Source organism: Streptomyces sp. NPDC031497 (genome assembly GCF_055580905.1).
The window spans coordinates 1-48644 of the sequence record NZ_JBVIKO010000044.1; the positions used below are offsets into that span (position 1 = coordinate 1).

Here is a 48644-nt window from a genome sequence, read left to right on the forward strand (position 1 = left end):
CGGTCAGGGACGGACGCTGAGCAATGAGCACGAGGTGTTGCCTCCAGTGGTTTGGCGCCCGCTATGTGACGCCGTAGACACTACGAAGGGTACGGGCGATAGGGCCTACACAGACCGAACCGTCCGCCACCCAATCCGGCGAGGCGGCTTCGGGGCTGATGGTGTCCCGCGGCGTGGCGTATCCGGTCAGGAACCGTGAACGAGCGGATGTCTGCCCGTGGCGTGCATCTGCTGGTGCCGAGTGCACTTCTGGGGGGCTATGTACACCCCTCTTTCGGAGGGCAGCCCCATCCTCAGGCGCTCGCGGATCGGGTTGGCTGGTGATCGTCACCGCACAGGACCCACAGCACCGGGGGATTCGACCATGAAGATGGCGCCGTCGAGGAAGACCAGGGCCGCCGTACTGACCGCAGCGCTGCTCGTGCTGGCCGCGCCCACGGCCGCGACCGCCGCCACCGCCGGGCACCCGGCGCCGGGACGCTCCTACGGCGAGGACCAGCTCCGGCGGGACCTCGCGGCGGTACGGGAGGCCGGGGGCGGCGACGTGAACGTGCTGGCCAGGGTCGACGGACCGCACGGCGCACCGCTCATGGCGCGCATCGGCACCCGGACCGCCGGCTCCCCGGCCCCGATCCCGTGGAACGCGCATTTCAGGGTGGCGAGCACGACGAAGACGTTCGTGGCGACCGTGGTTCTGCAACTCGCGGCGGAGAAGCGGCTGTCGCTGGACGACACCGTCGAGCACTGGCTGCCGGGGGTCGTCGCGGGCCACGGCAACGACGGCGGCCGGATCACCGTCCGTGACCTGCTCCGCCAGACCAGCGGCCTGTACGACTACATCGACGACCCGGAGATCCAGGACCGGCTGATCAACCACTTCGACGAGAACCGCTACGACACCACGCCCGCGGCCGACCTGGTCGCGGTGGCGATGAAGCACCCGCCGGCCTTCGCCCCCCAGCCGGGCGGGGCCACCCGCTGGTCGTACTCCAACACCAACTACCTGCTGGCCGGGATGATCGCGGAGAAGGCCGGCGGCGCACCCTGGGACGAACTGGTCGAGCGCCGGGTGATCGCCCGGCTGGGACTGCGGGACACCTCCGTTCCCGGGCTCGATCCGCACCTGCCCGACCCGCATGTGAACGCGTATCTGACCGGCGCCGACGGCAAGCTCCTCGACGTCACCGAGCACAGTTTCCAGCACACCGCGGACTCCGGAGTGGTGAGCACCACCGCCGACCTGAACGCCTTCTTCCGGGCGCTGGCGAGCGGGAAGCTGCTGCCCGCCGCGCAGTGGCGTGAGATGCGGCAGACCGTCGAGCGGACCGACGACCCGGAGGACGTGGCGGAGCTGCCCGAAGGCACCTACGGGCTCGGGCTGCGCAGGATCCCGCTCTCCTGCGGCGGTTTCTACTACACCCACGAGGGCGACGGGGCGGGCGTCAACACCCGCCCCGCGGTGAGCGCGGACGGCAGGCGCGCGGTGACGGTCTCCCTCACCACCACGACCGCACCGCCGGACCTGGCCGCCCTCAACCGCGCCACGGGCACCCTCGTCGACCACGCCCTGTGCGCCGCCGGCCCCGCCAAGGGTTCGCCGGCGAGCTAGGCATTCTCTTCGGGTACAGCCGGCAATCGGGTACGGCAGGCAATCGGGTACGGCAGGCCTTCGCTGCGGCCGGCGTGCCCCGCCGGTCGTACCCGTTCAGACGTTCCCATGGCGTTCCGTGATCGCCGCCAGGTAGCCGCGCAGCATCAGCTTCGCCTCGTCGAGGAGGGCCGTGTCGCCCCCGGCATCACGGCGGAAGGCCTCCTGGGCCAGGGCGTCGGCGGCGAGGACGGCGGCCTGGCAGGCCAGTCCGAGCGCCTCCGTATCGCCCACGACCCCGAGCGCGAGCAGGGTCCGGCGCACCCCGTCGGCCATCCGGCGCTTGTGCTCGCGGTCCGCCTCGCGGGTCCGGTCCGTCAGGCCGTTGCCGAACCACAGGGCCCGGAAGCCGTGTTCGGCGCGGTAGAGCGCGGCGAAGCCGTCGATGAGCACGCCCACCGGGTCGTCCCAGTGCTCGGCGGCCGCGGCGCGGACCAGGCCGTCCATCACCTCTTCGAGCCGGGAGAAGTACGTCGCCGCCAGCGCGTCGATGATCGCGTCCCGGTCGGGCAGGTACTGGTACAGCGAGCCGACCGACACCTTGGCCTCCGCCGCGACCCGGGTCGTGGTCAGCGCCTGTACGCCCTCGGCGACCAGAACGCGCTCCGCGGCCTTCAGTACCCGTGCCAACCGGGCCTTGCTGCGGGCCTGCCGGGGTGTCCGGCGCAGGACGACCCCGGTCTCTTCGGCGGTCGGCTCGGTCACCCACGGCTCCTGAATCTGAACGTGACTTTGGTTCAGGTTTACGTTACCGTCGCGGCCATGACGGACTCAAGCTCCGCGCTGGTCCAGGAGCGGACCGCGGTTGCGGACGCCTGTCGCCGGCTGGGAGCGGCGGGCCTGCTCATCGGATCGGCGGGCAACGTCAGCGTGCGGGTGGGGGACCGGGTCGCGGTCACCGCGACCGGCGCGGTGCTCGCCCAACTCACCGCGGATCAGGTGACGGTGGTCGACCTCGACGGAAAGGCCGTCGCCGGGACCCTGCGACCGACCTCCGAACTCGACCTGCATCTGGGGGTCTACCGGCGCCACGGCGCCGGTGCAGTCGTCCACACGCACGCCCCGATGGCCACCGCCCTCTCCTGCGTGCTCGACGAACTGCCCTGCATCCACTACCAGTTGCTCGCCCTCGGCGGCACCGTGCGGGTCGCGCCGTACGCCACCTTCGGCACCCCGGAACTCGCCGAGTCGGTCCTCACCGCGCTCGACGGCCGCAGCGCCGCGCTCATGGCCAACCACGGGTCGGTCACCGTCGGCCCGACCCTCGACAAGGCCGTCGAGAACGCCCTGTTGCTCGAATGGGCCTGCGGTGTCTACCAGCACGCGGCGGCGATCGGAACGCCCCGCGTCCTCGACGAGCGGCAGCAACTCGCGGTGATCGAGGCCGCGATCGCACGCGACTACGGCACCACCCAATCCCTGGAGGAGGGCAAGTCATGAGGGTCGTCACGATGGGCGTGCATGTGCTGGACGTGCTGGTGCGGCCGGTGGACGCGATACCCGAGGGGCAGGGCGCCACGCTGGTCGAGGACATCAGGATGACCGCCGCAGGGACCGCCGGTGGCACCGCGCTCAGCCTGGCCAAGCTCGGTGCCACCGTGCAGAGCGCCGGGGCCATCGGCGCCGACGCGACCGGCGACATGCTCGTGCAGCTGCTGGCCAAGGCCGGAATCGACACCGGGTTCCTCGTCCGCCGCAGCGACACCGCCACCTCGGCGAGCGTGCTGCCCATCCGCCCCAACGGCGACCGGCCCTCCCTCCATCTGCTCGGCGCCAACATCACCTACGGCGTCGACGACGTGCCCTGGGACGCTCTCGCCGAGGCGGGCCATCTCCACCTCGGCGGACCGGAGTTGATCGGGGTCGAGGTCGCCGCGCGCATCCTGCACTTCGCCAAGGAGCACGGTGTGACGACCTCCGTGGACCTGCTCGCGCCCGGTGTCCTCGGGAGCTTCGAGCAGATCGCGGCGGCCTTGCCGTACGTCGACCACCTCCTCCCCAACGACGACCAGGTGCTGGGCTTCTCCGGCGAGGACGATCTGGTGTCCGGCGCGAAGAAGCTGGTCGGCGCCGGGGCCGGGCTGGTCGCGGTCACCCGCGGCGCTGACGGCGCGCTGCTGGTCACCGCGGAGGGCACCGAGGCCGTCCCCGCCTTCGAGATCGACGTGGTGGACACCACGGGCTGCGGCGACGCCTTCTCCGCCGGCTTCGTCTACGGCATCGGGCTGGGCCGCAGCCCGCAGGAGTCCGCTGTGCTCGGCAACGCCGTGGCGGCACTGGTCGCCCAGGGCCTCGGCAGCGACCACGGGGACTTCGATCTCGTGGCCGCCGACGCGTTCGCGGCGGCCGGTGTCAGGCGTGCGTGAAACGTGACGTTGGCCACGCCCGCCCCTGGTGTCCGATAGGTACCTTCCATCCCTCGAACCACTGAAATCCTGCGGATATTCACTCGTTCCAGGTGTCTGTGTTCGGGCAGGGTCCGGCAACAGCTCGGTTAATAACTGCTCGCTGGTTGGTTACCGGAGAGTGAGCGGTCCATGATGGCCCCATGACGTTGGCCTCGCGCGCTCTTGCGCAACTGGCGACCTGGCCCGACCTGATCCAGGCGGTACCGAGCTGTGGTCTGGGGCAGGCCGTGAGTTCGTCGCAGGGCGAGATCGCGCACTTCCACTCGGAGCGCGATGTGGACCTGCGTCTCACCACCCATGCCATCCGGCACTTCGCCAAGGACCTCAAGAGCACGGGGGCGATCCGCATCGTCCCGGGCTCGCAGTGGGTGACGATACGACTCGACGCCGCGAGCGACGTCGATCTGCTGCTGACCCTGGTGAGCGTCGCCCTCCAGGCCCACCAGAGCTGGCCCGACCCGGCCGACCGGCCCGTGTTCGGCTGCAACGACCAGCGGGGCGCGGGCTTCGTCAGCGCGGACACCAGCGGTATGTGACTCGGCGCGGACACCGGCGGTATGTGACTCAGCGCGGACACCGGCGGTGTCCGACAGGTTCCGCGACCGGTCACACGGTCATGACCCGGATCCCCGCCTCCTCGAACGGACGTACCGTCTCCGGCGCCGCCGCCGTGTCCGTCACCAGCGTGTCCACCAGCTCCGTCGCGCAGATCCGGGCGAACGCCCGCCCGCCCAGCTTGCTGGAGTCGGCGGCGACGATCACGCGGGTGGCGCGCTCGCACAGCAGCCGGTTGATCGCCGCCTCCGCCTCGTCATGGGCCGCGGCCCCGTGCACGACGTCGAAGGCGACCACCCCGAGCACCGCCACATCGAGGGTGATCTGACCCAGCACACCGTCCGCGAGCGGCCCGATGAGCTCGTACGACTGCGGGCGCGCCACCCCGCCCGTCACCACGATCTTGAACTGGGGGCGCACGGCCAGCTCGTTGGCGATGTTGAGCGCGTTCGTGACGACCGTCAGCGCCGGCGTGCCGGTGGCGAGATCGCCGCGCACGGCCAGGGCGCGGGCCACCTCCGTGGTGGTCGTCCCGCCGGTCAGCCCCACCGCCTCGCCCGGCGCGACCAGTTCCGCCACCGCCTTGGCGATCCGCTGCTTCTCCGAGGCCCGCCGGGCGGTCTTGTAACGCAACGGCAGCTCGTACGACACCCCGTGCACCACCGCCCCGCCCCGGGTGCGCACCAGCATCTGCTGCTCGGCGAGCTGGTCGAGGTCCCGGCGGATCGTCGCCGCCGACACCGCCAGCTCGGCCGCCGCCTCCTCGACCTCCAGCCGGCCGCGCTCGACGAGCAGCTCAAGCAGCGCCTTCCAACGGGCGTCGCGCGACATCCGCCGCCTCCGTTCCTCGATCTTCCGGCGACCCTAACCCACCTTGCCCTCGACTGAATGCTTGATTGTGCTCGAAAGCTCCCTCTATCTTGCAAGAACAATCAAATCCGGGGAGGGTGCGGCATGACGCATGTCGAGGACGAGCTGTACAGCCAGCCCGAGTGCTGGACACGTGCCGCGGAGGAGGCCGGGCGGCACGCGGGGGCGCTGCCGGCGGCGGGGGAACGGGTCGCGATCGTCGGATGCGGCACCTCGTACTTCATGGCCCAGGCGGCCGCCGTACTGCGCGAGTCGGCGGGGCAGGGCGAGACGGACGCGTTCCCCGCCTCGGAGTTCCCGCAGGGACGCTCCTACGACCGGGTGCTCGCCCTGACCCGGTCCGGCACCACCACCGAAGTACTCGAACTGCTGGAGCAGTTGAAGGGGCGCGTGCGCACCGCCGCGATCACCGCCGACCCCGACACCCCCGTGCTGCGGGCAGCCGACGACCTCGTCGTCCTGGACTTCGCGGACGAACGCTCCGTCGTCCAGACCCGGTTCGCGACCAGCGCCCTCACCCTCCTGCGCGCCCACCTCGGCCTGCACACCGACGCGGTGGTCGCCGACGCCCGCACCGCGCTCTCGACTCCCTTGCCGGCAGGGCTCGTCGAGTGCACGCAGTTCACCTTCCTGGGCCGCGGCTGGACCGTCGGACTCGCCAACGAGGCCGGACTGAAGATGCGCGAGGCCTCGCTGTCCTGGACCGAGGCCTACCCGGCGATGGAGTACCGGCACGGCCCGATCAGCATCACCACCCGCTCCACGGCCACCTGGACGCTCGGCCCGGCGCCCGCCGGACTCGCCGAACAGGTCCGCGCCACCGGGGGACTGTGGATCGAGGGCACCCTCGACCCGCTCGCCGAACTCGTCCGCGCCCAGCGCCTCGCGGTCGCCGTTGCCGCCGACCGGGGCCTCGACCCCGACCGGCCGCGCCACCTCACCCGCTCGGTGATCCTCGCCCCGTCCGGGAAGGCGTGACCGTGCCCCTCGCAGCCACCGGCGAGCTGCTGACCCGGGCCGCCGGCGCCCGGTCCGCCGTCGCCGCGTTCAACGTCATCACCCTGGAGCATGTGGAGGCCGTCGTCACCGGCGCCGAGGCGGCCGGATCGCCCGTGGTCCTCCAAGTCAGCGAGAACGCCGTCAAGTTCCGCTACGGACGGCTGCTCCCGCTCGCCCGCGCCGCCACCGCGGCCGCCGAACGCGCCCGTGTGCCCGTCGCGTTGCACCTCGACCACGTCCAGAGCGACGAACTGCTCCGGCAGGCGCCCGGGGCCGGCTTCAGCTCCGTGATGTACGACGCCTCCCGGCTGCCCTACGCCGAGAACCTCGCCGCGACCGCGGCGGCCGTCGACTGGGCGCACGCCCAAGGCCTGTGGATCGAGGCCGAGTTGGGCGAGGTCGGCGGCAAGGACGGCCGCCCGCCGGTGGACGCGCACGCGCCCGGTGCCCGCACCGATCCCGGGGAGGCGCGGGCCTTCGTCGCCGGCACGGGGGTCGACGCGCTGGCCGTGGCGATCGGCAGCGCGCACGCCATGACCACCCGCACCGCGGCCCTCGACCACGACCTGCTCACCCGCCTGTCCGCCGCCGTGCCCGTACCGCTCGTCCTGCACGGCTCCTCCGGAGTCCCGGACGACGGCCTGGTCGCCGCGGTCGCCGGCGGCATCGCCAAGGTCAACGTCGGCACGGCGCTCAACATGGCGATGACCGCCGCGATCCGGCGCTTCCTCGCGGACCACCCCGAGGCGGTCGACTCCCGCAAGTACCTCAGCGTCGGCAGGGAGGCGATGGCCCGGGAGGTCACGAGGATCATCGGCGTCCTGGGCACTACCCCCGCTTGACCGCCTTCAGCACCACGAACTTCGGGTCGCTCGCCACCAGTTGGCTGTTGCCGAACAGCCGGCGCAGCTTCACGTGATAGCCCAGGTGGCGGTTGCCCACCACCCACAGCTCGCCGCCCGGCCGCAGCGCCTGCTTCGCCCCGGTGAACATCCGCCACGCCGTCGCGTCGGTGGTCGCCTGGTGGGAGTGGAACGGCGGGTTGTTCAGCACCACGTCCACGCTCCCGGCCGCCACCCCGGCCAGCCCGTCCCCGACCCGGAACTCGGCGTGCCCGGGGACCCCGTTGGCCTTGTAGGTGGCCTCCGCCGAGGCCACCGCCTGGAACGACTCGTCGACGAACAGCACCTCGGCCGTCGGATCGGCCAGCGCCACCGCCGTTCCGACGACCCCGTTGCCGCACCCGAGGTCCACGATCCGGCGCCCGCCCCTGGGCAGATGGCTGAGGAAGAACCGGGTACCGATGTCGAGCCGGTCGGCGCAGAAGACCCCCGCGTGATTGACGACCGTACGCCCGGAGACCGTGCCGATCCCGTCCGGGAGCTCGTAGCTGTACGGCCACGGATTCACCGGCCGCCGAAGCGACGGGTCCGGGACGCAGTGGATCAGCCGCGCCTTCTGCTCGGCCAGCGAGGTGCGGGTCGGGCCGAGGATCCGCTCGAACAGCCGCAGCGTCGACGTATGGATCTCCTTCACCATGCCGGTGCCGATCACGACCGTGTCCGCGTGCACGGCGGGCGCCAGCCTGAGCAGCTGGTCCTCCAGCAGCGCCAGGCTCTTCGGCACCCGCACCAGCAGCACGTCCACCCGCTCCGGCGGCGGGTCCTGGGTGGTGAGCAGCCGCACCGCACCCGTCTCGACACCCGCGCGCGCCAGGTTCGCCCGGGTCGCCTCCTGGCTCAGGTACGAGTCGGTGATCTGCGTCGGCCGGTGTTCCGCCAGCGCGGTGGCCAGCGCGCCCCAGCGGTCGCCGAGGACCACGACCGTGCCGGACAGCCCGGTCCGTTCCTCGGCCAGATGCCTCAGCAGATACGCGTCGGAGGCGTCCCAGGCACGCAGCCGGTCGCTCGGATCCTCGGGGAAGCGGGACAGCTCGTACTCGCCCCACGCAGTCGTCATACGGTCGCTCATCGTGCGTCCAGGCTAGCGGAGCCGCAGCTCAGACCCGGTCGGGCAGGATGGGGGGCATGGAGGACGAGTTGTTCCCGAGGGCGTGCGCCCAGGTCGCGCCGGGCGCCGTGCACGTCCCCGACTGGCTGAGCGCGGGGCAGCAGCGTGAGCTGCTGGACGCCTGCCGGGAGTGGGCCCGGCCGCCCGCCGGACTGCGCACGGTCCGCACTCCGCAGGGCGGCACCATGTCCGCCCGCCAGGTCTGCCTGGGCTGGCACTGGTACCCGTACGCCTACGCCCGCACCGTCGTCGACGGCGACCGCGGCCCCGTCAAGCCCTTCCCGGCCTGGCTCGACGAACTGGCCGGGCGCGCGGTGACCGACGCGCTGGGCCCACCGGCGGTGGGCGGATTGTCGTACGACGTCGCACTGATCAATTTCTACGACGCCGACGCGAGGATGGGCATGCACCGGGACGCCGACGAGAGGTCGGACGCGCCGGTGGTGTCGCTGAGCCTGGGGGACACCTGCGTGTTCCGCTTCGGGAACACCGAGACCAGGACGAAGCCGTACACGGACGTCGAACTCCGCTCGGGCGACCTGTTCGTGTTCGGGGGTGAGTCGCGGCTCGCCTATCACGGAGTGCCGAGGGTGTACCCGGGCACGGGACCGACGGAGCTGGGCCTGACCGGCCGCCTGAACGTCACGCTGAGGGTCAGTGGACTGTGACGTACCCCAGCTGAAGCGCCCCCGAAGGGGCGCGGGGCTGTGTCGGCATGCGACTCCGCCGCGTGGGCGCGATCAGCCACCACGCACCGGCACCGTTCAAGACAACGGATCATGGCAGACTCCCTCTCATGAGCGGCAAGGCGGCCCCCGGTTCGACGGGGAACGGAACCTCGAAACCCCGGTTGGACCGAGGACGCGGCGCACTCGGCCCCGCACTGGAACTCGTGCACACCGGCCGCGCCCCCACCCGCGCCGTCCTCACCGCGGAACTCGGCGTCACCCGGGCCACGGCCGGCGCCGTCGCCGCCGAGCTGGAGGCGCTCGGCCTGATCAGGGTCGACGCGCACCCGGGCGCCGCGGCCGGTTCGCAGGGCCGCCCCTCGCACCGCCTCGAGGTCGCCGAGCACGGTCCCGTCGCCCTCGCCGCACAGGTCCACGCCGACGGCTTCCGTGCCGCGCTGGTCGGCCTGGGCGGCCGGATCGTGGCTACCGCCCCCGGCTGCGAGGCCGTCGACGCCGACCCGGCGAAGGTGCTCGGCTCGGTCGTGGAAGCGGGCGCCGACCTGCTCCACACCACCGGCCTGCGCTGTGTCGGCGCCGGTCTCGCCGTACCGTCCGCCGTCGCCGAACCGGAGGGCCTCGCCCTCAACCCCCTCCACCTGGCCTGGCCGGTGGGCGCGCCGGTGCGCCGGATCTTCGCGGAGTGCGTGCGCGCGGCCGGGATCACCGGCCCGGCCTTCGCGGGCAACGACGTGAACCTCGCCGCGCTCGCCGAGCACCGGCACGGCGCGGGCCGGGGCGCCCGCGATCTGCTGTGCGTGGCCACCGGGCACCGGGGCGTCGGCGGCGCGCTGGTCCTCGACGGCCGTCTGCACACGGGGAGTTCGGGACTGGCCCTGGAGGTCGGCCACCTCACGGTCAACCCCGAGGGCCGCCCCTGCCACTGCGGCAGCCGGGGCTGCCTGGACGTCGAGGCGGATCCGCTGGCGCTGCTCATCGAGGCGGGCCGCGCCCCCGGCCCCGAGGTGTCGCTGCTCCGGCAGGCCGAGGACCTGGTCCGCGACCACTACACCGATCCGACCGTGCGCAGGGCCGCCGAAGCCCTGATCGACCGCCTCGGCCAGGGCCTGGCCGGCCTGGTCAACATTCTGAACCCCGACCGCATCATCCTCGGCGGTCTGCACCGCACCCTGCTGGACGCCGACCCCGAGCGGCTGCGTGCCGTCGTCGCCGACCGCAGCCTGTGGGGCCAGAGCGGTGGCGTACCGATCCTGCCGTGCACGCTGAGCCACAACAGCCTGGTGGGGGCCGCCGAGTTGGCGTGGCAGCCGGTGCTGGACGATCCGCTGGGGGCGTTGCAGTGACGGCCTACCACTGAGCCGTGAGGCTCCACAGCGCCGCCACCAGGGGCTGCCGCAGATCGGACCGCCGCACGCACAACCCGATCGGGAACCGCTCCGGCGCCGGAGCGGCCGGGACCACCGCCAGCCGGTCCCGCACCGCGCTGTGGTCCAGCACCAGCCGCGGCACCACACCCGTGCCGCAGCCCAGGGCGACCAGCGCCAACAGGGCTTCGTGACCCTCCGGTTCGGAGGCGATGTGCGCGGGGCCGCCCCGCGCGCGGAACCAGCGGTCGGCCGCCTCGCGCACCAGGCCGCGGTGCGGCAGGACGAACGGGCCGTCGAGGCCCGGATCCGGGCGGTCGCGTGCGGTGACCAGAACCAGGTCGGTGACCGTGACCGTGCGGCTGACCAGCGGTTCCGGCAGCCGCGCCGGGATCCCGGCGACGGCCACGTCGGCCTCGCCCTCGTCGAGCCGGGCCAGCGCGGCCGCCGCGTCCCCGGTGCGCAGATCGAGCCGCACCTGGGGATGTGCGGTCCGGAACGGCGCCAACAGATCGGGCAGCAGGGCCTGGCAGGCGGTTACGGTGGCGAACACCGTGAGCCTGCCGATGAGTTCGGCCGGGTCGGGGTGCTCGTCGCGGTAGGCCTGCCACAACTCCAGCGCCCGTGCGGCGTATTCACGGAAACGGTGGCCCTCCGCGGTCAGCGACACCCCGCGCGGGCCCCGTTCGAACAGCCGGTGGCCCAGATCGGCCTCCAGCCGCTGCACGGTCCTGGTGAGTGTCGCCGGGCTGACATGGCAGTCCAGGCTGGTCCGCCCGAAGTTCAGCGAGTGCGTCAGATGGAGGAAGAGCCGCAGCTCACGGTGATCGTCCCGCACGCCTGTGACCAGGTCCTTTCATGATCCGCAACGGTACGCTGCGAAACTTGCGCTTGCCGCAATGCTCGCCGGGACCCTACAACTCGACCATGACCCTGACGAACACCTACACCTCCCGTGTCTTCGCACTCGAAACCATGGACGTGCCCGGCGGCACGGAGACCATCCTGCGCGGCGGCCGGCACCTCTTCCCCTTGCTTCCCCAGGCGTTCGCCGGGGTCGGCAGGATCGGCGTACTCGGCTGGGGCCCCCAGGGCCGTGCCCAGGCGCGCAATCTGCGTGACTCCCTCGCCGGGACGGACATCACGGTCGCGGTGGGGCTGCGCCCCGGCTCCGCTTCGGCCGCCGACGCCCGCGCGCACGGTTTCACCGAGGAGAACGGCACCCTCGGCGACTGGCTCGCCGTCGCCGCCGACAGCGACCTGCTCCTGCTGCTGATCGCCGACGCGGCACTCGCCGCCCACCACGAGGAGATCTTCGCCGTGCTCAAGCCCGGCGCGGTGATCGGGCTCTCGCACGGCTTCCTGCTCGGCCATCTGCGCGAGACCGGCGGCGACTTCCCCGACGGGCACGGCGTGATCGCCGTCTGTCCGAAGGGTATGGGCGACTCCGTGCGCCGCCTCTACGAACAGGGCGCCGAGATCAACGGGGCCGGGATCAACAGCAGTTTCGCCGTACACGCCGACCCGGACGGCCGGGCCACCGACCTCGCCCTCGGCTGGTCGGTCGCGCTCGGAGCGCCGTACACCTTCCGCACCACGCTGGCCAGCGAGTACCGCTCCGACATCGTCGGCGAACGCGCCATCCTGCTCGGTGCCGTGCACGGCATCGTGGAGAGCCTGTACAGCCACTACCGGCTGGCCGGGGACGACGAGGTGACGGCCTACGAGCGGTCCTGCGAGAACGTGACCGGGCCGATCGCCCGGACGATCTCCCGGGCCGGGCTCCGGGCCGTCCGTGAGGACCTCGACGCCGCCGGGCGCGAGGTCTTCGACCGCGCGTACACGGCGACCTACGGGCCGGCCCGTGAACTCGTCGCCGAGATCTACGACGAGGTGGCCGACGGCACCGAGCTGCGCAGCGTCATCCTGGCCGAACGGCGGCTCGGGAAGCGGGAGATGAGCCGGATCGGCGGTTCGCCGATGTGGGCGGCGGGGGAGCGGGTCCGCGCCCGGCGGGGCGAACGGGAGCTGTCCGTCGAGCCGTTCACCGCCGGTGTGTTCGTCGCCACGATGATGGCGCAGATCGACGAGTTCGCCGAGCGCGGTCACCCCTGGTCCGAGATCGTCAACGAGTCCGTCATCGAGGCGGTCGACTCGCTGCTGCCCTACATGCACGCCCGGGACGTGGCGTACATGGTCGACAACTGCTCCCGCACGGCTCGCCTCGGCACCCGCCGCTGGGGCCCCCGCTTCCAGGCGTCCTTCGAGCAGATCGCCTACCCGAACGCCGAACTCTCCGCCGACCAGAATTTGTTGACCACGTTCGACACCCATCCGGCTCACGAGGCCCTGTCCGCCGCCGCGAAACTCCGGCCGTCGGTCGACATCTCGGTGGGCTGAGCAGGGCTGGTGAGGTCCGCTGCGGTTCGGCCGTGCCGCGAAGGGGCGCTGGGGGTGCCCCCGGCCGAAGGCTGGGGGAGGGACCGCGCGACCGGCTACGACGGTGCCGCGGTCGGGTGGCGGCCGAGCGCGGCGCTTCCGGCGGAGCGCTCAGCGCCAGTCGACGGCGAAGGCCCGGGCCGGGTTGTCGACGAGGATCCGGCGTACCTGCTCCGCACCCAGCTCCTCCTCCAGCCGCGGCCGTGTCCGCCGCAGCAGGTACGGCATCCCGGGCCCGCCGTCCACCGACCGCGCCCCCGCCACCACGGTGTCCCCGCCGAGCAGCAGCCGGTCTCCGAAGCCGGCCTCGGCCAGGGCCCGGACGGCCTCCGGCATCCGCCAGTCGGTGGCGTGGTTGGCGCGGGACGGCCCGTCGAAGGCGAGCCAGCAGCCGGAGGCGGCGGCCTGCAGCTGGACGAGGAGGTCGGGGGAGCGGTTGAGGTGGCCGAGGATCACCCGGTCGCCGGGCACGTCCAACTCCCCGCACAGCAGGTCCAGTACGTCGAGCGCGCCGGTGCCCAGCTCCAGGTGCACGGCGATCGGCGCGCCCGTCGCGTGGTGGGCCTCGGCCGCCGCCGTCATCGTCCGGCGGGCGTGTGCGTCGAGGGCGTGGAAACCGGCCGCCACCTTGATCAGACCGGCGCGCACCCCGGATGAACCGATGCCCTCGGTCAGCTCGGCGACGAAGACGTCGGCGAGCCGTCCGTCCAGCTCGTCGAGCAACTCCGGCGGGTAATGGGCCGCTTGGTGCAGTCCCGTCGCGCAGACCAGACGCACCCCGGTGGTACGGGACAGCAGGGGCAGGTCGGCGGCCCGCCGGCCCATCCCGTACGGCGTCCACTGCACGACGCTCGCCCCGCCCGCCGCGCGGAACGCCGACAGCTCCGCCCGCGCGGCGGTCGCGTCGTCCAGCTCCTGGCCCGGGAGCCTCGGACTGCGGAGGAAGAGGTGGTCGTGGGCGTCGCACACGCCCAGGTCCTCGGGCCGCACGTCGCCGAGGACCGTACGGACGGTGCTCACCACTGCCGCCCCCGCGGCAGCCGGTCCCGGCCGGGCTCCGACAGGTGCAGCACCTGGAAGACGTCCCCCTCGGCCTTCGGGGCGTCATGTGCCCAGAGCGAGAAGTGGACCAGCTCCCAGCGGGCCGTGTCCACGGCCGCCACCGCCAGCACGGCGCCGTCCTCGCCCGCGACCCGCCGGGTCTCCCGCACCGCGTCCGCCATCAGCCCGGACAGCTCGGCCCCGGTCGGCACCGGCTCCCGCCGCCGGACCGCGAAGGCCGCACGCGCACCGGCCGCGCCGCCCTCCTCGTACGCAAGACCCGACCACTGCCGTGCCTCGGGCCGCCCGAAGTCGTTCACGAGCCCCTGGAAGGCGCCTCCCCACAGGAAGCGGTTCATGCCCTCCACGGTGTTCCAGAGGTAGAAGGGCGCGTACTGGTTGACCGGCGAGCCGTGCACACCGCGCTCGCGCACCAGGTACGTCTTGAAGCCGAGGCCGTCCCAGTCGTCGAGCAGATGCCCGACGCGGGCCACCCGGTCAAGGACGATGCCCATGTCGTAGTCGGCGGGCAGGGTCAGTTCGTACTGCAGGGCGTGCATGGCGGAAGCCTCTCTTCAGCGCTCGGGCCGTGGGGTGGTCGGCGGCGGACACGTCCGCGGGTACGTCAGCTCCTCAGCAGCGACAGCAGTCCGCGCACGCCGGCGTCGAACGCGGCGGGTGAGCCGGAGGCACGGGCGAGGACGTACCCGCCCTGCACGGTCGCGAGGACCGTCGCCGCGATCTCCTCGCCGTCCACCCACGGTGCGAACTGCCCCTGCTCCTTGCCCTCTTCGACGATCCCGGCGATCAACTCCCGGATCCGGTCGAGGGTCTCGTCGACGGGTGCCCGCAGTTCGTCGCTCGCGACGATGTCCGGGTCCATGGTCAGCCGCCCGACCGGGCAGCCGCGCAGCACATCGCGCTCGCGCCGCAGATACGCCTCGATCCGCTCGTACGGCGTGCCCGGCCCGGTGAGTACTCCCTCCGCGGTGGCCAGCAACTCCTCGGCGGTCCGCCGGATCGCGGCCAGGGCCAGATCCGGCTTGCCCTTGAAGTGGTGGTACATGCTGCCCTGGCCGGCCCCGGCGCGCTCCAGGATGGCCTTGGGGCTCGTGCCGACGTACCCGCGCTCCCAGAGCAGCTCACGGGTGGACTCGATCAGACGCTCCGACGTGCTCATACGGTCACTGTACATACTAGTAGTTACAGAACGCCAGCTTCTGGCGGGAGCAGCCCCGTCCCCACCGCGTACTCCCCGGGAGGTACGGCGACTGCCGCCGGCCGCACGACGACCCGGACCCCTCTCCGGAGCCAGTCTCGATGCGACACACCGAGACTTTCCGGCAAGGGAGTTGCCCCGAGATGGAGACCCTGGCGAACTGGGACGGCGGGCCGGGCCCGTGGATCCTGTTCTTCCCGCTGATCTGGGCGGCCGTCGTGATCTGCGTCGTCACCGTCCTGCGCCGCACCGCGGGGCGCGGGCGCGGCGGCCCCTGGCGCCCGATGGACGCCGCACGCCCGGCCGGCGACTCGCCGCTCGCCGTCCTCGGCCGGCGCTTCGCCTCCGGCGAGATCGACGAGGACGAGTACTGGCGGCGGCTGTCCGTCCTGGAGGAGCAGTTCGGCCGCATCGGCAAGGGCGGCGCGGCATGACCACGACCACCGAGGTGCGGGCCGCGGCCCGCGTCGTGGGCGCCGTGAAGACCTACGGCACCGGCGACACCGCCGTACGCGCCCTGGACGGCGTGGACGTGGCGTTCCCGGCAGGACGCTTCACCGCCATCATGGGCCCGTCGGGCTCCGGCAAGTCCACCCTGATGCACTGCGCGGCCGGCCTCGACACCCTCACCTCGGGCACCGCCTGGATCGGCGACACCGAACTGGGTTCGCTCGACGACCGGCGGCTGACCCTGCTGCGCCGCGACCGGATCGGCTTCGTCTTCCAGGCGTTCAACCTGGTGCCGACGCTGACCGTCGCGGAGAACATCACCCTGCCGCTGGACCTGGCCGGTGGGCGCGGCGACCCGGAGTGGATCGACGCGCTCGTCGAGGTCGTCGGGCTGCGCGACCGGCTGCACCACCGCCCCTCCGAACTCTCCGGAGGCCAGCAGCAACGCGTCGCCGTGGCAAGGGCGTTCGCCGGCCGTCCGGAGGTCGTCTTCGCCGACGAACCCACCGGCAACCTCGACTCCCGCTCCGGCGCCGAGGTCCTCGGCCTGCTCGGCGACGCGGTACGGCGGACGGGCCGCACGGTCGTCATGGTCACCCATGACCCGGTGGCCGCCGCCCACGCCGACGAGGTCGTCTTCCTCGCCGACGGACGCCTGGTCGACCGCATGGAGTCCCCGACCGCCGACACCGTCCTGGACCGGATGAAGGCCCTCGAGGTGCGGTCATGAACGCGTCCGTACGACTGAGTCTGTCCTCGCTGCGCGCCCACCGCCGCCGGTTCGCCGGCACCTTCCTCGCCATCTTCCTCGGCGTCGCCTTCCTGGCCGGCACCCTGGTCATGGGCGACACCCTGCGCGCGAGTTTCGACTCGATGTTCGGCGAAGCCACCAGCGGCACGGACGCCGTGGTGCGCGGCGCCGACGCCATCACCACACCGGGCGAGGCCCAGGGCGTACGACAGCCCGTGCCCACCTCCCTGGTGCGGACCGTCGAGCAGGTGCCCGGCGTCGCGGCCGCCGCCCCGGACATCCAGGGCGCCGGCCAACTGATCGGCGCCGACGGCGAACCCATCGGCGGCAAGGGCCCACCCACCCTGGCCGGCAACTGGATCACCGACCCGCGACTCAACTCCTACCGGATCGCCGAGGGCCGTGCCCCCGCCCGGTCCGGGGAGGTCGTCGTCAACCGAGGTGCCGCGAAGAAGGGCGACCTGAAGATCGGCGACACGACCGTCCTGCGCACCCCCGACCCGGTCGAGGTGACCGTCGTTGGCCTCGCGACCTTCGGCGGTGAGGACGGCATGGCCCAGGTGACCTTCACCGGCATGACACGGGCCGACGCCGAGAAGTACCTCACCGCCAAGCCCGGCGAGGCGGCGGGCATCCTGGTACGGGCCGGACCCGGGGTCGGACAGCAGGAACTGGTCGACCGGCTGACTCCCGTGCTGCCCGAGGGAGTCGAGGCGATCACCGGCCAGGAGTCGGCCCAGGAGAACACCGACATGATCTCCAGCCGGTTCCTGACCGTCTTCACGACCCTCCTGCTCGTCTTCTCCGGAATCGCCCTGCTGGTCGCGACCTTCTCCATCCACAACACCTTCGCCATCGTCGTCGCCCAGCGCACCCGGGAGAACGCCCTGTTGCGTGCCCTCGGTGCCTCCCGCCGCCAGGTGACCGCGGCGACCCTGACAGAGGCGAGCGCCGTGGCCGTCATGGCGTCGGCCGCCGGGCTCGCGGGCGGCATCGGGATCGCCGCCGGGCTGCAGGCGCTCTTCCCGGCGATCGGATTCCCCTTCCCCGACGGCGACCTGGTGGTCAAGGCGCTCTCGATGGCCCTCCCGCTCGCGGTCGGCGTCGTCGTCTGCCTCGGCTCCGCGCTGCTGCCCGCCGTACGCGCCGGCCGCACCGCCCCGCTGGCCGCCCTGCGCGAGACCGCCGTCGACGCCTCGGGCACGTCCGGCCTCCGTGCGGCCGTCGGAGCCGGCCTCGGCGCCCTGGCCGTCGCCCTCGCCCTCACCGGCGTCCTGGTCTCCCCGTCCGTCTGGCTCGCGGGGCTCGGCGCGCTGCTGGCCCTGGTCTCCTTCGTCATCCTGGGCCCGGTCGCCGCCACCACGGCCGTACGGCTGCTCGGCGGCCCTCTCGGCCGGCTGCGCGGAGTGACCGGCGCCCTGGCCCGCCGCAACGCGCTGCGCAGTCCCAAGCGGACCGCCGCCACCGCGAGCGCGCTGATGATCGGTGTGGCCGTCGTCTCGCTGTTCACCGTGTTCGGCGCGTCCCTGAAGGCGACCATGGACCAGACCGTCTCCCGGTCCTTCGCCGGCGACCTCGCCGTCAGCAACCCGTCCTTCGGCGCGGGCGGCAGCGGACTCAGCCCCCGCCTGGCCCCGGTGCTCCAGCGGCTCCCGGAGGTGGACACCGCCGTCGGACTCGGCCGCGGGGTCGCCGAAGTGGACGGCAGGGGACGGGCACTGACGGTCACCGACCCCGCCGCCCTCGCCCGCACCTTCGACCTCGGCACCGTCCAGGGCTCACTCACCCGGCTCGGCGCCGACGGCATCGCCGTCACCCGGACGGAGGCCGACCGGCAGCACCTGCACACCGGTGACACCGCCCGGCTCACCTTCACCGACGGCAAGGAGCAGGACTTCACCGTCCGCGCGGTCTACGGGCAGTCCGAACTCGCCGGTGACTACGTCATCACCCGTGCCGCCTGGGCCCCGCACCGCATCCAGGACTCCGACACCCTGGTGGCCGTCACCCTCAGGCCCGGGGTGAGCGCGGCCACGGGCAGGGCGGCGGTGACGAAGGCGGCCGCACGGTACGGCAACCCGCAGGTGCAGACCCGGGACGAGTACGCGCGGTCCTCGGCCGGTGGGATCGACATGATGCTCACCCTGGTCTACGCGCTGCTCGCACTCGCCGTCCTCATCGCCCTGCTCGGCATCGCCAACACGCTGACCCTCGCGATCCACGAACGCACCCGGGAACTTGGCCTGTTGCGGGCCGTCGGCCAGACCCGCCGCCAACTGCGGGCCATGGTCCGCTGGGAGTCGGTCCTGGTCGCCGCCTTCGGCACGGCCGGCGGCCTCGGCCTCGGCGCCTTCCTCGGCTGGGTCCTGGTGAGGGCCTCGGACGGCACGAGCGACACGGCGTTCGCCTTCGCCGTCCCGCCCGCCCGACTGGTCGTCGTGGCGCTGGTGGGCGTGGCGGCGGGCGCCCTGGCGGGCCTGCGCCCGGCCCGGCGGGCGGCCCGCCTGGACGTGCTGCGGGCCATCGCCGTGGAGTAGCGCCCGGGAAGGAAACTCACCGCCCGCTCAACTGGCGACAGCCGAGCGGGCGGGAGCACGTGGGGTGTCAGGGGCACCGGCGGTCGCGGGTACGGCAGCGGGGTGACTGGCGGTCGCGGGTACGGCCGCGGAGGCGCCGGCGGTCGCGGGTACGACGGCGGCGGCCCCGGCGGGCATGAGCCCGGCAGCGGAGGCACTGACCCCGGCCTGTGCGGGGGCGGAGGCGCCGGCGGTCACGAGTGCGGCAGCGGAGGCACTGACGCCGACCTGTTCGGTGGCGGAGGCGCCGGCGGTCGCATGCCCGCCGGCGGGCGCACCGGTGGCCGCCGGCCCCGCCGCGACGACATGCCGGGTCGCCGGCTCGGCCGTACGGCGCTGCGGGCGGGCGGCCTTCGGCATGGCGGTCGGCGCGGGCAGGGTGAACCACACGACCTTGCCGTCGTCGTGCGGCCGTACCCCCCAGCTCTCGCTGACCGCGGCCACCATCGCCAGGCCCCGGCCGCAGGTGGCCATCGGCGCGACGTCCGTCCCGTCCTCGACCACCGGCAGACGGGGATCGTGGTCACGGACCGACACCGTGAGCCGGTCGAGCTGGAGCTCGATCTCCACGGTGCAGTTCTTGTCGGGCTGGGCGTGCCGGTGGACGTTGGTCAGCAACTCCGTCACACCGAGCGCGGCCCGGTCGATCAACGGGTCCAGATGCCAGTAGCGCAACTGTGCAGATACGATTCTGCGGATCTGGCCGATCCGCGCGGGCAGGGCTTGAAGCTCCACCGAGCAGTGCCTGCTTGGGTGTTCGATCACGACTGCGACTCCCCGACGTGAGGTCCGGAAGAACACGGAGAACGGATCCAGCAGGGCGCCGCCGTCCATGGGGCCGCCTGCTGTCGTGGCCGGCGGGCTGGTTCGCAGCGTTATCGCCGGTAAACCCAGAGTGACGTGAGACAAGCGTGACCCAGTGCGTACGGTCCCGCAACTCGCCGTGGTTCAGCGGTCACGCCCGGCGGCCCGCCGTACCGCCTCGATGAAGCGGCGCGCCGCGGGCGGCCCGGGCTCGCCCGGCGCCGGATCGTGGTCGCCCAGGGTGAGGGAGTAGCGCTGGCCGTTCAGGTCGGCCAGGGCCCGGTCATCCGACGCGAACCATGGCTTCGAGGCCCGTACCGCCTGCACGGGCGCGCTGTCGATCTCGCTGCCGTAGCTGGTCAGCAGCTGCAGCCTGCCGTCGCTTATCCGGACCTGCCCGGCCCGGGTGAGCGAACGCAGCCGCTTGTCGATCCGCACGCCCTTGGCCGTGAACTCCGGCTCCGCCATCCTGCCCGCCCCTTTTCGAGTACCTAGGTCACCGGCCCGCAAGCTTGTGGCCCCGGCCGGCGCGCTCCGGCTCGCGTCGTGCTCCAGTGTGCGCCCCCGTTCGGGACGTTCGTCCCGTCCGGTGGCAGTCTGCCCGCCCTCGACGAGGAGCACCAGTACGCACGGGCCGCCGGGCGGGGGGCGCCCGGAGCACTCGCGGCAATGCGCCCCCGAAGGATTCGAGCCACCGTTCCACAGGGGGCCTTTGAGGCGCTCAAAGATGCGTTTATGCAGGTGAGAAGCTGTGTGAAAGGTGTTTATGATCGGTGTGCCGGCCGCGCTCGGACGCTGTCGGCGCCCCGTGTAAGGAGCCCGCCGTGAGCACCACCCCGCAGATCCGCACCGGCGCCACCCTCGACGTCGACCACAGCGACACCGGGTACCGCGACTGGCTCAAAGAAGCCGTCGGGAAGGTCCAGGCGGATGCCCGCCGCTCGGCTGACACCCATCTGCTGCGCTTCCCGCTGCCCGAGGCGTGGGGCATCGACCTCTACCTCAAGGACGAGTCGACCCACCCCACAGGAAGCCTCAAGCACCGGCTGGCCCGCTCGCTCTTCCTCTACGGTCTGTGCAATGGCTGGATCCGGCCGGGCCGTCCCGTGATCGAGGCGTCCAGCGGCTCGACGGCGGTCTCCGAGGCGTACTTCGCCAAGCTGATCGGCGTGCCCTTCGTCGCCGTCATGCCGCGTACCACCAGCTCCGAGAAGTGCCGGCTCATCGAATTCCACGGCGGGCGGTGCCACTTCGTGGACGACCCCCGGAAGATGTACGAGGAGTCCGCGCGCCTCGCGGTGGAGACCGGCGGCCACTACATGGACCAGTTCACCTACGCCGAACGGGCCACGGACTGGCGCGGCAACAACAACATCGCCGAATCCATCTTCCGCCAGCTGGAGTTGGAGCGGTTCCCGGAGCCGGCGTGGATCGTCGCCACGGCGGGGACCGGCGGTACGTCCGCGACCCTCGCGCGCTATGTCCACTACACCCAGCGCGATACCCGGATCTGTGTCGCCGACCCCGAGAACTCCTGCTTCTTCGAGGGCTGGACCACCGGCGATCCGGACGTCACCTGCGACTGCGGGTCCCGGATCGAGGGCATCGGCCGGCCGCGGATGGAGCCCAGTTTCGTGCCCGGGGCCATCGACCGGATGATGAAGGTGCCGGACGCGGCGAGCGTGGCTGCGGTGCGGGCGCTGGAGCGGGCGATCGGGCGGAAGGCGGGCGGTTCCACCGGGACCGGGCTGTGGAGTGCGCTGAAGATCGTGTCCGAGATGGTGGCGGCGGGGCGCACGGGGAGCGTGGTGACGCTGCTGTGCGATCCGGGGGACCGGTATCTCGACAAGTACTACTCGGATTCCTGGCTGGAGGAGCAGGGGCTGGACATCGCTCCCTGCACGGCCGCGATCGAGGCTCTGCTGGCCACTGGGGTCTGGCCGGACTAGGTTCGCGGGTGCGGGTCGCCCGTGGCCGGCCGCGCGGTTCCACGCGTCCCTGAAGGGGTGCTGCGGCCGACGGCGTTCACAGTCCGGCGTCCAAGGCCCGTAGCCCCTCGCGGATCGCCCGGCCCATGCCCGGTGCCGCCAGGCGGCACACCGCACGGAACAGCGCCGTACCGTCCAGGGCGAACGTCATCCGTACCCGGGTGCCGGTGCCGTAGGGGGTGAGGTGCCACTCCTCCAGCCAGGCTCCCGCGCCCGGTACGTTCGCCGTGTCCACGCGGTAGGCGTACACCTCGGGCGACATCGACGCGATCACCGTCTCCTCGAAGCGGACACCGCCCTGGAGCCGCACTTCCCGGCCGTGCTCCGTCGGGCGAGCCGACTTCACCCCCGTCATCCACTGCGACCAGCCCGGCACGTCCTCCGCCAGGGCCCGGAAGACCGTCTCCGGCGCCGCCGTCATCTCCCGCCCGAACACGAGCCGTACGGGTGCGGTCTCGACGAAGTCGAGTCCCACCGGGCGCAGTTGGTGAGCCAACGGGCCGACCTCCTCGTGAGACGGTGTCCCGAAAAGGTAGCTGACGGCCCGTCAGCTGTCTGCACCCTCAGTCGGTTTCGCCCGCCACCACCAGGCGGCGCAGGTGTTCGGAGATCTCCGCACGCGCCGCGGCCGGCAGCCCGGCGTCCGTGACCAGTGTGTCGACCTGCTCCAGCTTGGCGAACGAACTCAGGCCCACCGTGCCCCACTTGGTGTGGTCGGCGACCACCACGACCCGCCGGGCCGACTGCACCAGCCGGCGGTTGGTCTCCGCCTCCGCGAGGTTCGGCGTGGACAGGCCGGCCTCCACCGATATGCCGTGCACGCCGAGGAACAGCAGGTCGAAGTGGAGCGCCCCGATCGCCTGGTCCGCCACCGGGCCGACCAGCGAGTCGGACGGGGTGCGCACCCCGCCGGTCAGGACGACGGTCGCCGCGCCCTGCCGCTGCCCGGAGACCCGCTGCGCCGCGTGGAAGACGTCCGCGACCCGCACCGAGTTCGTCACCACGGTCAGGTCGGGGACCTCCAGGAGCTGATGGGCCAGCGCGTACGTCGTCGTACCGCCGGACAGGGCGATCGCCGTACCCGGCACGACCAGTTCGGCGGCGGCCCGGGCGATGTCCTCCTTGGCGGTCAGCTCCAGTCCCGACTTGGCCTCGAACCCCGGCTCGTGCGTGCTCGCCTCGACCACCGGCACCGCACCGCCGTGCACCTTCTCCAACACGCCCTGCCGGGCCAGCGCGTCCAGGTCCCGGCGTACGGTCATGTCCGACACGCCGAGCTTGCGGGTCAGTTCGTTGACGCGAACGCCACCCCGGCGCCGGACCTCGTCCAGGATCAGGGCGCGGCGCTGCTCCGCGAGGAGGTTCTGGTTCTCGCTCACGTACGCTCCGGTCCTCTCGCCTCAAGCCGCCCGACACGCCCTGCGTACCGGCTCCGACCAGGACATTCCGCCCGGCTCCGGTGCGTGAGCGCCTCATCCTTTCACGGGACCACGCCGGTTGCGCCACTCCCTGTGTCGGTGCGCACATGTCATTCGGTCACCACGTGTTCCACCGGGCGTCACACACAACGGGGAGATTCCGTGGCGAGTGGTGTACGTCACACCGGAATCGGAGATCCTGGGACCCGCACGGACACAGACCATCGGCGCGTCACGGGGGAAGTGCGAGAAGAGTGGAACGCGCGCAGGAACGTACCGCCGGCGACCTCGCGGAGCGGCCGGCGGCGACGGAGACCGCACCCGCCCAGCCGCCCGGTGCCCCGCGGACCGAACCGGCCGAGCGGCACGTGGCCGAGACGTCCGAACCGGGCGGGCGGCTCGTGGTGCGGACGGCCGGTCCGGCCGGGCGGCCGACGGCCGAGCAGGGCCGTTCCGTCCAGCGGCGCACCGGCGGGGAGACCGACTCCGTCGAGCGGTCCGCCGTACCGGAGATCGACCTGGAACTGCTGGTGCACGGTGTCGGCGGCAGCACGCCCGAGAAGATGCTCGGTGATCCGCGCACGGTGCGGATCACGGGCGACGACACGGCCGCCGTCTTCCGGCGCGCCGAGGACGTCGGCGCGGAGTCCCGGCCCGGCGACTACCGCGACCGTCCGGTGCCCGAGGCGTACGTCTGGTGCAACCTCACCTCGGGCAACGCCTCCCGCGCCCTGTGGCTGCTGCTCCTGCCGTTCATGGTCGTCAACCTCGCCCACTGGATGCGCCCCGCCGCCCAGGACCGGCCGCGCACCGTCCGCTTCTACGGCCTGCTGGTCCGGCTCGCCGGGCTCACCCTGACGGTGCTGCTGGTCGCCGCCGCCTGCGAGGTCGCCCTGGACCTGGCCGCCTGGCAGTGCGCGGGCACCGCCGCCTGCGCCGGCCGGCACTCCTGGCTCGGTTTCCTCTCACCGGCCGGCTCCGACGGCGGTTGGTGGAGCGCCCCCGGCCGCCGGCTCGCCCTGGCCGCCCTGGTGCCCACCGCGCTGACCGGCCTGCTCTGGTACCTCTCGCACCGCACCTGGAGCGCCTACGAGTCCACCCGGCCGCTGGTCCACGACGCCGAGCCCGGGCACACCTCCCTCGGCAGCCCCGGCTTCTGGTACGGACGCCGGCTGGTGGCCCGGCTGCGTGCCGCCCACACCGCGGCGGGGCTGCTCACGGTCGCCGCCGGGGTCCTCGCACCGGCGGCCGCCTTCGACCGCCGGGCCGGCGGGCCCGCCGTACTCGACGCCACCGGATGGCTTCTGCTCGCCGCACTGGCAGCCCTGGCGGTCGCCGCGGTGTGGGTGGTCTGCCGCCGGGGCCGCAGCGAGAACCTCCTCGACCAGGAGCTCGACCGGCGTCTGGTACGCGGCCTGCCGCTCGGCGCGCTCGCCCTGCTGGTCCTCGGCGCGCTGTACGCCGGCTGGTCCCGGCCGGGATGGCGCTCCGTGGGGCGGCTCGCCGGGGACCCGGCCTTCGGCGGCCTGGTCCTGGCCCAGGGCGTGCTGGTGATCGTCCTCGGGGCCGTCGCCCACGACCTGCACCGCCGGCTCCCCGATCCGCGCGCCGCGATGCGCGGTCTCGGCGGGCCGGCCGTCGCGCTGCTCGCCTGCGCGCTGGGCGGGGTGATCTCGGGCGGGGTCGCCCAGCGGGTCTCCGACTGGCTGGACGGCACCGGAACCTCCCTCGCCGGGCCGCCGGTCCTGCTGACCTGGCAGGCCTCGGTGATCCCACCCGTCCTCGTGGTACTGCTCGCCGCGGTCGCCTGGCTCTCCTGGCGCACCTCGCGGCTCGGCCACGCCGAACGCGCCGCCGTCGGCCTCGACCACGCCGGGGAACCGGAGGACACGGCACGCACCCGCCGTATCGCCGGGGTCCGTGCCATGGCCGCCCTCACCGACCGGACGCCGCTCGTCGTCGCCGTGCTCTGCGCGGCCACGCTGGTGCTGGGCGCAGGGGCGCTGGTGGGCGCGCTCACCACCGGGAAGACACCGGACGCGGCCGCCGACCGGACCTACGCCCTGGTGCACGGCGCGGCCCAGGCCTCCCAGGCGCTCGGCTCGTGGCTGGTCGGGCTCGGCTTCATACTCTTCGTCACCTGGGGCCGGCGCGCCTACAAGGACGCCTCGGCCCGGCGCACCATCGGCATCCTCTGGGACGTCGGCACCTTCTGGCCGCGCGCCGCCCACCCCTTCGCCCCGCCCTGCTACGCCGAGCGCGCGGTGCCCGACCTGACCTGGCGCATGGACACCTGGACCCGCAGCACCGGCGGCCGGCTGGTCATCTCCGGCCACTCCCAGGGCAGCGTCCTCGCCGCCGCGGCCGCCTGGCAGCTGACCCCGTCGGTCCGCAAGCGCGTCGCCCTGCTGACGTACGGCTCCCCGCTGGAGCGCCTGTACGGCCGCTGGTTCCCCGCCCACTTCGGGCCGGCCGAACTCGGCTTCCTGCACCGCGAGGTCGCCTGCTGGCGCAACCTCTACCGCCTCACCGACCCCATCGGCGGCCCCGTCCGGATCCCCGCCGACGGCGACGGCGACGGCGGCCCGGCGGTCGACCACACCCCCCTGAAGGACCCCCTCGCCTACGGACGCACCCCGGGGCACCCGCTCCCGGCCCCGATCCTGGGCCACTCCGACTACCAGGCGGACCCGGTCTTCGCCGAGGAACGGGAACGACTGCTGGCGCGACTGCGCCCGGAACTCCCCGGGCAGCGCCCGCAACCGGGTGGCTGATCAGGCGAGTTCGGGGAGGTCCTCCGCGTACAGCAGGGTGAGGTCGTCGGTGCTCGGGTCGGCGAGCTGGGCGACCCGGCTCGCGTGCCGCTCGACCATGGCCTCGAAGGTCTGCCGGGCGGTGCGGCCGTTGCCGAACGCGGGGCCCTTGGGGAGCACCGTGAAGTACGTCCGCAGCGCCTCGAAGGCGCCCGGCGCCAGCCGGTACTCGTGCTCGTCGGCCTGCTGCTCCACGATCCGCAGCAGTTCGTCCGGGCCGTAGTCGCTGAAGGTGATGGTCCGGGAGAACCGTGACGCGACCCCGGGGTTGATCGAAAGGAAGCGCTCCATCTCCTCCGTGTAACCCGCGACGATCACCACCACGGCGTCCCGGTGGTCTTCCATCAGCTTCACCAGCGTGTCGATGGCCTCCTTGCCGAAGTCCCGCCCGGCGTCCTCCGGCGACAGCGCGTACGCCTCGTCGATGAACAGCACGCCGCCGTGCGCCCGTTGGAAGGCCTCCTGGGTGCGGATCGCCGTGGAGCCGATGTGCTCGCCGACCAGGTCGACCCGGGACACCTCGACCAGATGGCCCTTCTCCAGCACCCCGAGGGAGGCGAGGATCTCGCCGTAGAGCCGGGCGACCGTCGTCTTGCCGGTGCCGGGGGAGCCGGTGAACACCAGATGCCGCTTGACCGAGGCGGCCTTCAGACCGGCCTGCTGGCGGCGCCGGCCGACCTCGATCATGTCGGTCAGCGCACGGACCTCGCGCTTGACGCTCTCCAGGCCGACCAGCGCGTCGAGTTCACCGAGCACGGCCTGGGAGGTGCGGGCCGGCTCCTCGGGCGCGGCCGGGGTGAGGAGCGGTTCCTGCTCGGTGCTGCGCTGGCCGGGGATCGCGCCCAGCAGGCCGGGGGACTGGTACGAGGTCTGTACGGCCGTCTCGTGCGCCGCGGGCGGCCGCAGGCTGCCGCTCTCGTCGCTGGTGCAGTCCTCCACCACCGGGCCGGTGCCCGAGCCCGCGTCCGGGCCACCGTCCGCGAACTCGTAACCCCCGCGCGCGCACCGTTCCGTACGGCACTTGCGCAGTGTCGTACGGCAGCCGTCGATCACATGGAACCCGTAGCCGGCGCTGCCGGTGACCCGGCAGTTCTGGAAGGTGCCGCGGCCGCCCGCCGACACGTAGAAGCCGGCCTCGGCCGGGGAGTCCACCGTGCAGCGCTCGATGGTGGGGTCGGCGCCCTTGGTGACGATCACTCCGGTCTGGGTGCCGTCCACCGTGCAGTTGTTGAGGGTGCCGCCGCTGCCGTGGTCGCGGAACCAGGCGCCGGTGGCCGCGTCCCGGATCCGGCAGTCGTCCAGCTGTGCGGTCGCCCCGTCACTCACCGACACCGCCGTGTTGCGCACCTGGGAGAGGTCGCTGTCGACGACGTCCGCGCGGGAGCCGCGGTCCAGCACGAACAGCGCGTCCGGCACGTCGTGCACCCGGCAGGAGTCCAGAACGGCGGTGGCGCCGTCGCTCACCCACACCGCCGGGTAGTCGCCCGTGCTGTCGAAGATCTCGCACTGGTTGGCGTCCACGCGCGTGCCCGGGTCCCACACCGACAGCCCATTGCGCCCGAACTGGCGCACGGTCGTCCGCGTCAGCGTCAGCACCGAGCGCGAACGCAGGTCGACCGCGTTCTCCGGGATGTCGTGGATGCGGCAGTCGGCGAGGGTGAGCACCGCGTCGGTGTCGAGCGTCACGCCGTCGGCGGTGGTGCGGTGCACGTCGCAGTCGGTGAGGTGCGCCGTGGCCCGCGCGGTGACCTGCACGCCGGAGCCGCGCACCTCGTAGATCTCGCAACCCACGGCCTCCAGCGCGGAGTTCTCGCCGGTCGCCGTCACCCCCGTGCCCGAGGCGTGGTGGATCCGGCAGCGCTCCAGCCGCGGGTGGGCGCCGCCGCGCACCGCCACGCCCGCCTGACCGGCCGCCACGACCTCGCACTCCTCGAACACCCCACCGCCGCCGTCGAGTACGGCGATGCCGATGCCGGCCGGGTTGTCCACGGTGCAGCGCCGCACGGTCGGCCGGGCCCCGCCGCGCACCTCGATGCCGGCCGCGGAGCGGGTGACGATCCGCACGTCCAGCAGCTCGGGAGTGCCCTCCTCGACGAGCAGCGCGGGCGCGGCCGCGTCCTGGCCCTCCACGTGCAGGTCCTGTACGACCGCCGAGGCCCGCACCGTCAGCGGCACCCCGTCCGCGGGCGCGATGCGCACCGAGCCGGGCGAGCCCTCCGGGCCGCGCAGCGTCACCGCGCGCTGGACGACGAGGTTCTCCCGGTAGGTGCCGGGCGCGACCGTCAGGACGTCGCCGTCGGCGGCGGCCTCCAGGGCGGCGGCGAGCGACGCGTACTCACCCGTGCGGCGCCGCCACCTCGATGTGCCGGTGTGCGTCACCTGGACCGTGCCCTGTGCCATGGCGTTGCTGAGCCCCCACCTCGTCGTACAGATCGCTTGCTCGCCTTCGGGCCGGCCACCTCGGAGGATGTCCGGCCCCTGCGGTCCGCTCGCGCGCGGGTCGATACCGAATACGCTTCGGCCGGTCCACCGTAGCGTGCACCGAGGTGGTGCATTGACCAGAGAGACAAAGGCCCTCAGCTGCCGGTGCCGGCCTTGCCCCAGTCCGGGCCCGCCCGGTCCCAGGCCTGGTCCCAACGTGCGTATCTGCGACGGACCATACGCCAGACGATCATCCGTCTGGCGCTCTCGACCAGACCCGCGGTGATCAGGGTCGCGCCGAACCCGGCCAGCACGGCGTGGGTCGTCGCGGTGGCGGAGTCCAGCGGGCGGGCCGTCAGCAGGCCGTGTCCGTCCGTCCAGATGCCGAAGTGGTCGCCCTTGTGCGGGGACTTGAGGACCGTCAGGGCCGCGCCGTGCTGCCGGGTGCCGTCCGGTGCGGTCCAGTCGGCGAGAACGCGACTGCGGGTGTCGTGGGCGCTGGTGGCGTCCGGGTCGGGCTCGACCAGGGAGCCGCTCAGCTTCCGTACGACGGTGGCGGTGACCAGATGCCGGTCGTGGTGCTGCTGCCGGACGGACCGCTGGAGGGTGTCCTGGGCGGCGGCGCCGACGAGCGAGCCGAGCAAAGGCGCGGCCACCACGATCAACAGCAGTGCCACCAGGGCCACCCAGGCTTCGACCAGGTCGGTCGCGCGGCGCAGCGGATTGCGCCGCCAGCGCCACAGGCCGCGGATCGCTCGCACCGTCCACCACCCCCTTCCGCTCCGTGATAACCCCCGCCCGAGCCGTTCACCCGCGAGCCCGGCCGAAGAGAGAGCGAAATCACCCCGGCCGGGGCTCTCAGGAACTTCTCATGACCTCAACGACCGGGCCGCTGCCTTGGGTTCCCGCGAGGGCGTAGATCACTCGAGTCGAAGTCGGAGCCGGCTCCGGGAAGGTTGACGGGGAGCGGGCCCGCGTCGGCGTGATCGTCCCGCGCCATGAAGGAGTCGCGGGCGTCGAGCGGAGCCTGCGCGGTGATCAGCAGGGGGCGGCCGTCGGAGAGGCATACGGTCTCGCCCGGCGGCGCGTGGGCCGGGCCGATCGGGCGGCGTGGTGGAAGAGGAGGTCGGGCTCGTCCTCGGCACGCCGGACGACGTGGACGTCCCGGACCTGTGCGGACGTGGCGGGTGTCGGTTCCCAGCTGGTCGTCGCACCACGCGTGCGTGGCCCGGACCGGGGGAACCGCCTCCTCCTGTGTGCCATGGACCTGTGTGCCATGGACGCCCGCCGACACCACGGCCACCGGCTATGGGACCTCCGGCGGGGCCTGCCCGGGCGCGGGCAGGCGGACGCCGCCACCGGACAGCAACTCGGCGGCGGCCGATGCAAGACGCGGCTGTGCGCGCCGGGTGACGACCTTTCCCCCGTCGTCGATCAGAGCCCGGCGGCGGTCACCGGCCGGCCCCCAGGGCTCCACGACGGTCTGCCGGGGCGAGAGGCCCCGGAGCGTCCTGACCGGGTGAACATGCGTCGAGCGCGGTTCGGCGATCCCCATGACGCCACCGTGCCGGGCGGTACCGACATCAGGGGGTGCCGATCAGTAGCCGCGGTACTGCTGCTGTTGCTGGTTGTTGTACGGGTCCTGGTACGGAGCCGTCGGCGCGGGGCGCGGAGCCGCCGGGCGCATCGCCTCGTACCCGGTGCCGCCCATCATCGGGCGCGGCGGCTGCGGCTGCTGCTGGCCCGGGTAGCCGCGCGGTGCCGTCGCCTGCTGGGGGATGTACGCCGTGGGCGCCTGCTGCAGCGGAGCGGGCTGCTGCATCTGCGGGTACCCGTAGCCGGGGGCCGGCTGGGAGGGGCCCGCCGGGAGGGCGGGCAGCGCCGACGGGAGCGCGGGCAGGTTCAGGCTGCTGGGCGCGTCGTAGGCGGGAGGGACCCGGATCGGGGCGATCTGCGGGGTGCCCCGCTCGGCCACGAGGGAGTCGTAGATCGGAGTGTCCGGGAAGGAGGCGGAGTAGTAGCCGCCGCCATAGGTGGAGCGGGGGGAGGTCATGGCACATAAGTTAAGCCCACGATGTGCTGGTTGGGGAGACCGATAAGAGGGTTGTTTTCCGTGTCGGCAGTGACGCCGGATCCCCAATCCGAGCGAACTCGGCAAAAAAGGACGGCAATCAACGTTCTGATCGTGTAAAGGCCGAGTTCCGCGCTGGTTACCGGCGGTTGGACAGGGATCTTCCTGTGCCGCTGATGGGACTTCCCTGTCCCCGGGAATAGGTTGTGCGGGTAGGGATGATCTGGGACCGCCGGGCGTGCCCGGCATGCCGACACGCGATGGGGGCGGACATGACAATGCCGAAAGGATCCAATACACCGGTGCCGACCACGGCGCTGCGTGTCGAATTGGGCTGGCGCTCCGGCCCCGGTGTCCCCGACGCGGACGCCTCGGCGCTGCTGCTGGTCGCCGGAAAAGTGCGTTCCGACGGCGACTTCGTCTTCTACAACCAGCCCGCGCACGCCTCCGGCGCGGTCCGCCACGAGGGCAAACGGCACTCCGGCGACCAGGTCACGGACACTCTTTTCGTCGACCTCGCGCGCGTGGAGGCCCCGATCGAGAAGATCGTCCTGGCGGCCTCCGCCGACGGCGGCACGTTCGGCCAGGTCCCCGGTCTCTACATCGAGGTCCGCGACGCGGCGGACGGGAATGAGCTCGCCCGGTTCGACAGTAACGGCGCCACGGTGGAAACCGCTTTCGTCCTGGGGGAGTTGTACCGGCGCCAGGGCGGCTGGAAATTCCGTGCCGTGGGGCAGGGCTACAGCAGCGGACTCGAAGGACTCGCCACCGACTTCGGGATCACGGTGGAGGAGCCGCAGCATCCGGTACCGCCGGCATCGCCCCGCTCCGCCCCGCCGGTCACGCCCACAGTGACCACGCCCCTCGCCGCTCCGCAGGCACCGGCCCCGACGCCCCCGCCGCCCGGCGGCCTCCCCTTCCCGCAGCCCCCGGCGCCGACCACCGGCGGCCTGCCCGTCCCGCCGCCCCCGCCGGCCGCGCCGGTGCGCCTGTCCAAGGTGACGCTCACCAAGGCGGCACCCTCCGTCTCCCTGGCCAAACAGGGCGGCACCTCGGGCACGATGCGCGTCAACCTCAACTGGCAGGTCCGCAAGGAGTCTCCGGGCTGGGGCGGTCGGCGCGGCGGGTCCGACCTCGATCTCGACCTGTGCGCCCTGTACGAACTCGCCGACGGCCGCAAGGGCGTCGTCCAGGCGCTGGGCAACGCCTTCGGCTCGCTCGGTAGGCCGCCGTACATCCATCTCGACGGCGACGACCGTACGGGTGCCGTGGCGAGCGGCGAGAACCTCACCGTCAACCTCGACCACAAACAGGACTTCCGGCGCATCCTGATCTTCGTGACCATCTACCAGGGCGCCAGGTCCTTCGCCGACCTGCACGCCACCGTCACCCTCCAGCCCCAGCACGGCGCCCCGATCGACTTCTCCCTGGACGAGTGCACGGTCCCCTCGACCGTGTGCGCGCTCGCCCTGCTCACCAACACCGGCGGCGACCTGGTCGTGCAGCGTGAGGCGCGCTATCTGGTCCCGGAGCGCGGGGTGAGCCCGCAGCGGACCGTCGACCGCGCCTACGGCTGGGGCATGAACTGGACGCCCGGCCGCAAGTGACAGCGCGGACGGAGGTCAGCCCTCGTCGGCCACGGTGTCGGGACGCGCGTACGTACGGCCCTTCCAGGCCGCCCCACGCCCGCGGTAGTGCTGCACCGCCGAGTCGACCGTCATCAGGAGATAGAGGAACGCGGTGAACGGCAGCAGGGGGGCGAGCCACAGCGGCTGCCGGTAGTAGCGGAGCATCGGCAGGTACGTCGCGGTCATCACCAGCCAGGCCGCGGCCCCGACGAGCGCCGCCGCCAGGCTGCCGGTGACCGCGCCCGCCAGCACCGTCGCCGGGGGCACCAGGTAGACCAGCGCGAGACCGGCGACCGTACCGAGCAGCAGCAGCGGGTTGTGCCGCAGCTGCGCGTACGCACTGCGGGAGACCATGCGCCACAGGTCGTGCAGCCGGGGATACGGCCGCACGCTGTCCACCCGGTCCGCCAGCCCCAGCCAGACGTGCCCGCCGGACCCCTTCACCGCGCGGGCGAGCGCCACGTCGTCGATCACCGCGTGCCGGATCGCGTCCGGGATGCGTGCCTGCTCCGCCGTGTCGGCGCGGAGCAGCACACAGCCCCCGGCCGCTGCCGCCGTACGCGACCCCTTCCGGCCGATCCGGCGGAACGGGTACAGCTGGGCGAAGAAGTAGACGAACGCGGGGACCACGAGCCGCTCCCACAGGCTCGCCACCCGCAGCCGCGCCATCTGCGAGACCACGTCGAAGCCCCCGGTACGCGCGGCCGCCACCAGCAGCCGCAGGCTGTCCGGCTCGTGGGCGATGTCCGCGTCCGTCAGCAGCAGATACTCGGGGCCACGCGCGCGTGCCAGAGACATGCCGTGCCGTACCGCCCACAGCTTGCCCGTCCAGCCCGCCGGCGGCTCGCCCGGCGAGGTCACGGTCAGCGGCAGCCCCCCATGCCGCGCGGCCAGCTCCCGGGCCAGCTCCCCGGTGCCGTCCGTACTGCCGTCGTCGACCAGGAACACCTCCGCCCGCCCCGGATAGTCCTGCGCCAGCAGCGACGGCAGACTCAGGGGCAGCACGGCCGCCTCGTCCCGGGCCGGGACGACCACGCACACATCCGGCCACTCCCCGGGATCGTGCCGGGGCGGCAGCCGGACGTCGGTGCGCCAGAAGAAGCCCTGGCAGAGCAGCAGCCACAACCAGGCGGCGAGGGATACGGCGGCGGTCCACACGATGGCGCTCACCCGCGCAGTCTGCCCCATGGGACCTGCCCCCAACGGCCCATCGTCTATCGTGGCCGGGTGAAGATCGCGCTCATCGACTCCGGAATCGGCCTGCTGGCGGCCACCGCAGCGGTACGGCGGCTGCGCCCCGACGCGGATCTCGTCCTCTCCTTCGACCCCGAGGGCATGCCCTGGGGGCCACGCACCCCCGAGGGCATCACCGAGCGCGCCCTGGCGGTCGCCGAGGCCGCGGTCGCCCGCCGTCCCGACGCACTGATCGTCGGATGCAACACGGCGACCGTGCACTCCCTGCCCGCACTGCGCGCCCGCCTGGAACCCGGCATCCCCGTCATCGGCACCGTCCCGGCGATCAAGCCGGCCGTGGCGGCCGGCGGCCCGATCGCGATCTGGGCGACTCCCGCGACCACCGGCAGCCCCTATCAGCGGGGCCTGATCGAGTCGTTCGCCGGCGGCGTGCCGGTCACCGAAGTGCCCTGCTGGGGACTGGCCGAGGCCGTGGAGCACGCCGACCAGGCAGCCGTCGACGCCGCCGTGAGCGCGGCGGCCGAGCTCACGCCCGACGATGTAAGGACCGTCGTCCTGGGCTGCACCCATTACGAACTTCTGGCGGAACGTATCCGCGCCGCCGTGCAGCCCCCCGGAGCCGCGCCTGTCGTCCTGCACGGCTCCGCCGGAGCGGTGGCCGCCCAGGCGCTGCGCCGGATCGGTGCGCAGCCCGCCCCCGACGCACCCGCCACCGGCACGGTGACGGTGCTGCTCAACGGCCGCGAGGGCGAGCTCCCCGAGGCCGCGCTCGGCTACGCCGAGGCCCGCCTGCTGCGGACGGCCAGCCCCGCCGCGTCCCAGTGAGCCCTCCGGGGCCGCGGATACCGCCGATCTGAGCAGTCACCCTCCGCAACGCGGTACCCGCGCAGCGAAACCTGAGTAATCTCGTAGATATGAGGGACCACCCCCACGACCGCTCCCTGGACAAGAAGGACGCCCCGCAGCCGGATGTCTGGACGGGGCGCGCCACCAACCGGGTCCAGTGGCTGCTGGCACTGGTCGGCGCCGCCTGTATGGCGCTCGGCGTCGAACTGGCCGTGGACTCCGCCTGGACCTCGGGGATCGCCCCACTGGTGATGGCGGTCGTCGGCTGCATCGCCGCCGGGCTGCTGGTCCTCTTCGGCACCCTCGCCTTCGTGCATGTCGACCTGAAGCTCGACAAGGAGTGCCTCGAAGTCCGGTGCGGCCATATAGGGGTACCACGGCGTCGTATCCCGCTCTCCCAGGTGGTCGGCGCCGACTTCAGCCCACAGATCACCCCGCGTCACTGGGGCGGCTGGGGCTACCGCTGGCGGCCCGAGAAGGGCACGGCCGTCGTCGTCCGGCGCGGCGAGGGCATCGTCCTGCGCCTGTGGGACGGCCACACCTTCACGATCACCGTGGACAACGCCGAGTCGGCGGTCCGGGTCATCAGGGAACGCCTGCGGACCATCACACCCGGCACCGCACACTGAGGTGGCCGACGGGGCTGTGTGGCTCGGACACATGGGTGCGAGACACAGGGGCGTCGGCTTCGGCTGTGGGCGGTTTCAGCTCTGTGGGACACCCGCCACCCACGGCCGGGCCGTCGCCAGGCCCGCCAGCAGACCCGCGCCCGCCGACACCGCCGTGAAACTCAGCGCGTCGCCGACCGCGGCGACCGCGGCCAGTGCCGTGAGCGCCGCGGTCGCGGTGAGTACGACCGGTGTGGAGCGGGCCGAGCGCCACAGGACGTAGAGGATCCAGCAGAACGCGGCGGCCAGCAGGAGAACACCGACCAGACCCTGTTCGGCGGCCTGCTGGAGCGGCGCGGAGTGTGGCTTGCCGTCGGGCAGCAGGGCCTCGGACGCGGTGCCGCTCAGCTCGCCGAACCGCCCGGGGCCGACGCCCAGGGCGCTGTTCCGGCGGGCGAGATGCAGAGCGTCCCGCCACAGCTGGACGCGGCGCTCGGTGAGCGGGCCCGACAGCGCGGTGGCTAGGCCGGCCGGCAGGACGTTCGCGGCGACCGCCCAGACCATGCCGGTCACCAGCGCGGCAGCCAGGGCCAGCCCCGCGATGCCCGCGCCCCGACGACGCAGCCGGCCGGCGGCCAGGGAGCACAGCAGCACGGCGGCACCGGCCACGCACCCCATCGCCGAGCCCACGGCCGCCCCGGTCACCACGATCCCGGCGGCCAGCGTCCGCAGCCCGAACCGCAGCGCCGGAACCGGTGTCGCCCAGGCGGCACAGCACACGCCACCCGTCGCGAGGACCAGCAGCGCCGCGACGGCACCGGCATGGCCGAGCGGTGTCGTGGACTGCGGGCCCGCGGCCACCTCGGGCGTCGCCGCCGCCAGGGCCAGCCCGGCCAGCGCGCCGACACAGGGCGCCGCCACCGGCCACAGCGACCCCGACATCCGGCCCGCGGCATAGCCCGCGGCCACGGCGAGCACCGCCAGCAGCACGCCCTCGGGCCGTCCGTCCCGCCCGGCCGCCGAGAGCAGTGGCCATAGGGCGCACGCCCCGAGCACCACGACACCCACCGCGTCAGAAACGTTTCGTCTGTCGTTGTCCGCGTCCGTCCCGACAGCGGACGTCATCCCGGTCGACCCCACCGTCGCCCCCCGTACCCGGTCCCCCGACCTGTGGCAGGCCCCGCCGCCCGCCTCGGCTCACCGTAACCGGTGATGCCCACTTTGTGGACGACTTGCGCGGGAACGGTGTGATTCCTGCATGCCGAGACCGTGCTGTCGGCCGCACAGCCGGCCGCCGTACACTCCCGGAGTGACCGCCACCGCAACTTCCGTCGACCAGTCGGACCAGCTCACACCGCCCCTCGCGCCCCGCGAACGCGGCCTGCGGCTGCTGCGCCGTCTGGTCCCGGCCACCGCCTCCGCGCTCACCGGAGTGCTGCTGTACGTCAGCTTCCCGCCGCGCACCCTGTGGTGGCTGGCCTTGCCCGCCTTCGCCGGATTCGGGTGGGTGCTGCGCGGCCGTACCTGGAAGGCGGCCCTCGGCCTCGGCTATCTCTTCGGCCTCGGCTTCCTGCTGCCCCTGCTGGTGTGGACCGGCGTCGAGGTCGGCCCCGGGCCGTGGCTCGCGCTGGTGGCCATCGAGGCGATCTTCGTCGCCCTGGTCGGGGTGGGCGTGGCCGCCGTGTCCAGACTGCCGGCCTGGCCGGTGTGGGCGGCCGCCGTGTGGATCGCCGGTGAGGCGGTACGCGCGCGCGTGCCCTTCAGCGGCTTCCCCTGGGGCAAGATCGCCTTCGGCCAGGCGGAGGGTGTCTTCCTGCCGCTCGCCGCGGTGGGCGGCACCCCCCTTCTCGGCTTCGCTGTCGTCCTGTGCGGATTCGGTCTGTACGAGCTGGTGCGCCTTGCCGTCGAGGGGCGCCGCACGCGTGAGATCCGGCGCGGGGCGGCGGCCGCGGCCCTGCTGAGCGTGGCCGTCCCCGTGGTGGGCGCGGTCGCCGCCCGGACGCTGGTGAGCGACAAGGCGGAGAACGGCTCGGTCACCGTCGCGGTCATCCAGGGCAATGTGCCGCGGGCCGGCCTTGAGTTCGCCGCCCAGCGGCAGGCCGTGCTCGACTACCACGTGAAGGAGACGCTCAAGCTGGCCGCCGACGTCAAGGCGGGCAAGGTCGCCAAGCCGGACTTCGTGCTGTGGCCGGAGAACTCCTCCGACGTCGACCCGTTCGCCGACGCCGACGCGGCCGCCGTGATCGACGAGGCCGCCACGGCGGTGGGCGTGCCCATCTCGGTCGGCGGGGTCGTCGAACGGGACGGCAAGCTCCTCAACGAGCAGATCCTGTGGGACCCGGTCAAGGGGCCGACGGCGACGTACGACAAGCGGCAGATCCAGCCCTTCGGCGAGTACCTCCCGCTGCGCGGTCTGGTCGGCGCCATCAACAAGAACTGGACCAGCATGGTCCGGCAGGACTTCAGCCGGGGCTCCAAACCCGGTGTGTTCGACATCGACGGCACCAAGGTCGGCCTCGCCACCTGCTACGAGGCCGCCTTCGACTGGGACGTGCGGGACACCGTGACGCACGGAGCCGAGATGATCTCCGTGCCGAGCAACAACGCCACGTTCGACCGCAGCGAGATGACCTACCAGCAGCTCGCCATGTCCCGGATCCGCGCCGTCGAGCACAGCCGGACCGTCACCGTGCCGGTGACCAGCGGGGTCAGCGCGATCATCATGCCGGACGGGAAGATCACCCAGAAGACCGGCATGTTCGTGCCCGCCTACCTGGTCCAGAAGGTGCCGCTGCGCACCTCCGAGACCCCCGCGACCAGGCTGGGCATCCTGCCCGAGATCGCGTTGGTGCTGGTCGCGGCCGGTGGGATCGGCTGGGCGATCGGGTCGGGGCTGCGCTCCCGGCGCGTCGGTGACGCGTAGCCGTACACCCGCTGTACGCCCCGTGGCTTCGCCCGGTTCGGGGGAACCGGGCGGTTAGGGTCGGCGCATGGCCACTCCTGACTTCATCCATGCGATCCGGGCCTCCGCCGGCCACCAGCTGCTGTGGCTGCCCGGGATCACCGCCATCGTCTTCGACGACGAGGGCAGAGTGCTCCTGGGCCGTCGGACCGACACCCGCAAGTGGTCGGTCATCGGTGGCATTCCGGATCCCGGGGAGCAGCCCGCGGCCTGCGCCGTGCGGGAGGTCTTCGAGGAGACGGCGGTGCACTGCGTCGCCGAGCGGGTGGTCCTGGTCCAGGCGCTGAACCCCGTCACCTACCCGAACGGTGACGTCTGCCAGTACATGGACATCACCTTCCGCTGCCGGGCCGTCGGCGGCGAGGCCCGTGTCAACGACGACGAGTCGTTGGAGGTGGCCTGGTTCGACGTGGACGCCCTACCGGAGCTGAACGAGTTCGGTGTGTTGCGGATCAAGCAGGCCATGTCGGATGCACCCACATGGTTCGACGCTACGGCTTTCAGCTGAAGTATGTGCGCTGACCCTATGTGGTCCCGGGGGAGGGCCGCCTAGGGTCGGATCATGACCTCGCCCAGCGCCCTCCCCGGCCCCCACCCGCCCGCCCTCGACCTGCGGGGCCGTACCGCCCTGGTCACCGGTGCCGCCGGGGGTATCGGCCGTGCCTGCGCGCTGCGCCTGGCGGTCGCCGGAGCCCAGGTGAGAGCCGTGGACCGGGACGCGGCCGGGCTGGCCGAACTGACGGAGGCGGCCGGACGGGTCGTCGGCCCGGTCAGCGGTGGCGTCGAGCCGTACGTCCTCGACCTCACCGACTTGGACGCGGCCGAGCGCGCCGCCGCCGGCACCGACGTCCTCGTCAACAACGCCGGCATCCAGCTGGTGCGCCCCATCGAGGAGTTCCCGCCGGACGTCTTCCACACCGTGCTGACGGTGATGCTGGAGGCCCCGTTCCGGCTCATCCGGGGCGCGCTGCCACATATGTACGGGCAAGGCTGGGGGCGGATCGTCAATGTGTCCTCCGTCCATGGACTGCGCGCCTCCGCCTTCAAGTCCGCCTATGTGGCAGCCAAACACGGTCTGGAGGGACTCTCCAAGACAGCCGCCCTTGAGGGCGCACCCCATGGCGTGACCTCCAACTGTGTGAACCCCGGCTATGTGCGCACCCCACTGGTCGAGAAGCAACTCGCCGACCAGGCCCGGGCGCACGGCATCCCCGAGGAACGGGTGCTGTCCGAGGTACTCCTGACGGACACCGCGGTGAAACGGCTCGTCGAACCGGAGGAGGTCGCCGAGGCCGTGGCCTATCTCTGCGGTCCCCAGGCGTCCTTCGTCACGGGCACCTCACTCGTGCTCGACGGCGGCTGGACAGCCCACTGAAGGGCCGGACGGCCACCGGTCCGCGAGTTTTCCACAGGCCCGACGGACCACGGCGACGATGCGGAATCCTGTGACCATGTCGCGCAATCAAGTGCAGCCCGCCAGGTGGCCGGCCCCGGCAGAAGCGGTCGCCGCCCTCGCCGAGGGTGCCGAGGTGGTCTCCGGCGCCGATCCGGCGTATCTCGAACTGCTGGCCAAAGGCGCCTCGGCGGAGGCCTACGAGCAGCCGCTGCTGGTCGCCCGTGCCGAAGGCCGGGCGCCCGAGCTGATCGCCGAACTGGAGCGGGCCAGACTCCTCGCGCTGCGGGTCCGCACCGAACTGGAGGGCAGACGGCGGCGCGAGGCGGAGCTGTCCGCGCTCTTCGAGACCGCGCACGACCTGGCGGGACTGCGCGATGTGGACGCCGTGCTCCAGGCGATCGTCCAGCGCGCCCGCTCCCTGCTCGGCACGGACGTCGCCTACCTGAGCCTCAACGACCCGGCCCGTGGCGACACCTACATGCGGGTCACCGAGGGCTCCGTCGCGGCCCGCTTCCAGCAGCTGCGGCTCGGCATGGGGGAGGGGCTCGGCGGGCTCGTCGCACAGACCGCGCGGCCCTACGTCACCGACGACTACTTCAGGGACGACCGCTTCCAGCACACCCTCCCCATCGACGCCGGGGTGCGCGACGAGGGACTGGTCGCCATCCTCGGGGTGCCGCTCATGCTGGGACCGCACGTCATCGGCGTGCTGTTCGCGGCGGACCGGCGGGCGCGCGTCTTCGAACGGGAGCAGATCGCACTGCTCGGCTCCTTCGCCGCGCTGGCCGCCGCCGCCATCGACGGGGCGAACCTGCTCACGGAGACCCGTACGGCCATGGCCGACCTGGAGCGGGCCAACGAGATCATCAAGGACCGCAGCGCGGTCATCGAACGGGCCTCGGACATCCATGACCGACTCGCCGAACTCGTGCTGCGCGGCGGCGGAGTCCATGACGTGGCCGCCGCCGTCTCCCAAGTCCTCGGCGGCACCGTGGAGTTCACCGACATCGCTGACTCCCGCTCGCTGGCGACCTCGCGCACGGAAGGGCACGCGGTCCGGCACAGCGACGACTGGATCGCCGCGGTCGCCGCCGGCGGTGAACTGCTCGGCGCGCTGGTGCTGCGCGGCCACCCCAGTCTCGACCCCGTCGACCAGCGCACCCTGGAACGCGCCGCGATGGTCACCTCGCTGCTCCTGCTGGCCCGCCGCTCCGCCGCCGAGGCCGAACAGCGGGTGCGCGGCGAACTGTTGGACGACCTACTCGACGCACGCGACCGCGATCCGCGCCAACTGCGCGATCGTGCCGCCCGGTTGCAGGCCGACCTCGACGCCACCCATGTCGTGCTCGCCGCCCGGCTGGACGGCCCGGCGGCCAGTGCCGAGGAGGAGGCGGCTGCCCGTCGCCGGCTCTGGTCGGCCGCCTCCCACCTCGCCACCACCCGGCACGGCCTGGCCGCGGCCCGCGACGGCGGCACCGTCCTGCTGCTGCCCCTGGACCCCGGCGACACCGCCGCCGACGTGGCCCGGCGCACCGCCCGCCGGCTCGGCACCGCCGTCCACCAGCCGGTGACCGTCGGCGCCTCCGCGCCCGTCACCGATCTCGCCGCCCGGCCCGACAGCGTGGCCGCCGGCTATGCCGAGGGTCGCCGCTGCGTCGACGCGCTCCACGTCCTCGGCCGTGGCGGGGACGGCGCCGCCGCCGAGGACTTCGGCTTCCTCGGCCTGCTCCTCGCCGGCGAACGGGACGTCACCGGATTCGTCGAACGCACCATCGGCCCGGTCGTCGCGTACGACGCACGACGCGGCACGGAACTGCTGCGCACCCTCGACGCGTACTTCGCCTCCGGGATGAGCCCGGCCCGTACGAAGGACGATCTCCATGTCCATGTGAACACGGTGGCCCAGCGGCTGGAGCGGGTGGCCCGCCTCCTCGGCGACGACTGGCAGAGCCCCGCACGCGTCCTGGAGATCCAACTGGCACTGCGCCTGCACCGGTTGGGGTCGCCACCGGAGCACCGCTGATCCCCGGGGACCAGCGGCGCGCGCTCACCCGGTGTGTGCGTCGGCCCTGCTGCTCGCCGTGACGGTCCCGGTGCCGTCGTCGGCCAGGTCCCGCCGCCGGGTCTCCTTCGCCGCGGCCACCGCGACCAGGGTGAGCAGGCAGGCCGCGATGACATACAGGGCGATCGGAGTCGAGCTGCCGTAGGCGGACAGGAGCGCGGTGGCGATCAGCGGCGCCGGTGCCCCGGCGGCGACGGAGGCGAACTGGGCGCCGACGGAGGCGCCGGAGTAGCGCATCCGGGTCGCGAACATCTCGGAGAAGAAGGCGGCCTGGGGCGCGTACATGGCGCCGTGCAGCACCAGACCGACGGTCACCGCCAGCACCAGGTATCCGAACCGCCCGGTGTCGACCAGGGCGAAGAACGGGAACATCCACAACCCGATCCCGGCCGCGCCCAGCAGATAGACGGGCCGCCGTCCGACCCGGTCGGACAGCGCGCCCCACGCCGGGATCACGGCGAAGTGCACCGCGGAGCCGATGAGCACGGCGTTCAGGGCGGTCTGCTTGGAGACATCGGCGGACGTGGTGGCGTACACGAGGATGAAGGCGGTGATGACGTAGTAACTGATGTTCTCCGCCATCCGGGCGCCCATCGCCACCAGCACATCCCGCCAGTGGTGCCGCAACACCGAGACGATCGGCGGCTGTTCGGGTGCCCCGGCACGCCGCCGGGCCTCGGATCGTGCCAACGCCTCCCGGAACACGGGCGATTCGTCGACGGAGAGGCGCACCCACAGACCGACGACGACCAGGACACCGGAGAGCAGGAACGGGATCCGCCAGCCCCAGCTCACGAAGGCGTCGTCCGACAGCAGGGCGGTGAGCAGCGACAGCACACCGGTCGCGAGCAACTGCCCCGCCGGCGCCCCGGTCTGCGGCCACGACGCCCAGAACCCGCGTCGGCGCGCGTCCCCGTGCTCGGACACCAGCAGGACGGCGCCGCCCCACTCACCGCCGAGCGCGAACCCCTGCACCAGCCGCAGGAGGGTCAGCAGGACGGGCGCGGCGCTGCCGACCGTCGCATGCGTCGGCAGCAGTCCGATGGCGAAGGTCGCACCACCCATCAGCAGCAGACTCAGCACCAGCAGCCGCTTGCGCCCCAGACGGTCCCCGTAGTGTCCGAACACCAGCGCCCCGAGCGGCCGGGCGGCGAACCCGACGGCGTAGGTCAGGAACGACAGCAGCGTGCCGACGAGCGGGTCGGAGCCGGGAAAGAACAGCTTGTTGAAAACGAGGGCGGCCGCAGAGCCGTACAGGAAGAAGTCGTACCACTCGATGGTGGTGCCGATGAGACTGGCGGCGACGATGCGGGGGAGGTGGGCGGATGGTGGGGGAGCGGAGGGTGCCTGGGATGCCATGTGCGCCACTTCCTTGTGTGCGGTGGGGACGGGTAGGTGTCGCACACGGTAGGAAGATGCAGGTCAGGGGCACATGTGGTGGGGCAACATAGTTCGATGGTTGGCTATGCGTGCGGCCACCATGCCGGCTCACGGAAGGGCGGTTCATAGGTTCGAAGATGGTCGAAACGAGTGCTGTCCGGGACGCACAGTTCGGGGTGATTTGACGGTGCGGTGCTGACTCCCGTGCTGGGTTGGTGCTGACTGCGCTCCGTTGAACTCGGGCATCTGGGATTGATCGGCTCAGAGTCGTTGCGTGGCAGGTGACCGGGCTGAGAGACCGAGGCCTTGTCGCTCAGCCGCCGTGGGCATGGGCAAGGTGCTGCGCCTGGGCGCGGTGCGCGTTCGTCCCAGCAGATTCTTCGTCTGCATCTCGCGGTAGCCCGCCGGCAGCGGCTCGGGGGCAGCGGTTCCGTCCTCGGTGGCCAGTTCCAGAATGGTCTCGCGGGTGATCTCCAGCCGTTCCAAGGTGCGCTCGGCGGAGGCGAGTTGTTCGGTGAGTTCGGTAATCTGCTCACGCAGCCGTCCGACGTTCTCGCGCACCAGCCGCTGTCGGGTCTCGAGCTTGTCCAGGAGCTGTCTCACCGGGTACTCCCGCTCGCCTGGGCTGCCTCGCGCCGGGTCGGGGTGGCGGTGCGGGTGAGTCGGCGGAGCATGACGTCGCTCATGGACCGGTGGATCATCGCGACCGAGCTTGCCGGCCGTGTTTCGTAGTCCCGCACGAGTCTGCGGTGGAGCATGAGGGTGCCGAATGTCTGCTCCACCACCCATCTCTTCGGTTCCGGGGTGAACCCTCTTGCCGCTGGCCCACGTTGGACGATCTCCACGTCCATGCCGTGGCGGGCGCCGTGCTCGACCACGGCCTGCTTGAACCTGGCATCCACCCAGCTCTTGGTCACCGTGGGTGCGCTGGCGGCGACCTTGTCCAGCAGGGCGATGCCGATGGTGTTGTCGTGCACGCTCGCGGCGGTCACGACCACGGCGATGATCAGGCCCAGGACGTCGGTGGCGATGGCTCGCTTGCGGCCCGGGCTCTTCTTGCCCGGATCCAGCCCGGTCGTGTCCTTCGGCGCGTTCACCGAGACCCGTCCGTCTGCGAGTCCAGGACGACGGCGGTGGGATCCTCGTGCAGCTTGCGTATCACGCGGGCCTGCCAGCGCAGCAGGTCGTGGACGGTCTCGGCGGTGCCGTCATCCCGCCACAGAGCGAAGTAGTAGTACACCGCGCTCTTCGGCGGCAGGTCGTGCGGCAGATGGCGCCACTGACAGCCGGTGCGGGCCTGGTACAGGATCGCGTTGACGATTTCCCGCATCGCGTACTGGCCCTCGTTGGGCTGGGAGGAACATCCCCGCGGGTGCGGGGAGCAGGGGTCCCGCCTCCGGCGTGGTTACTTGTCACCGACCACGTCCCGGACACACCACCAGCGGGTGAGAAACCGTTTGAAGGACGGAGACGGAAGCACGGGCCCCTGGGGCGGGGCGGATCCGTGCTCCGATGATGCCGCTGCGAGCCGTTCCGGCTCGGGCCATAGACCTGTTGGTGTTAGCCCAGCACGCGGAAACGTTCATGAAGACGGCTGACAAGGGGCCCGCACATGACCGAACTGCCAAGCCAGCGCGCTGTACCGATACCCGCGCAGTCCGCGGTGCAATGGGCTCCCGGTTCATCGGGGAACCCCATCGAGATCCTCGATTGGCTGGAAGCCGAGTTCGCTCGCCGATGGCCGGACGGCATGACGGGGTTGGACGCGGTGCACCGGTACGCGATGATCCCACCGGGCAAGCTCTTACGGCCGTTGCTGGTAGTGCATGCGGCACTGACGGTGGGCGGGGAACTGAGCTCCGTACTGCCGGCTGCCGCCGGGATCGAGGGTGCACACGTCGGCAGTCTGATGCACGACGACATCATCGACCGCGACACCCAGCGGCGCGGCCGAGCAGCCGTGCATGCTGCTTTCGGACCCGCGCAGGCCATCGTCGCCGGCAACGCCCTGTACTTCTCCTGGTTCGCGGCGCTCGCCGAGTGCGCCGACCGCGGAGTGCCCACCGACCGCATCGCGCGCGCCCTGGCGGTGCAGGTGGGCGCCGGGGTAACGATCTGCCGGGGCGCCTTCGACGAGCTGGCGATGAGAGGCGGCCTGGACCGCTCCGTCGACGACTACCTGGCGATGGCCCGGGACAAGACCGCCGCACTCATGCAGGCGGCCTGCCGCATCGGCTCCATCCTCGGCGGAGGCGACATTCCCACCACGGACCTGCTCGGCGCCTTCGGTGACCACCTCGGCATCGCCTTCCAGATCCGCGACGACCTCCTGCCCTATGACCCCGCCATCGCTGGCCTGACGGGCAAACCCGCCGACAGCGACCTGCGCAACCACTACGCCACCCTGCCCGTTCTACTCGCCCACCAGCGAGCCGGCCCCGCCGGCCGCGCCGCCCTGCGCCACACCCTGCTCAACGAAGCCGACCCACAAACTGCACTGCGCCGGATGCGAGCCCTTCTGGACGAGACGGGCGCCCTCGAAGCCTCACACGCGATGGCCGACCACCACGCTCAACTTGCGCGCGATGCCATCTCCCAACTCCCCGCCACCGCGCACACCCACGCCCTCTCGCTCCTGACCCGGCCCCCGAGCGAGACGACCCGGCGGGCACCGGCATGAGTGTGGGCACGCTGCCCGCCACCGCCCTGACCGACTCGCCCGCGCGTTCACGGGCTCCGGGCGCTGGGCCTCCCGGCCCGACCAACCTCGACGGCGCCTCGCCGACAACTCCCAGAAGTCTGACCTGGAAACCCCGCGGCCCAAGAGACACACGCGAGGAGAGCACCGTGACGAACCCCGAAGCGCCGGACAGCGCATTCGCCAAGCTCCTGGCCTTCTACAGCCCGCTCATTGCAGAGGTCCACCCCAACGCGGAGCACCTGCGAGCACGCACGCACGCATGGGCGCGGCAGTTCGATCTCGGCGCTGGCAACACCCGGCTAACCACGATGCTCGCCCAGACCGGAGCTGACTTCACCGCGCACGCGCTTCCGCATGCGCCCATAGAGATCGGGCAGGCATTCTCCGACTACAACGCGTGGGCCTGGTTCCCCAGCGAGTTCGCTGGCTCGGGTCGACCGACCTCTGATGTCGTAGCTTCGCTGGCCCGCTGGGAGCGCACCTTCCGTTCACCGAACTCTTGGCCGGATGCCACCGCCCCCGCCGACATCGCCATCCGTGACGTGTGCCTGCGTATGCGGAGTCTGTTGACCCCAGTGCAATGGGAGCGTTTCGCTGCGGGCCAGTGCCAGTGGCTCTACCACATGGCGTGGGAGGCCAGCCTTTTGGAAAGGGGTGCCGATCTCTCGGTCAACGACTTCCTGGCCATGCGTATCGGGTCCGGTGGGGCAAATGCTGCAGCCGCCTGCATGGACGCGGCGGAGGGCATTGAACTCAGCGAGCAGCAATGGCTCCGTCCCGCCGTCCGCGCGGCTGCCGAGGCCAGCATGCTCGCCAGCGTCCTGGACAACGATCGCTACTCCTATCTCCGGGAGCGTGATCTCCCGGTCAAAAAGCTCAGCCTGTTCGACGCGATCCGCCACGACCATCCCGACTACACCTTCGAGCAAGCCGTCATCAAGGCCGTCGCCATCCGCGACCGCATGATGGCCCTGTACCTCCAGCTACGCGAGGAACTCCTCGCGGACGGCGACGACGACCTCGGCCGCTACCTGACCGGGCTCGACCGCATGGCCAGCGGAAACATCAACTTCGCCATGACAACCGGCCGCTATCTACTCCCCGACTCTCCTCACACCGTCACGCGGGTGGACAAGCCCAGCGACCCCAGCACCGCACCACTCCCTTACCCGACCATCGCCTGGTGGTGGGGGACCTCCTCCCGTGGTGACCGTTAGCCCGCTCAGGTGACACCTGCTTGCGCTGGTCGACCCGGTCGACGACACCTACCGCCGGCTGATGAACCGGCAGCTCACCGTGCAGGAGTCCCGCCACCGCCTCGCCTGCGCGATCTGCCACGGCGGCCGCGGCCAGATCCGCCAGGCGTACCGCGAGGGCCAGGAGGACCAGCTCGCCGCCCTCGGCCTCGTCCTCAACGCCGTCGTCCTGTGGAACACCCGCTACCTGGACGCCGCCGTCGCCCAGCTCCGCGCCGAGGGCCACGACATCAAGGACGAGGACGTCGCCCGCCTCTCTCCGCTCAAGGACCGGCACATCAACTTCCTGGGCCGCTACCTGTTCGACATCAAGGCCAGCGGCCCCGGCCAGGGCCTGCGCCCGCTGCGGGACCCGGATGCCGTCGAGGACGGCGAAGACGAGGAGTGATGGGCGACGCACCCGACCTGTCGGGCCGTTCGTTTTCGAAGCGGAGGTCCCGCGCAGATACCCGGGACCGGTAAGACAAGAGGACACCATGGCCCGCACGAAGGTCCGGCCGCTGGGCCGGTGCACCTGCTGGTGAAGACGGCCGGGAATACGCGGTGTCCGGGCCCTGTGGCGACCTGCTGCCGGTGGACGGCTTCACCCGCTCCCGCCGCGCCTGACCCGTCGGCGGGGGCCGGTCCTCGCCGCCGCGGTAGACATCTTCGGGGTCTCTGACCTGGCCAACTTCCTGCGCAACCAGCCGGAATTCGTCCGGCCGGCCCTTGCCGCCAACTGGTTCCGCTGGGTCGGCGACCCCGCGGATCCGCAGCAGGAGGCCGACATGCTGGCCCGCTCACCGATCAGCCGGGTAGACCAGGTCCGTACACCGCTACTCATCGCGGAAGGCGCCAAGACGTTTCGGCAAGAGTGCCGGCCCCGAACACCAGTTCACCACGAAGTTCCAGCACACCGGCGCGTCGATCTGCAACCGGCCGGGCAGGCCGCCGGGAGCGCCGTCCGATCCGCGTGCGGAGTGCGTCAGGAACGTGATGGGGCTTGGAGCTCTTCGCGCCGCTTCACCCATCCTTGGCCTGTCCTGTCTCCTGGCGGGGCAGGGCCAAGGCCGTGTCCGGTTCGGCTGCCAGCCGGTCAGGTGAAGCCAATGCCCAACTCGCGGGTGGCCAAGCAGTGGTGCAGGTGGGCGCCGTCGTCGTGGTGTCGGAGGGAGACGCGGCAGTTTATTTCGAGGAGGCCCAGAACGGGCACCCCCCTGCCGCGACGGCGCAGCACTGATCAGCTAGGGCTACGACCTCGTACGCGCCGACGGCTGTGTTGAAGTGAACGTGGTCATCAGCGAGAGGGCCCTGGCCGTGAGCCTGGTAGGTCAGAGCGGGCTGCATGCAGCGGGATCCGTCCGGAAAGGTGCGAGACAGCACAGATCCCGGGCGCCTACCGACGCCCGGGATCCGAAGTGGTGCGGCCTACTTGGGCCTGATCGCGTCCTTGGCCTTCTCCTTGGCCGCGCGCAGGTCGCCCTTGGACTCCTCGGCCTTGCCCTCGGCCTTCAGGGACTCGTTGCCGACAGCGCCGCCGACGCCCTTCTTGACTTTGCCCTCGGCCTGCTCGCCCTTGGCCTGAGCCTTCTCGTCCGCAGCCACAGCCACTCACTCCTGCCTTGCTCGGAATTCACGTACGCCCTCCGAGTCACCCCTGGCAGCATTTCCAAACCTGACGGCCCGCGGCACAATCAGTCGCAGCCACCGGCGTTATAAAAACTATATAAGATCCGTAGGAGTGGAGATCGATTCGCGGGACACACGATGGCTCGGAGGTTGATAACTATGGTTCCCGTTCTGCTTGTTCTTCTTCTCGCTCTGATCCTCTTCGGCGCCGGTTTCGCACTCAAGGCCCTGTGGTGGATCGCTGTCATCGTGCTGATCGTGTGGGTCCTCGGGTTCGTGATCCGTCCTACCGCCAGCGGTGGCAAGCGCGGCCGCTGGTACCGCTGGTAGACAGTCTCTAGCAGCACATTCACCAGGGGTGGGGGGGGGGGGGGGAGGGGGGGGGGGGGGGGGGAGGTGGGGGTGGGGGGGGGGGGGGGGGGGGGGGGGGGGGTTTTTGGGGGGGGGGGGGGGGGGAAAAAAAAAAAAA

General features: G+C 72.2%; 45 protein-coding genes and 2 pseudogenes. 25 read left to right on the forward strand and 22 right to left on the reverse strand.

The window, feature by feature from the left end:
- Positions 1–364: 364 nt before the first annotated feature.
- Positions 365–1609, forward strand: a complete 1245-nt coding sequence (locus ACZ5K7_RS46310) for a serine hydrolase domain-containing protein (protein WP_468924295.1) — start codon at positions 365–367, stop codon at positions 1607–1609.
- A 96-nt stretch (positions 1610–1705) separates the two neighbouring features.
- Here ACZ5K7_RS46310 and ACZ5K7_RS46315 read toward each other — a convergent pair whose 3' ends face one another.
- The gene (locus ACZ5K7_RS46315; RefSeq protein WP_351712918.1) at positions 1706–2353 is read right to left on the reverse strand and encodes a TetR/AcrR family transcriptional regulator; all 648 of its coding nucleotides are present in this window, start codon (positions 2351–2353) and stop codon (positions 1706–1708) included.
- A gap of 57 nt (positions 2354–2410) precedes the next feature.
- Here ACZ5K7_RS46315 and ACZ5K7_RS46320 point away from each other — a divergent pair, with 57 nt between their 5' ends.
- The 3 genes from ACZ5K7_RS46320 to ACZ5K7_RS46330 all read left to right on the forward strand — a co-directional run bounded on the left by ACZ5K7_RS46320 (position 2411) and on the right by ACZ5K7_RS46330 (position 4592).
- The gene (locus ACZ5K7_RS46320) at positions 2411–3088 is read left to right on the forward strand and encodes a class II aldolase/adducin family protein (protein ID WP_468924298.1); all 678 of its coding nucleotides are present in this window, start codon (positions 2411–2413) and stop codon (positions 3086–3088) included.
- Positions 3085–4014, forward strand: coding sequence for a carbohydrate kinase family protein (locus tag ACZ5K7_RS46325; protein WP_351712914.1), 930 nt, complete (start codon positions 3085–3087; stop codon positions 4012–4014). The genes ACZ5K7_RS46320 and ACZ5K7_RS46325 overlap by 4 nt, the downstream gene beginning before the upstream one ends.
- 182 nt (positions 4015–4196) lie before the next feature.
- Complete coding sequence (locus ACZ5K7_RS46330) at positions 4197–4592, forward strand: luciferase domain-containing protein (protein WP_351712912.1); 396 nt, start codon at positions 4197–4199, stop codon at positions 4590–4592.
- A gap of 70 nt (positions 4593–4662) precedes the next feature.
- On the opposite strand, the gene ACZ5K7_RS46335 is transcribed toward ACZ5K7_RS46330, so the two are convergent.
- Positions 4663–5442, reverse strand: coding sequence for a DeoR/GlpR family DNA-binding transcription regulator (locus ACZ5K7_RS46335; RefSeq protein WP_351712910.1), 780 nt, complete (start codon positions 5440–5442; stop codon positions 4663–4665).
- Between the two features lie 123 nt (positions 5443–5565).
- Here ACZ5K7_RS46335 and ACZ5K7_RS46340 point away from each other — a divergent pair, with 123 nt between their 5' ends.
- Together ACZ5K7_RS46340 and ACZ5K7_RS46345 are read left to right on the forward strand one after the other, a co-directional pair.
- A complete protein-coding gene (locus ACZ5K7_RS46340) occupies positions 5566–6459 on the forward strand; it encodes an SIS domain-containing protein (protein ID WP_468924303.1) in 894 nt (297 codons plus the stop codon).
- A 2-nt stretch (positions 6460–6461) separates the two neighbouring features.
- The gene (locus ACZ5K7_RS46345; RefSeq protein WP_468924306.1) at positions 6462–7322 is read left to right on the forward strand and encodes a class II fructose-bisphosphate aldolase; all 861 of its coding nucleotides are present in this window, start codon (positions 6462–6464) and stop codon (positions 7320–7322) included.
- Here the strand turns inward: ACZ5K7_RS46345 and ACZ5K7_RS46350 are convergent.
- The gene (locus ACZ5K7_RS46350) at positions 7309–8439 is read right to left on the reverse strand and encodes a methyltransferase (protein WP_351712904.1); all 1131 of its coding nucleotides are present in this window, start codon (positions 8437–8439) and stop codon (positions 7309–7311) included. The genes ACZ5K7_RS46345 and ACZ5K7_RS46350 overlap by 14 nt on opposite strands.
- Positions 8440–8507: 68 nt before the next feature.
- Here ACZ5K7_RS46350 and ACZ5K7_RS46355 point away from each other — a divergent pair, with 68 nt between their 5' ends.
- Both ACZ5K7_RS46355 and ACZ5K7_RS46360 read left to right on the forward strand, forming a co-directional pair.
- On the forward strand, positions 8508–9158 hold the full coding sequence (locus ACZ5K7_RS46355) for an alpha-ketoglutarate-dependent dioxygenase AlkB family protein (protein ID WP_450973686.1): 651 nt from the start codon (positions 8508–8510) through the stop codon (positions 9156–9158).
- A gap of 128 nt (positions 9159–9286) precedes the next feature.
- Complete coding sequence (locus tag ACZ5K7_RS46360) at positions 9287–10522, forward strand: ROK family protein (protein WP_351712900.1); 1236 nt, start codon at positions 9287–9289, stop codon at positions 10520–10522.
- A 4-nt stretch (positions 10523–10526) separates the two neighbouring features.
- On the opposite strand, the gene ilvY is transcribed toward ACZ5K7_RS46360, so the two are convergent.
- Entirely contained in the window at positions 10527–11381 is an 855-nt protein-coding gene (gene ilvY, locus ACZ5K7_RS46365; protein WP_450973685.1) for an HTH-type transcriptional activator IlvY, read from the reverse strand.
- Between the two features lie 89 nt (positions 11382–11470).
- Here ilvY and ACZ5K7_RS46370 point away from each other — a divergent pair, with 89 nt between their 5' ends.
- Positions 11471–12943, forward strand: coding sequence for a ketol-acid reductoisomerase (locus ACZ5K7_RS46370; protein WP_468924311.1), 1473 nt, complete (start codon positions 11471–11473; stop codon positions 12941–12943).
- 150 nt (positions 12944–13093) lie between these two features.
- Here the strand turns inward: ACZ5K7_RS46370 and ACZ5K7_RS46375 are convergent, their stop codons facing one another.
- The 3 genes from ACZ5K7_RS46375 to ACZ5K7_RS46385 all read right to left on the reverse strand — a co-directional run bounded on the left by ACZ5K7_RS46375 (position 13094) and on the right by ACZ5K7_RS46385 (position 15203).
- On the reverse strand, positions 13094–14002 hold the full coding sequence (locus ACZ5K7_RS46375) for a phosphotriesterase family protein (protein ID WP_468924314.1): 909 nt from the start codon (positions 14000–14002) through the stop codon (positions 13094–13096).
- The gene (locus ACZ5K7_RS46380) at positions 13999–14583 is read right to left on the reverse strand and encodes a DUF4865 family protein (protein ID WP_468924317.1); all 585 of its coding nucleotides are present in this window, start codon (positions 14581–14583) and stop codon (positions 13999–14001) included. The genes ACZ5K7_RS46375 and ACZ5K7_RS46380 overlap by 4 nt, the downstream gene beginning before the upstream one ends.
- Before the next feature lie 65 nt (positions 14584–14648).
- Positions 14649–15203, reverse strand: coding sequence for a TetR/AcrR family transcriptional regulator (locus ACZ5K7_RS46385; RefSeq protein WP_468924320.1), 555 nt, complete (start codon positions 15201–15203; stop codon positions 14649–14651).
- Between the two features lie 182 nt (positions 15204–15385).
- On the opposite strand from ACZ5K7_RS46385, the gene ACZ5K7_RS46390 reads away from it, so the two are divergent.
- Genes ACZ5K7_RS46390 through ACZ5K7_RS46400 form a run of 3 tightly spaced genes read left to right on the forward strand, consistent with a single transcriptional unit; the run spans position 15386 to position 18980 of the window.
- Positions 15386–15676, forward strand: a complete 291-nt coding sequence (locus ACZ5K7_RS46390) for an SHOCT domain-containing protein (protein ID WP_351712888.1) — start codon at positions 15386–15388, stop codon at positions 15674–15676.
- Positions 15673–16422, forward strand: a complete 750-nt coding sequence (locus ACZ5K7_RS46395; protein WP_351712886.1) for an ABC transporter ATP-binding protein — start codon at positions 15673–15675, stop codon at positions 16420–16422. The genes ACZ5K7_RS46390 and ACZ5K7_RS46395 overlap by 4 nt, the downstream gene beginning before the upstream one ends.
- Positions 16419–18980 (forward strand): ABC transporter permease, encoded by a 2562-nt coding sequence (locus tag ACZ5K7_RS46400; protein ID WP_468924324.1) that lies wholly within the window; start codon positions 16419–16421, stop codon positions 18978–18980. Before ACZ5K7_RS46395 ends, ACZ5K7_RS46400 begins: the two co-directional genes overlap by 4 nt.
- Before the next feature lie 363 nt (positions 18981–19343).
- On the opposite strand, the pseudogene ACZ5K7_RS46405 reads toward ACZ5K7_RS46400, so the two are convergent.
- Both ACZ5K7_RS46405 and ACZ5K7_RS46410 read right to left on the reverse strand, forming a co-directional pair.
- A pseudogene (locus ACZ5K7_RS46405) lies at positions 19344–19784 on the reverse strand (ATP-binding protein); the annotation flags it as partial.
- Positions 19785–19967: 183 nt separating this feature from the next.
- Complete coding sequence (locus ACZ5K7_RS46410; RefSeq protein WP_351712882.1) at positions 19968–20291, reverse strand: hypothetical protein; 324 nt, start codon at positions 20289–20291, stop codon at positions 19968–19970.
- A 356-nt stretch (positions 20292–20647) separates the two neighbouring features.
- Here ACZ5K7_RS46410 and cds1 point away from each other — a divergent pair, with 356 nt between their 5' ends.
- Positions 20648–21772: an L-cysteine desulfhydrase Cds1 gene (gene cds1 / locus ACZ5K7_RS46415; protein WP_351712880.1), complete on the forward strand. Its 1125-nt coding sequence runs from the start codon at positions 20648–20650 to the stop codon at positions 21770–21772.
- Positions 21773–21848: 76 nt separating this feature from the next.
- On the opposite strand, the gene ACZ5K7_RS46420 is transcribed toward cds1, so the two are convergent.
- Together ACZ5K7_RS46420 and ACZ5K7_RS46425 are read right to left on the reverse strand one after the other, a co-directional pair.
- Positions 21849–22307 carry an SRPBCC family protein gene (locus tag ACZ5K7_RS46420; RefSeq protein ID WP_468924328.1) on the reverse strand — a complete coding sequence of 153 codons (459 nt, stop codon included), beginning with the start codon at positions 22305–22307 and terminating at the stop codon, positions 21849–21851.
- Between the two features lie 67 nt (positions 22308–22374).
- Entirely contained in the window at positions 22375–23190 is an 816-nt protein-coding gene (locus ACZ5K7_RS46425; protein ID WP_351712876.1) for a DeoR/GlpR family DNA-binding transcription regulator, read from the reverse strand.
- A 551-nt stretch (positions 23191–23741) separates the two neighbouring features.
- Between ACZ5K7_RS46425 and ACZ5K7_RS46430 the strand changes: the two genes are divergently transcribed.
- The gene (locus tag ACZ5K7_RS46430) at positions 23742–26003 is read left to right on the forward strand and encodes a hypothetical protein (RefSeq protein ID WP_468924379.1); all 2262 of its coding nucleotides are present in this window, start codon (positions 23742–23744) and stop codon (positions 26001–26003) included.
- On the opposite strand, the gene ACZ5K7_RS46435 is transcribed toward ACZ5K7_RS46430, so the two are convergent.
- The 4 genes from ACZ5K7_RS46435 to ACZ5K7_RS46450 all read right to left on the reverse strand — a co-directional run bounded on the left by ACZ5K7_RS46435 (position 26004) and on the right by ACZ5K7_RS46450 (position 30516).
- Positions 26004–28442 carry a right-handed parallel beta-helix repeat-containing protein gene (locus ACZ5K7_RS46435; RefSeq protein WP_468924331.1) on the reverse strand — a complete coding sequence of 813 codons (2439 nt, stop codon included), beginning with the start codon at positions 28440–28442 and terminating at the stop codon, positions 26004–26006. It abuts the gene before it with no gap.
- 176 nt (positions 28443–28618) lie between these two features.
- On the reverse strand, positions 28619–29224 hold the full coding sequence (locus ACZ5K7_RS46440; RefSeq protein WP_351712872.1) for an Rv1733c family protein: 606 nt from the start codon (positions 29222–29224) through the stop codon (positions 28619–28621).
- A gap of 545 nt (positions 29225–29769) precedes the next feature.
- Complete coding sequence (locus tag ACZ5K7_RS46445; RefSeq protein WP_468924334.1) at positions 29770–30018, reverse strand: MOSC N-terminal beta barrel domain-containing protein; 249 nt, start codon at positions 30016–30018, stop codon at positions 29770–29772.
- Between the two features lie 42 nt (positions 30019–30060).
- Positions 30061–30516, reverse strand: a complete 456-nt coding sequence (locus ACZ5K7_RS46450) for a DUF6643 family protein (RefSeq protein ID WP_351712867.1) — start codon at positions 30514–30516, stop codon at positions 30061–30063.
- A 278-nt stretch (positions 30517–30794) separates the two neighbouring features.
- Between ACZ5K7_RS46450 and ACZ5K7_RS46455 the strand changes: the two genes are divergently transcribed.
- Positions 30795–32141 carry a TerD family protein gene (locus tag ACZ5K7_RS46455; RefSeq protein ID WP_468924337.1) on the forward strand — a complete coding sequence of 449 codons (1347 nt, stop codon included), beginning with the start codon at positions 30795–30797 and terminating at the stop codon, positions 32139–32141.
- A gap of 15 nt (positions 32142–32156) precedes the next feature.
- Here ACZ5K7_RS46455 and ACZ5K7_RS46460 read toward each other — a convergent pair whose 3' ends face one another.
- Entirely contained in the window at positions 32157–33350 is a 1194-nt protein-coding gene (locus ACZ5K7_RS46460; RefSeq protein WP_468924340.1) for a glycosyltransferase, read from the reverse strand.
- Between the two features lie 39 nt (positions 33351–33389).
- Between ACZ5K7_RS46460 and ACZ5K7_RS46465 the strand changes: the two genes are divergently transcribed.
- Together ACZ5K7_RS46465 and ACZ5K7_RS46470 are read left to right on the forward strand one after the other, a co-directional pair.
- Positions 33390–34181: a glutamate racemase gene (locus ACZ5K7_RS46465; RefSeq protein WP_468924343.1), complete on the forward strand. Its 792-nt coding sequence runs from the start codon at positions 33390–33392 to the stop codon at positions 34179–34181.
- 89 nt (positions 34182–34270) lie between these two features.
- Complete coding sequence (locus ACZ5K7_RS46470) at positions 34271–34831, forward strand: hypothetical protein (protein WP_351712859.1); 561 nt, start codon at positions 34271–34273, stop codon at positions 34829–34831.
- A 75-nt stretch (positions 34832–34906) separates the two neighbouring features.
- On the opposite strand, the gene ACZ5K7_RS46475 is transcribed toward ACZ5K7_RS46470, so the two are convergent.
- Positions 34907–35935, reverse strand: a complete 1029-nt coding sequence (locus ACZ5K7_RS46475) for an O-antigen ligase family protein (protein WP_468924346.1) — start codon at positions 35933–35935, stop codon at positions 34907–34909.
- A gap of 184 nt (positions 35936–36119) precedes the next feature.
- Here ACZ5K7_RS46475 and lnt point away from each other — a divergent pair, with 184 nt between their 5' ends.
- The 4 genes from lnt (at position 36120) to ACZ5K7_RS46495 (ending at position 41191) form a co-directional block, all read left to right on the forward strand.
- Entirely contained in the window at positions 36120–37733 is a 1614-nt protein-coding gene (gene lnt / locus ACZ5K7_RS46480) for an apolipoprotein N-acyltransferase (protein ID WP_468924349.1), read from the forward strand.
- Positions 37734–37800: 67 nt separating this feature from the next.
- On the forward strand, positions 37801–38280 hold the full coding sequence (locus tag ACZ5K7_RS46485; protein ID WP_351712853.1) for an NUDIX hydrolase: 480 nt from the start codon (positions 37801–37803) through the stop codon (positions 38278–38280).
- Between the two features lie 54 nt (positions 38281–38334).
- Positions 38335–39147, forward strand: coding sequence for a 3-hydroxybutyrate dehydrogenase (locus ACZ5K7_RS46490; protein WP_468924352.1), 813 nt, complete (start codon positions 38335–38337; stop codon positions 39145–39147).
- A 76-nt stretch (positions 39148–39223) separates the two neighbouring features.
- The gene (locus tag ACZ5K7_RS46495; RefSeq protein ID WP_468924355.1) at positions 39224–41191 is read left to right on the forward strand and encodes a helix-turn-helix domain-containing protein; all 1968 of its coding nucleotides are present in this window, start codon (positions 39224–39226) and stop codon (positions 41189–41191) included.
- Positions 41192–41215: 24 nt separating this feature from the next.
- On the opposite strand, the gene ACZ5K7_RS46500 is transcribed toward ACZ5K7_RS46495, so the two are convergent.
- The 4 genes from ACZ5K7_RS46500 to ACZ5K7_RS46515 all read right to left on the reverse strand — a co-directional run bounded on the left by ACZ5K7_RS46500 (position 41216) and on the right by ACZ5K7_RS46515 (position 43940).
- Positions 41216–42589 (reverse strand): MFS transporter, encoded by a 1374-nt coding sequence (locus ACZ5K7_RS46500; RefSeq protein WP_468924359.1) that lies wholly within the window; start codon positions 42587–42589, stop codon positions 41216–41218.
- A gap of 282 nt (positions 42590–42871) precedes the next feature.
- A complete protein-coding gene (locus ACZ5K7_RS46505; protein ID WP_468924362.1) occupies positions 42872–43213 on the reverse strand; it encodes a hypothetical protein in 342 nt (113 codons plus the stop codon).
- Positions 43210–43707, reverse strand: a complete 498-nt coding sequence (locus tag ACZ5K7_RS46510; RefSeq protein ID WP_468924365.1) for a transposase — start codon at positions 43705–43707, stop codon at positions 43210–43212. Before ACZ5K7_RS46510 ends, ACZ5K7_RS46505 begins: the two co-directional genes overlap by 4 nt.
- Positions 43704–43940, reverse strand: a complete 237-nt coding sequence (locus tag ACZ5K7_RS46515) for a transposase (protein ID WP_468924368.1) — start codon at positions 43938–43940, stop codon at positions 43704–43706. Before ACZ5K7_RS46515 ends, ACZ5K7_RS46510 begins: the two co-directional genes overlap by 4 nt.
- A gap of 282 nt (positions 43941–44222) precedes the next feature.
- Here ACZ5K7_RS46515 and ACZ5K7_RS46520 point away from each other — a divergent pair, with 282 nt between their 5' ends.
- From ACZ5K7_RS46520 to ACZ5K7_RS46530, 3 genes and pseudogenes are all read left to right on the forward strand, one after another.
- Positions 44223–45290 (forward strand): polyprenyl synthetase family protein, encoded by a 1068-nt coding sequence (locus ACZ5K7_RS46520; RefSeq protein ID WP_468924371.1) that lies wholly within the window; start codon positions 44223–44225, stop codon positions 45288–45290.
- A gap of 167 nt (positions 45291–45457) precedes the next feature.
- The gene (locus ACZ5K7_RS46525; protein WP_468924374.1) at positions 45458–46528 is read left to right on the forward strand and encodes a terpene synthase family protein; all 1071 of its coding nucleotides are present in this window, start codon (positions 45458–45460) and stop codon (positions 46526–46528) included.
- Positions 46529–46541: 13 nt separating this feature from the next.
- Positions 46542–46955: pseudogene (locus tag ACZ5K7_RS46530) on the forward strand (Tn3 family transposase); the annotation flags it as partial.
- Positions 46956–47974: 1019 nt separating this feature from the next.
- Here ACZ5K7_RS46530 and ACZ5K7_RS46535 read toward each other — a convergent pair.
- Positions 47975–48151 (reverse strand): CsbD family protein, encoded by a 177-nt coding sequence (locus tag ACZ5K7_RS46535; RefSeq protein ID WP_351712835.1) that lies wholly within the window; start codon positions 48149–48151, stop codon positions 47975–47977.
- Between the two features lie 183 nt (positions 48152–48334).
- Here ACZ5K7_RS46535 and ACZ5K7_RS46540 point away from each other — a divergent pair, with 183 nt between their 5' ends.
- On the forward strand, positions 48335–48505 hold the full coding sequence (locus ACZ5K7_RS46540) for a hydrophobic protein (RefSeq protein ID WP_164369086.1): 171 nt from the start codon (positions 48335–48337) through the stop codon (positions 48503–48505).
- Positions 48506–48644 lie beyond the last annotated feature (139 nt).

Excerpts from the sequence above, each read along its gene's own strand:
- ACZ5K7_RS46455 (WP_468924337.1), top strand. The coding sequence starts at position 30,795 with ATGGGGGCGGACATGACAATGCCGAAAGGATCCAATACACCGGTGCCG.
- ACZ5K7_RS46400 (WP_468924324.1), top strand. The coding sequence starts at position 16,419 with ATGAACGCGTCCGTACGACTGAGTCTGTCCTCGCTGCGCGCCCACCGC.
- ACZ5K7_RS46355 (WP_450973686.1), top strand. The coding sequence starts at position 8,508 with ATGGAGGACGAGTTGTTCCCGAGGGCGTGCGCCCAGGTCGCGCCGGGC.
- ACZ5K7_RS46540 (WP_164369086.1), top strand. The coding sequence starts at position 48,335 with ATGGTTCCCGTTCTGCTTGTTCTTCTTCTCGCTCTGATCCTCTTCGGC.
- ACZ5K7_RS46500 (WP_468924359.1), bottom strand. The coding sequence starts at position 42,589 with ATGGCATCCCAGGCACCCTCCGCTCCCCCACCATCCGCCCACCTCCCC.
- ACZ5K7_RS46495 (WP_468924355.1), top strand. The coding sequence starts at position 39,224 with ATGTCGCGCAATCAAGTGCAGCCCGCCAGGTGGCCGGCCCCGGCAGAA.
- ACZ5K7_RS46515 (WP_468924368.1), bottom strand. The coding sequence starts at position 43,940 with ATGCGGGAAATCGTCAACGCGATCCTGTACCAGGCCCGCACCGGCTGT.
- ACZ5K7_RS46410 (WP_351712882.1), bottom strand. The coding sequence starts at position 20,291 with ATGGCGGAGCCGGAGTTCACGGCCAAGGGCGTGCGGATCGACAAGCGG.
- ACZ5K7_RS46385 (WP_468924320.1), bottom strand. The coding sequence starts at position 15,203 with ATGAGCACGTCGGAGCGTCTGATCGAGTCCACCCGTGAGCTGCTCTGG.
- ACZ5K7_RS46435 (WP_468924331.1), bottom strand. The coding sequence starts at position 28,442 with ATGGCACAGGGCACGGTCCAGGTGACGCACACCGGCACATCGAGGTGG.
- ACZ5K7_RS46325 (WP_351712914.1), top strand. The coding sequence starts at position 3,085 with ATGAGGGTCGTCACGATGGGCGTGCATGTGCTGGACGTGCTGGTGCGG.
- ACZ5K7_RS46360 (WP_351712900.1), top strand. The coding sequence starts at position 9,287 with ATGAGCGGCAAGGCGGCCCCCGGTTCGACGGGGAACGGAACCTCGAAA.
- ACZ5K7_RS46445 (WP_468924334.1), bottom strand. The coding sequence starts at position 30,018 with ATGGGGATCGCCGAACCGCGCTCGACGCATGTTCACCCGGTCAGGACG.
- ACZ5K7_RS46520 (WP_468924371.1), top strand. The coding sequence starts at position 44,223 with ATGACCGAACTGCCAAGCCAGCGCGCTGTACCGATACCCGCGCAGTCC.
- ACZ5K7_RS46395 (WP_351712886.1), top strand. The coding sequence starts at position 15,673 with ATGACCACGACCACCGAGGTGCGGGCCGCGGCCCGCGTCGTGGGCGCC.
- ACZ5K7_RS46450 (WP_351712867.1), bottom strand. The coding sequence starts at position 30,516 with ATGACCTCCCCCCGCTCCACCTATGGCGGCGGCTACTACTCCGCCTCC.
- ACZ5K7_RS46340 (WP_468924303.1), top strand. The coding sequence starts at position 5,566 with ATGACGCATGTCGAGGACGAGCTGTACAGCCAGCCCGAGTGCTGGACA.
- ACZ5K7_RS46380 (WP_468924317.1), bottom strand. The coding sequence starts at position 14,583 with ATGCACGCCCTGCAGTACGAACTGACCCTGCCCGCCGACTACGACATG.
- ACZ5K7_RS46485 (WP_351712853.1), top strand. The coding sequence starts at position 37,801 with ATGGCCACTCCTGACTTCATCCATGCGATCCGGGCCTCCGCCGGCCAC.
- ACZ5K7_RS46310 (WP_468924295.1), top strand. The coding sequence starts at position 365 with ATGAAGATGGCGCCGTCGAGGAAGACCAGGGCCGCCGTACTGACCGCA.
- ACZ5K7_RS46490 (WP_468924352.1), top strand. The coding sequence starts at position 38,335 with ATGACCTCGCCCAGCGCCCTCCCCGGCCCCCACCCGCCCGCCCTCGAC.
- ACZ5K7_RS46350 (WP_351712904.1), bottom strand. The coding sequence starts at position 8,439 with ATGACGACTGCGTGGGGCGAGTACGAGCTGTCCCGCTTCCCCGAGGAT.
- ACZ5K7_RS46460 (WP_468924340.1), bottom strand. The coding sequence starts at position 33,350 with ATGGGGCAGACTGCGCGGGTGAGCGCCATCGTGTGGACCGCCGCCGTA.
- ACZ5K7_RS46320 (WP_468924298.1), top strand. The coding sequence starts at position 2,411 with ATGACGGACTCAAGCTCCGCGCTGGTCCAGGAGCGGACCGCGGTTGCG.
- ACZ5K7_RS46470 (WP_351712859.1), top strand. The coding sequence starts at position 34,271 with ATGAGGGACCACCCCCACGACCGCTCCCTGGACAAGAAGGACGCCCCG.
- ACZ5K7_RS46330 (WP_351712912.1), top strand. The coding sequence starts at position 4,197 with ATGACGTTGGCCTCGCGCGCTCTTGCGCAACTGGCGACCTGGCCCGAC.
- ACZ5K7_RS46370 (WP_468924311.1), top strand. The coding sequence starts at position 11,471 with ATGACCCTGACGAACACCTACACCTCCCGTGTCTTCGCACTCGAAACC.
- ACZ5K7_RS46390 (WP_351712888.1), top strand. The coding sequence starts at position 15,386 with ATGGAGACCCTGGCGAACTGGGACGGCGGGCCGGGCCCGTGGATCCTG.
- ACZ5K7_RS46475 (WP_468924346.1), bottom strand. The coding sequence starts at position 35,935 with ATGACGTCCGCTGTCGGGACGGACGCGGACAACGACAGACGAAACGTT.
- ACZ5K7_RS46335 (WP_351712910.1), bottom strand. The coding sequence starts at position 5,442 with ATGTCGCGCGACGCCCGTTGGAAGGCGCTGCTTGAGCTGCTCGTCGAG.